The organism is Pseudomonas sp. AC169, assembly GCF_979258515.1.
The window spans coordinates 835,348-890,783 of sequence record NZ_OZ409866.1 but is presented as its reverse complement, the minus strand read 5'-3'; the positions used below and the strand labels follow the sequence as shown (position 1 = coordinate 890,783).

Genomic DNA, 55,436 nt, shown 5'->3' with positions numbered 1-55,436 from the left:
TTGCTCCACGAGCGGCGGCTTGATCGCGAGCGTTTCATCGCCGACGTGATGACCCAGCTCAAGGACGAATTGCAGGCCACCGGCGTTGACGCCGACATCAGCGGCCGGGCCAAACACATCTATTCGATCTGGCGCAAAATGCAGCGCAAGGGTCTGGAATTCAGCCAGATCTACGACGTGCGTGCGGTGCGCGTGCTGGTGCCGGAGATGCGCGACTGCTACACCGCGCTGGGTATCGTCCACACCTTGTGGCGGCACATCCCGAAAGAATTCGACGACTACATTGCCAACCCGAAAGAGAACGGCTACCGCTCGCTGCACACCGCGGTGATCGGCCCCGAAGGCAAAGTCCTCGAAGTGCAAATCCGTACGCATTCGATGCACGAAGAAGCCGAACTCGGCGTCTGCGCGCACTGGCGCTACAAAGGCACCGACGTCAAATCCGGCTCGAACCACTACGAAGAGAAAATCTCCTGGCTGCGTCAGGTTCTCGAGTGGCACGAAGAGCTGGGCGATATCGGTGGTCTGGCTGAACAGCTGCGTGTCGATATCGAGCCGGACCGGGTCTACATCTTTACCCCTGACGGTCATGCCATCGATTTGCCGAAAGGCGCGACGCCGCTGGACTTCGCTTACCGCGTGCACACCGAGATCGGCCACAACTGCCGTGGCGCCAAGATCAACGGGCGCATCGTTCCGCTCAACTACAGCCTGCAGACCGGTGAGCAGGTCGAGATCATCACCAGCAAGCACGGCACGCCGAGCCGCGACTGGCTGAACTCCAACCTCGGTTACGTCACCACCTCACGGGCGCGGGCGAAGATCGTTCACTGGTTCAAATTGCAGGCGCGCGACCAGAACGTTGCCGCCGGTAAAACCCTGATCGAGCGCGAACTGACGCGCCTCGGCCTGCCAGCGGTGGACTTCGACAAGCTGGCCGACAAGGCCAACATGAAAACCGCCGAAGACATGTTCGCCGCCCTCGGTGCCGGCGACTTGCGTCTGGCGCAACTGGTCAACCTGGCGCAGCAACTGGTCGAGCCGGAGCGCGGTAACGAGCAGCTGGAACTGATTCCACGCAAAGCCACCGGCTACAAACCGGGCAAGCGTGGCGACATTCAGATTCAGGGCGTCGGCAACCTGATGACACAGATGGCCGGCTGCTGCCAGCCGCTGCCGGGCGATGCGATCGTCGGTTACATCACTCAGGGCCGTGGCGTGAGCATTCACCGTCAGGACTGCGCTTCGGTGCTGCAACTGGGCGGGCGTGAGCCGGAGCGAATCATCCAGGTCAGCTGGGGCCCGGTGCCGGTGCTCACCTATCCGGTGGACATTGTCATCCGTGCCTACGACCGTTCCGGTCTGCTGCGTGACGTCTCGCAAGTGCTGCTCAACGAGCGCATCAACGTGCTGGCGGTCAACACCCGCTCGAACAAGGAAGACAACACCGCGCTGATGTCCCTGACCATCGAGATCCCGGGTCTGGATGCACTGGGGCGGTTGCTCGGGCGCATATCGCAGTTGCCGAACATCATCGAAACGCGGCGTAACCGTACTCCGTGATGTGGCTTCTCTGTGGGAGCGAGCCTGCTCGCGAAGAGGGCGTGTCAGTCGACAACAATGTTGCAGACACACCGCTTTCGCGAGCAGGCTCGCTCGCACAATGGTTTTGTGGTGAGAGATAAATGATGTACAGCCTTGAAGACCTGCTCCACCTGATGAACCGCCTGCGCGATCCGCAGTTCGGTTGCCCGTGGGACATCAAGCAAACCTACGCGACCATCGTCCCGCACACCCTCGAAGAAGCCTACGAAGTGGCCGACGCCATCGAACGCGGCGACTTCGATCACTTGCAGGGTGAACTCGGCGATCTGCTGTTCCAAGTGGTGTATTACAGCCAGTTGGCCAAGGAAGAAGGGCGCTTCGAATTCGCCGGGGTGATCGACAGCATCACCCGCAAACTGATCCGTCGTCACCCTCATGTGTTCCCCACCGGTGATCTCTACGCACCGCTGGATGTGCCGCGCTTGAGCGAAGAACAGGTCAAGCAGCGCTGGGAAGAAATCAAGGCTGAAGAGCGCGCCGAGAAATCCGCCGCACCCGAGCAACTGTCACTGCTCGACGATGTGCCGGCAACGTTGCCGGCCTTGTCGCGTTCGGCCAAGTTGCAGAAGCGCGCAGGGCAGGTCGGTTTCGACTGGCCGGACGCCTTGCCGGTGCTCGACAAGGTGCGCGAAGAGCTCGATGAAGTCCTCGAAGCCATGTCGGAAAACGATCCCGTCGCCGTGGCTGACGAAATCGGCGACCTGCTGTTTTCCGTGGTCAATCTGGCCCGGCATCTGAAGGTCGATCCGGAAACCGCATTGCGTGGTGCCAACGGCAAGTTCGAAAGACGTTTCCGATTTATCGAACAGGCATTGCGCGATACACACCGTCCCATAGAAGATTGCACCCTCGAAGAGTTGGACGCCCTGTGGGGTGAAGCCAAACGTCAGGAAAAGAATGTGCCCGGCTGCGGCTGAGCAACTGCCCAAGTGAGTAAGTCCCATGAGTATTTCCCTTCGCGACCAGTTGCTCAAAGCAGGCCTGGTCAACCAAAAGCAGGCCAAGCAGGTCAGCAAGGACAAGCAGAAGCAGCAGCGTCTGGCCCACAAAGGCCAGATCGAACTGGATGACTCGCAGCAGCGTGCCGCCCAGGAAGCCATGGCCGAGAAGGTAAAGCGCGACCAGGAGCTGAACCGTCAGCAGAAAGAGAAAGCCGAGGCCAAGGCGCGTGCGGCGCAGGTCAAGCAGTTGATCGAAGTCTCGCGTCTGCCGAAGCTGACCACCGAGGACTACTACAACTTCGTCGACGACAAGAAGGTCAAGCGCATCTCGGTCAACACGCTGATGCGCAACAAGCTCAGCAGCGGTTCGCTGGCGATCGTGCACCATGCCGGCGGCTACGAAGTGATTCCGCGTGAAGCGGCCCTGAAGATCCAGGAGCGCGATCCACAGCGTATCGTCCAGCTCAACGTGCAGACCGAAGAGGTCAGCACCGAGGACGATCCGTATGCGGCGTATCAAATCCCTGATGATCTGATGTGGTAAATCGATAAAGCCGTAACAACGACAAACCCCGCTCATGGCGGGGTTTGTCGTTTTCAATGCTGTGGTTGAATCAGGAGGAGCGGGTGTCGCGCTGTTGTTCTTGCACTTCGAGTTCGGCCTTGTAGTTGTGGGCATCGATCTCGTTGTGGAACATGCCGACCAGCAAGTCTTGTTGATGCACATCCCAGATGCGGATACCGGCGGCTACGCCTTCGTGGGACATGTGTGAATCGTCGCGTTCAGTTACTTTTACAGTCATCTGCTAGCTCCAAATCTCAAGTTATCTGCAGCAAGGCGTGTGCAGGACTCTGTTATAGGATTTGTTAGCCTGCTAAGTAAACGGCTGATTTGTGCAAGGTGTTGTTGCGTTTTTTGCAACAGTGCTGCAGCCCGCGTAATCCGCGACATTCGGTCGCAGGGCGCAAAGTTTCATGACAGAAGTTTCATCTCCAGAGCGCTCTGGATCCCTGTCTTTGATCGTTCCCACGCTCCGCGTGGGAACGATCAACAACACGGACCGGTAGTTTCCCGGCTAATTTCTGAAGGCAAAAAAAACGCCCCGAACCAGTCGGGGCGTTTTCATGTGTGGCTCAGCAGCGGGGAATTACTTGCCTTCCCAGCGCTTCAGCACCAGCGTGGCGTTGGTGCCGCCGAAGCCGAAGCTGTTGCTCATCACGGTGTTGATGGTGGCGTTCTCGCGGGTCTTGGTCAGCACCGGCAGATCGGCCACTTCCGGGTCCAGCTCGTCGATGTTGGCGGAACCGGCAATGAAGTTGCCTTCCATCATCAGCATGCAGTAGATCGCTTCGTGAACGCCGGCGGCGCCCAGGGAGTGACCGGACAGGCTCTTGGTCGAGCTGATCGCTGGAGCCTTGTCGCCGAACACTTCACGCACACCTTTCATTTCCGCGACGTCGCCGACCGGAGTCGAGGTGCCGTGGGTGTTCAGGTAGTCGATCGGCGTATCAACGGTGGACATCGCCATCTGCATGCAGCGGATCGCGCCTTCGCCACTCGGGGCAACCATGTCGTAACCGTCGGAGGTCGCGCCGTAGCCAACGATTTCCGCGTAGATCTTCGCGCCACGGGCCAGAGCGTGTTCCAGCTCTTCAACCACGACCATGCCACCACCGCCGGCGATGACGAAACCGTCACGGTCGGCGTCGTAGGCACGGGAAGCCTGTTCCGGGGTGTCGTTACGCTTGCTGGACAGAGCGCCCATGGCGTCGAACAGGAACGACTGGCTCCAGTGCTCTTCTTCACCGCCACCGGCGAAGACGATGTCCTGCTTGCCCATCTGGATCTGTTCCATGGCGGTACCGATGCAGTGAGCACTGGTGGCGCAGGCAGAAGCGATGGAGTAGTTCAGGCCCTTGATCTTGAATGGCGTGGCCAGGCAAGCGGAAACGGTGCTGCTCATGGTCCGCGTGACACGGTATGGGCCAACGCGCTTCACGCCTTTCTCGCGCAGGATGTCCAGCGCTTCCATCTGGTTAAGCGTGGAAGCACCACCGGAGCCAGCCACCAGGCCGGTACGCGGGTTGGACACTTGCTCTTCGGTCAGGCCGGAGTCAGCAATGGCGTCTTTCATGGCCAGGTAGGCGTAAGCCGCTGCGTGGCCGACAAAGCGATAGATCTTGCGATCGATCAGCTCTTCAAGGTTGAGGTCGATGGAGCCGGAAACCTGGCTACGCAGACCCATTTCAGCATATTCCGGGTTGAACCGGATGCCAGGGCGGCTTGCACGCAGGTTAGCGGAGACGGTCTCTTTGTCATTGCCCAGGCACGAAACGATGCCCAGACCAGTGATAACGACGCGGCGCATGCGAATAACCCTTAGAAGTTGTCAGTGGAGGTGAACACGCCGACGCGAAGGCCTTCGGCGGTGTAGATTTCGCGACCGTCGACAGTCACCGAACCATCGGCAATGGCCAGGTTCAGCTTGCCCTTGAGGACGCGTTTGATATGAATGTTGTAGGTGACTTTCTTGGCGGTCGGCAGTACCTGACCGAAGAACTTCACTTCGCCCGAACCCAGCGCACGGCCACGGCCCGGCAGGCCTTGCCAGCCCAGGAAGAAGCCGACCAGTTGCCACATGGCATCCAGACCCAGGCAGCCCGGCATCACCGGATCGCCTTCGAAGTGGCAGGCGAAGAACCACAGGTCAGGGTTGATATCCAGCTCGGCGACCAATTCACCTTTGCCGTACTTGCCGCCTTCTTCGCTGATCAAAGTGATGCGATCAACCATCAGCATGTTCGGGGCGGGCAGTTGCGCGTTACCTGGGCCGAACAGCTCACCGCGACTGCAGCGCAGCAAATCTTCCCGAGTAAAGGCGTTTTGTTTGGTCATGCGAGCTCCTCAATAATCCCATGCGGCAGGTGGGGCAAATCTTCCCGACCGTTCGAAGCGTTCATGCCTCGAACCGGCAGCCTACTCATAGACTATTGCGTTGTGGTGAAAGTCACAGCACCAAGGACATGAATGTACACTTGTGCACTGAAATTTTTATTCAAGCCCCTTTTGAGGCTCGTTCGGGTGCCTAAGACTGCCGCACTTTCGCTTTTCACGCCAGTCGCAGATGGTCGAAAGGCCCACACTACGACACCCAGCGCTGCAGAATCTGCTGCAGATCATTACGTTTGAACGGCTTCGCCAGATAATCGTTCATGCCCGCCGACAAACAGGTTTCGCGGTCGCCCTGCAAGGCATTGGCGGTCAGCGCGATGATCGGCACGTCGCTGCGTCCGGGCAGGCGCCGAATCTGCCGGGTGGCCTCATAGCCATCGATAATCGGCAAACGGCAATCCATCAGAATCACTTCAAAGTCACCGCCCTCGGCACTGCGTACCGCTTGTGCGCCATCGGTGGCGACACTGACAGTAAAGCCCAGACTGCGCAGCATCGCTTCGATAACCGTCTGGTTCACCGGATTGTCTTCCACCAGCAAGACATTGCGTCCTTCACCATGGCTGTTGCCGTTCAGCACACCTGGCGCGGCCAATGGCGGCAGCGCCTGCTTATAAAGTGCCAGTGGAATTTCCAGAGTGAACACCGAACCGCGACCTTCCTCGCTCTGCGCGCGCAAAGTGCCGCCCATGCGTTCGGCCAGTGTTCGGGCGATCGGCAGACCGAGACCGGTGCCGCCGTAACGTCGTGAGATCGAACTGTCGGCCTGCTGGAAAGCGTTGAACATCAACTCCAGACTTTCAGAAGAAATACCGATGCCGCTGTCACGCACCGAACAGGTGAACCACAACAGTTCGTGATCCAGCGACTGCCACTGCGCCTCAATGCTGACCCGGCCCTGTTCAGTGAACTTCAGCGCATTGCCGACCAGGTTGACCAGAATTTGTCGGATCCGCGTCGGATCGCCCTGCACTTGCAAACCGCGCATGTCGTCCGGGATCCGCAGATTCAGCGCCAGCCCTCGCTGCACCGCGCTGTGCTGGAACGACTGGGCGCAGGCGCCGATCAGTTCGGCAAGGTTGAACGGGATGTGCTCCAGTTCCAGCTCCGAGCGCTCAATGCGAGAGAAGTCGAGAATATCGTTGATGACTTTCAGCAAGTGCTCGGTGGACTCCGAGGCTAGGGCGGCGTATTCGACCTGCTCCTCGGTCATCTCGGTGGTTTCCAGCAGTTGCAGCATGCCCAGTACACCGTTCATGGGCGTGCGCAGTTCATGGCTCATCATCGCCAGAAAGTCGGATTTGGCGTTGTTGGCTTTCTCCGCCTCTTCTCGGGTCTGGATCAGTTGCGCCATGGCTTGGTGCTGCTCACGACTGGCTTGCTCCAGAGCCTGAGCGAGGTTGTTGATGTGCTGCGACAGCGCGCCCAGTTCGGTGTCGTCGACAATCGGCAACGGGGTTTTGTAGTCGCCGTCCTGAATCGCTTTGACCGCGTCACCAATGTCGCGGATTGGTTGCGACAGGCTGCCGGCCAGGCGCCGTGCTACGACAAAGGTGAAGAGCAGGGCGAACAGCGCGAGAATCGCGGCCTTGAGCAGGATTTCCTGCTGACGCTGGCTAAAGGCGTCGTTGGACAGGCCAACAATCACCCGACCCAGATAATCCTCATTGGCCGCACCGTTGCTGACCTTGCCGTCCTGGAAAAAATCATTGTGCAGGGCGATGCGTTGCAGGCGCACCGGTGCCTGAAACACTTCGACCTGATGTGGCCGACTGTGCGCGGCGGCGGGTTGTTCGACGTAAACCAGAATCCGGTTGGCGCTGTCCTGTACTTCAAGAAAACGCACGTTGGGCGTGGCCAGTGTGGCTTTGAGCAGGCTCTCCAAAACTTCGTTGTTGCCGGAAATCACCCCGTATTCGGTGGCCGGCGCCAGTTGGTTGGCGATCAGTTGGCCGGTGTGGTTCAGCTCCTGGCGCAAATCCTGAATGCGCACAAAGGTAAAGAAGCTGATCAACAGCAAGGTCAGCAACAGCGCCGGGCCCAGGCTGATCAGCTGGGTGCGGGTGTTGATGTCCCAACGGCGACGAAAACTCATGGGCGGCGTTCTCCTTCTGCCAGCGCGCTGGCGACAGAGGCGTCATTCAGCGGTTCGATACCCAGTGAACGAGCGACCTGCGGATTACTTGAGACTTTAAAACGTGCGGGATAGAGCGCTCGCGGCCAACTGGTCGGCGGTTGGTCGAGTAGTTGATCGAGGATTGCCAGCCAGTCGTTCTGGTCGCTGTAACTGCTGGCCAGGCTGCCGGCGCGGACGAACGCAACGTTGGGGCCGACCAGCGCGACTTGCCGTGAGTAGCTGCTGAGCAACAGGTTTTTTACGGTTTTCGGGTTGTACAGATCGGGATCGTCGAGACCCAGCAATACGTCGCTGTTTTTCAGCACGGTTTGCAACGGGCGGCTGTCGTGGGTGTTGTCCCAGCGCTGGCTGACGATTTGCAGATTCAACGGCGCGGCAACGAGATTCAGCTCTTTGAGGAGGAATTCGCTGTGCTCATCGAACAACACGCCGATCCGTCGGGCCTGGGGCAGAATACGGCGGATCAACTGCAACTGTCGGCTCAGCGGCGGATCACTCCAGAGCAAGCTCAGGTGCGCCGGTTGCGCAGTGCCCAGGCGCTGGCGGGCTTGCAGGCGACTGATGCGCAGCACCAGCGTTGCCGGGCCTTGAGATTCTTGCAGACGCCAGTCGAGACTCGGCAGATCGAGCAGAATCAGCCGTAGCCCGGCGGGCAGTTTTCCCGGTGCCGGCAGACTGGCCAGCGGCTGGAAACGCACGTTGTCGGTCGGGCGCAGTTCGTTCAGCGCCTGCACGAACGCTTGTACGCCGGGGCTTTCCTCGGCACCGGTCAACAGGATATCGGCGGCCTGCACCGCCACGCCGTGCAGCCATGCGGTCAGAAACAGGCAGAACCCCGCCAGCCAGTGGCCAAGGGTTGGCATCTTCCGTGACGGCCCGTAGCGCATCCTAGAACTCCAGCTCGGCGCTGAAATACATCACCCGGCGTTCGTCGTAATTGTTGTCGACGAAAGTGCTCGGCTCATGGTCGAGGCGTTGTTGCAGCACGCCGGCCAATTGCAGCTGCGCTTTGCCCAGCGCGATGCGTTTGGCGATGCGCGTGTCGACGCGCTCGAAGCGGTAACCGTTGAGGGCGTTGTCGCCGTAATAGAAGAGGGCGCTGTTCCAGCCATGTCCCCAATCGCGCAGCCATCCGGCCGAACCGCTGTTACGTGAAGTGAATTGCTGGTCCAGCGGATTGCTCGCCTCGGCATCGACAAAGGCGTAAGTGAAACGCAAACGATCGGCCAGGCTGACGCGCCAGTCGAGCTGGGTTTCGGTGCCACGAAACCGCGAGCTGTTGGCGTTGCTGGCGATGTATTGGTTATTGCGCAGCGGTTCACTGATCATTCCGGTGATCTCGTCGTAGAACAGCTTCACATCGAGGGCCAGACCGAGTTCGGCGAAATAGCCGTTGTAGCCCAGCTCCCGCGAGCGCATGTGTTCCTGATCGAGATCGCCCGGACCACGGGTCTTGACGAAGTAGCGCGCCGAGGACTGGCCGTAAGCCGAGGGGCGCAGATTGCTGACCTGATAGCTCCAGTTGACGTTGTTCTCGAACATGTCCGGCGAGCGGATCGCTTCCGAGTACACCGCACGCAGGCCGTGGCGCGGGTTGATCAGGTAATTGACGGCGAATCGCGGGGTCAGCGAACTGCCGATCAGTTGCGTGTTTTCGAACATCGCACCGCCCTGCACCAGCCAGTGTTCGGTGGCACGCCATTCCAGTTGGCCGAACGCGCGCCACGTGGTGTCGTCCAGCGTGCCGTTGAAGTAGGTCTCGGAGTCAGCGCGGTCGTAACGATAGTTCATGCCGCTGACCAGACGCAGGCTATCGGACAGGCTGAGGGTGTCCTGCAATTCGAGGTCGTAACGTGATTCCCGGGCGCTCTGGTCGATGTCGCCGCACAGGGTTCGACTCGCACCGTTGCGCCACTGATCGAGCACCTGATTGGCCAGGGCCATTTCCTGCGGTGTTCCGGGCGCGGCGCCGGGGCCGGTGAACTGCGTGATGTTGCGCGCCAGGCGTTCGGTGTAATTCGGGTTGAGTTGCCACAGTTGCGTCAACTCGGGGCTGAACGACACCTCGGCATCGCAGGCGCGCCAGGTCTGCTGACGATCCCAGTGTTGCGCCGAGCCTTGTATATAAAGGCTGTGTTCGGGGTTGATGTCGAGGTTCCAGCGCACCGAGCCGGCATAGTCCTTGGCGACCACGTCGGAATTGTTCCCGGCGGCGGTAATCCCGGAGAACACCGGACGGTAGGTGTACGGCCGCTGGTTTGTCCCGTCCTTTGCGTTGACCTGCCAGTCGAGACTCTGATTATCGCTGAGGGTGTGGCTGACCGCGAGGCTGAAGCGATTCAAGCGGCGGCTGTCACGGTAATCGGCGCCGCTGCGATCGCTGTCAAAGCCATCATCTTCCTGGCCGGACAACGACAGGCGCAGATCGCCGCCATTCCAGCCGGTGCCCTGACTGGCATAAAAATCATTGATGCCACGCTGACCACGGGTGTACTTCAACCGAGTGCCGTGGCTGTCCGCCGGATGACGAGTAATGATGTTGACCACCGCCATCAGCGCGTTGGCGCCGTAACTGACGGTGTTCGGGCCGCGAAAGACTTCGATACGCTCGATGTCTTCCATGGCCACCGGAATATCGCTCCAGTCCACCGTGGACAAACCGGCGCGGTACACCGAGCGGCCGTCGATCAGCACCTGCATGCGCCGTGCTTCGCTGGCGTTGGTGCCGTGGTAGTTGACCGCCGCCTGATTGCCGCTGATGTTGCCGACCATCATCCCCGGCACCAGCCGCAGCAGTTCGCTGATGTCGCGGGCACCGCTGGCGTTGATCAGTTCGCTGTCGAGTACGGTCATGCTTCCCGGCACTTCCGCCGGCGTCTGTTTCAGACGCGTGGCGGTCAGCACCTGGGGCAGTGCTTCGTTGTCCATGAACAGGTCGTCCGCCAGCACTAGCGGGCTGAACAGCAGCGCCAGTAAGACAGACGAACGCGGGGACGCAGAGCCAAAAGACACGACACAACCTTGATAGCGAAGAATTGGCGCGCATGTTAACCGAGGGGCGCGACTTTTCCAGTCACGTTGCAGGCATTTTCCTAGGTTTTATTGGTCTTCTTCCTACAAGTGTCGGTAATTGTTGCTGGGGCTGGCCGCGCGTGGGGCGCCCCGTATAATGCCGCCATCGCCACTGGTATGGATTAACGGATTGCATATGACTGAACAGCGCCCGATTGCGGTCCTGGGAGGCGGAAGTTTTGGTACCGCCGTGGCCAACCTTTTGGCCGAGAACGGCCATCAAGTCCGGCAGTGGATGCGTGACCCCGAGCAGGCCGAGGCCATCCGGGTCAATCGCGAAAACCCCCGTTACCTCAAAGGCATCAAGATTCTGCCGAGCGTGACCGCCGTCACCGACTTGCAGGAAACTCTCGACGTCTGCGATTTGTGTTTTGTCGCGCTGCCTTCCAGCGCGCTGCGCACGGTACTCGCCGCCCACGCCGAGCGCCTGAGCGGCAAGATGCTGGTCAGCCTGACCAAGGGCATCGAAGCGCAGACTTTCAAGCTGATGAGCCAGATTCTCGAAGAGATCGCCCCGCAAGCGCGCATCGGCGTGCTGTCCGGGCCGAACCTGGCGCGGGAAATTGCCGAGCACGCACTGACCGCCACTGTGGTCGCCAGTGAAGACGAAGAATTGTGCAAGGCCGTGCAGGCTGCGCTGCACGGTCGCACTTTCCGCGTTTACGCCAGCGCTGACCGTTTCGGTGTCGAGTTGGGCGGGGCGTTGAAAAACGTCTACGCGATCATCGCCGGCATGGCGGTGGCGCTGGAGATGGGCGAGAACACCAAGAGCATGCTGATTACTCGCGCCCTCGCCGAGATGACCCGCTTTGCCGTGAATCAGGGCGCGAACCCGATGACCTTCCTCGGTCTGGCCGGTGTTGGCGATCTGATCGTCACTTGCTCGTCGCCGAAGAGCCGCAACTATCAGGTCGGTTTCGCGTTGGGTCAGGGCTTGAGCCTCGACGAAGCAGTGTCGCGCCTCGGTGAAGTCGCTGAAGGCGTCAACACGCTGAAAGTGCTCAAGGCCAAATCCCAGGAAGTCGGCGTGTACATGCCGCTGGTCGCCGGGCTGCACGCGATCCTGTTCGAAGGACGCACGCTGGAGCAGGTGATCGGTCTACTGATGCGAGCCGAACCGAAAACCGACGTCGACTTTATTTCCACCAGCGGTTTCAACTGAATCCAGCTTTTATCTACGGACAGGGGAGCAAGCCATGAACGATCCGAAAACCGAAGCCAAGTACGAATCCATCCTCCTGCGGGTGTTGTGGATGATCGTTTACGTGCTGGTCTGGCAAGTGGCGCAGTTCATCCTCGGCGCGGTGGTGCTGGTGCAACTGATCTATCGTTTGATCTATGGCGCCCCGAGCGCCAGCCTGATGAACTTCGGCGACAGCCTGAGCCAGTTTCTGGCGCAGATCGGCCGCTTCGGCAGTTTCCACAGCGACCAGAAACCGTGGCCGTTCGCCGACTGGCCAACGCCGCGTACCCCGGAAGGTGAGGCGCCACACGCCGTCGCGCCGGCGCCGCATCCGGTCCGGGATGAGGAACCCAAGCTATGAAACTCTGGGTATTGCGTCACGGTGAAGCCGTGCCTTACGGCTCGTGCCCCGACTCAGAACGGGAACTGACCGATCACGGTCGCAAAGAAGCCTTGAGCAGCGCCGCGCATTTGATCGGCCAGCCGCTGACGGCGATTTACGCCAGCCCTTATCTGCGCGCGCAACAGACTGCGCAGATTGTTCGCGAAGCGCTGGGTTTCGAGCCGGAAATTCGCACGGTCGAGTGGCTGACGCCGGAGGTTGATCCGGACAAGGTCACCGATCAGTTGGTGTCGGTGAGCAACGTGCTACTGGTCAGCCACAATCCGTTGGTGGGCAATCTGCTCAGCTATCTGCAGCATGGCGCCGGACATCCGCCGGAGCGGGTCAGCACTGCCGGATTGGCTGAACTGGAAAGCCCTGAGTTGCTGATCGGTTCGATGACCCTCAACAGCCTGAAACACCCGTAACGCTGATCCCTTGTGGGAGCGAGCTTGCTAGCGAAAGGGGCGTGTCATTCACCCTTTATGTGTCTGACAGCCTGCATTCGCGAGCAAGCTCGCTCCCACATTGGTTTCTGCCAACCCATGAAATTATTTGTTTGAATTTTCCAACCAAGCACTTGCTTGGTTGACTACGCTTGCTCCAGACCCAAAAAACAGGAGCGAGTCGCATGTCTGCCGCCTTCCGTTTGCCGCTGGACGTGTTCTACGAGCGTGAAGCCCGGCACCCGCGCCAGCGCTTTCTGGTGCAGCCCATCGGTGGCGGGCAGGTCGAGACGCTGAGCTGGGCGGATGTCGGCCATCAGGCCCGTTGCGCCGCACATTGGCTGCGCGCCCGTGAGTTGCCGCAAGGCAGCCACATCGCCCTGATCTCGAAGAACTGCGCACACTGGATCATTGCTGATCTGGCGATCTGGATGGCCGGACACGTTTCTGTTCCGCTGTATCCCAACCTCACCGCCGACTCCGTTGCGCAAGTGCTCAATCACTCGGAAAGCGTCCTGGCCTTCATCGGCAAGCTCGATGACTGGCCGGGCATGGCCAAAGGTGTGCCGGCCGATTTGCCTATCATCAGCCTGCCACTGCACCCGCCCGGGGATTTCGATTTCAGCTGGGCAGACTTGCAGCGCAGTTCGCCGATTCAGGACGATCCGCGCCCGGCGGCAGAGCAGTTGGCGACGATCATCTACACCTCGGGCACCACCGGGCTACCGAAAGGCGTGATGCACAGCTTTGCCAATCTCGGTTTCGCTACGACCCGTGGCACGCAACTGTTCGGGCTTAACGAGAACGATCGATTGCTCTCGTACTTGCCGCTGTGCCATGTCGCCGAACGCATGTTCGTGGAACTGGCGTCGATCTACACCGGGCAGACGGTGTTTTTCGCCGAAAGTCTCGAGACCTTTATCACTGACTTGCAGCGCGCGCGACCCACCGCGATGTTCGGCGTGCCGCGCATCTGGACCAAATTCCAGATGGGCGTGTACAGCAAGATCCCGGCGAAGCGTCTGGAATTTCTTCTCGGCCTGCCATTCATTGGCAAACGAGTCGGGCACAAAGTGCTGGCGGGGCTGGGGCTGGACGCCTTGCGCGTGGCGTTGTCCGGTGCCGCGCCAGTGCCGCAGACGCTACTTGCCTGGTATCAGAAACTCGGCCTCGATGTACTGGAGGTCTATGGCATGACCGAGGGTTGTGGCTACTCACACATCTGCCTGCCGGGGCAATACAAACAAGGCTGGATCGGCAAGCCATGCCCGGATGTCGAGGTGCGCATCGATGAGCTGGGCGAGGTGCAGGTGCGCAGTCAGGCGAACATGCTCGGCTACTTCAAGGAACCGCAGAAAACCGCCGAGACCCTGACCGAGGACGGCTTTCTGCGCACCGGCGACAAGGGTGAACAAGATGCCGAAGGGCGCCTGCGTCTGACCGGCCGACTGAAGGAAATCTTCAAGACCAGCAAGGGCAAATACGTCGCCCCGGCCCCGATCGAAAATCGTCTGGCGGTGCATTCGCGCATCGAACAAGTGTGCGTGGTGGGTGACGGTTTGAGTGCGCCGTTGGGGTTGTGTGTGCTGTCGAGCGTCAATCAGGAGGAGGGCCGGGCGAGTCTGCATTCGAGCCTGGAAAAACTGCTGGAAGAGGTCAACGCCGTACTCGACAAACATGAGCGCCTGCGTCGACTGGTGGTGGTCAAGGACAGCTGGGCGGTGGAAAACGGCTTCCTTACGCCGACCCTGAAGATCAAGCGCAACGTCATCGAAGACACCTATGGCGCGCGCTTCGAAGAATGGAGCGAGCGCAACGAGGCGGTGCTGTGGCAGGATTGAGCGACCACTAAAACAACAAAGGAAGTCTGCGATGAGCCTGTGGCGAACCACTCCGAACATCGAGCAGTTGAACGCAATCCAGAAGAACACCATCGGCGAAGTGCTCGACATCCGCTTCGAAGCGTTCGACGAAGAATCGCTGACCGCGAGCATGGTCATCGACCATCGCACCCATCAGCCCTACGGTTTGCTGCATGGCGGCGCCTCGGTAGTGCTGGCGGAAAGTGTCGGTTCGATGGCCAGTTACCTGTGCATCGATGCCAGCAAGTTTTATTGCGTGGGGCTTGAGATCAACGCCAACCATTTGCGCGGCTTGCGCAGTGGCCGGGTGACGGCAGTGGCCAGGCCGATTCACATTGGCCGCACCACCCATGTGTGGGATATCCGCTTGACCAGCGATGAAGGCAAGGCCAGTTGTGTGTCGCGCTTGACCATGGCGGTGGTGCCGTTGGGTGAGCAGCCGCCGGTGCGCTAATTGCGGCTGCTTTCGCGCATCGCTTGCTGCTCAGAAATTCAGTTCTGATCGGGAGTATTTTCGTTGGCTGATGCTCGTTTCACTGACCCAGTTCAAGACTTCGGTGGCGGCCGGGTCGAATAGTGCATTGCTCAAAGTCGGAGGGCTCTCTCGAACAATGCCGGCGCCGGCCTGGTTTTTCTCCAGGTCCCAAGAGGTCAGGCCCAGTTCTGCGCTCAGACCGGGCGCCGCGATCGTGACAAACGTCGAGCGAATATCGCCGACGGCGCTCACGACTGCCCGGCTCACCGCTGTTCGGGTGTGTACGTCCAGAGTGTTGTATCCGGGAATTTGTGTAACCGCCAGATTGGCAATTTGTCCCAGAGACAGGAAGAAGTGACGGCTGCTGTAGCCGACCACGGCGTTTTCCGGATTGAAGGTCGGTTCGCTGTTGCTGGAAGGTTTGGCCGGCGTTCCGCGCATCCCTCTTACAACAGAGGCGCCGGCAGCGCTGGTTGCCGTTACCGCCGAGACGGAAAGAATGGACTGCAGGGCGTTTCCAGTCACATCCGTACCTAACAGCGCTGAGCCACCGAAACCGGTGGCGCCTGCTGCCAGCCCTGCTGCTCCGAAACTGGCCGCTCCCGTGACGAGGTCGACGCGGCCAATGGAGGGATTGCTTGAGCCGACATTGGCGAGGTACTGAGCAGACATCTCACGAAACACCGTACCGAAGGCGTTACCAATCTGATTGGCAGCCGCTGTATTGCCTTTTGGATCGAGTATTCCGAGCAAGGAAGGTGCGGCGCCCAACGCCGCACCCAATGCGGCGCCACCGATTTTTGCCGCCAGAGGACCCCAGCTTCCCGGGTCATTGACGGAGACAGAATTTTGCGCCCAATTGGTACCGGCATAGCCACTGATGCCGCCCGAAATGGCCCCGGCGACCGCACCACCAATCGTCACTGCGGTATTCGCCGCCGGTAGGAAGCCCACGAAAGCCGTCTGCACGGCGGCGCCAATGGCTGCGCTCATAAACTCCCGACCGGCTGTCGCGCCCGCAGCCTTGGCAGTATCGAATCCCGCCAGCCCATGTCTGTCGACAAACCTGACCGGATTGCCGCGCACCATCAAAAACAGGTTGAGGCCATCGGCGATGCCCGCCGGATCGGGACTGATCCAGCGCATCAACCAAGATGCGTAAAAGCGTTGACCATAATAATAAAGACCCGTGGCATCGCGCTCCTGACCTGCGTAGCGACGGGTCTTGTAGCGGGCCCGTGTCTGATCGGGTCCCGCCCACCAGCAGGTGCCACCATAGGGAAAGTAGTTTTCCTCGCTGATGGCGTTTCCCTGATGGTCCAGCACCAGCATGCTCGAACCCAGATGGTTACTGAAGCCGAAGTGATATTGATCAGCAGCCGCGCTTTTGCCGGGCCAATGCAGAACGTCAACCGTACATCGACCTGCCTGAACGGAAATGACGTGCAGGGTTTCGTCGGGACTTTCGCGTGTTTCCAGCGCTTGCAAGTAGCGAGTCTCATGCGATTTCGCGATGCCCTGCGCATGTACGAGGCGGACTTTGCGCTTGCGCTGGCCTACGCCGTCGTACACGTAGCGTTCGCAGTCATTTGCAGCACGTGTGCGTAGGACTTGATCAACCTGACACAATTGCCTGCCGGCATTCCACTGCAGAATCTGGCCGGGCTGCAGCGTTTTTCGGTTGCCATTGGCATCGAACCCAGCGTCTATTTCCTCCTCGCCGGGCAGGGTGCCATCAATCGTTTGTTCCAGTCCCCGATTGCTGTATCTGGAGATCGCCGTGCGTTGCGTCCAGCTCTGGCTGACCGCACTGTGAACGAGCGTCGTGAGGTTACCCGCAGCGTCATAAGTGTATGTCTGATGGTAGTTTTCCAATTGTGCGGAGTCTGGAGGTGAGGTGAAAACGGGATCCTGGGGCCCATTTGAGGTGTAGCTTCGTTGCCAGCCACTGGCCGAAACCAATTGGTACAGGCTGTCGTAGGCAAACTGACAGAGCGGTTCGATTTTCTGGTTGCGAAAAAAGCGCGTGGGATGCGTCCTGTCCAGGATGCTGAGGATATTGCCCACCGGGTCATAGCGATATATCAGATGTTGCAGAGCTGACCTGCCGACCTTCTCGGCACTGACTTCTTCAAGTCGACCATTCTGCGGGTCGTAGAGGTTTTGGCTGATCACACCATTGGCGGCCACTTGGCGCACGACTTGATCGGCAGGGTTGTACTGGATATCCAGCAGTAACACGCCGTATTGCAAGTCTCCCGCGAGCTTCAGGCTGATCTGCTTCAGTTGTCCGGCAATATTGAGTTGCAGCAGCTTGTGGTTGCCCATGGCGTCATGCTGGCCAACTGTTTCCCCCAATGCATTGTAAGCGATAAGCGTTGTCGCACCGCTACCGGCTTCATGTAGCAGGTTTCTTTGAGCCTCGGTTTCAGGCCAGTCAGGCTCGTCGAGTTGCTCAAGAAAATGCCGGAGACAAACCAGTTGATCACCTCGCAAGCTGTAGTCCGGAAAAATTTCGCTACCGGCGCCGTCGTCATGGCGGACCATTCGACCGCACTGGTTACGCATCGCGGTGGACAATGTACTGTCTCCGTAACTGAAGAATGCGCTGTTTCGGGCGGCTCCCCCCAATATCTGCTCGACGACACTGACCGGGCGCAGCATCGAGTCGTATCGAGTCTGCGTTTCGGTCAGCAGTCCGTCCCATGCCACCACGCGCTGCCCGGCTGCGCCCGGCAAGTTCAGTCGGGATGTCCCATCAACGCAGTCATTGTCAAGGGGTACACCTGTCAGGCTGTAGAGCAGTTTCAGGTTGGAGGGGGCATTCGGTTCACACGCTTGCAGCGTATGCAAACGGGGATCGCAGACGTCAATCAGACGGCCGGCAGAGTCGTAGCGCTGGCGGTATACACGCGGTTCGGGTGTTGCACCCTGTATGTGGCGAAAATAAGACACCGTGGCAATGTTCAGCCCTCGCGAATCCATCACGGAAACTGTCGGTGTATGAGTGTGCATGAACGTCGCCATCCCTTAGCCTCTGAACCGGCTTCAGTTATTCGGCAATATAGGCAAACGGTCAACTGTCAGAAGTTACAGGTGCGCGAAGTTTGCGACGACTGGCGCATCTTCCCCCTATGGATAAAACAACATCGCCACTATTCCTGGCAGTTACGGTCATTGCTGTAAGGCGCGGTCTTACGGACAATCAACGCCACGTTTCCCGCTCATGGATTTGCCCGTATGTCGCAACCAATCTTTTTCGCCCACGCCAACGGGTTCCCCTCGGGCACCTATGGCAAGTTGTTCGCGGCGCTGGCGCCCGAGTACCGGGTTGCGCATCTGGAGCAACATGCCCATGACCCGCGTTTTCCGGCGGATGACAACTGGTACAACCTTGTCGATGAGTTGATTCATCATTTGCAGCAGCAGGATCAACCGGTGTGGGGCGTCGGCCATTCCTTTGGCGGTGTGTTGCATTTGCATGCGGCGTTGCGTTGCCCGGAGCTGTATCGCGGTGTGGTGATGCTCGATTCGCCAGTGCTGACTCGCACCGATCAATGGGTGATCCGCGCCGCCAAGCGTTTTGGTTTCATCGACAAGCTGACCCCAGCCGGGCGGACGCTGGGGCGCCGTGAAGAGTTTGCCGATCTCGCCAGTGCGCGCAGCTATTTCGCCGGCAAGACCTTGTTTCGTGGTTTCGACCCGGAATGTTTCGATGCCTACCTGCAACACGGTTTGCATCAGGTTGGCGACAAGCTGCGCCTGCGTTTCGACCCGGCCACCGAGATCAGCATCTATCGCGGCGTGCCGCACACCAGCCCCGGTCGTACTCGCCAATTACAAGTGCCGCTGGCGGTGGTGCGCGGGCACAAGAGCCGCGTGGTCATGCGCCATCACACCCGTTTCGTTTCGCGTCTGGCCCAAGGTGAGGCACTGAGCATGCCCGGTGGCCACATGTTTCCACTCGAACGGCCGCAGGACACTGCACGTCTGCTGAAGACGCTGTTCACTCGCTGGGAAAATCGCCAGGACAAGGATTGCGCATGAGCCCGACCTTCGAAGAAGTGCGCCTGAGCCTGCCGCATATCGAGTTGGCCGCGCATTTGTTCGGTCCCGAAGACGGTGTGCCGGTCATTGCGCTGCATGGCTGGCTGGACAATGCCAACAGCTTTGCCCGTTTGGCGCCCAAGCTCAAAGGCCTGCGAATCATTGCTCTGGACATGGCCGGACACGGGCATTCCGGCCATCGGCCGAACGGCGCGGGGTATGCGCTGTGGGATTACGCCCATGACGTGCTGCAAGTCGCTGAGCAACTGGGCTGGAAGCGTTTCGGCCTGCTCGGGCATTCCATGGGTGCGATTGTTTCGCTGGTGCTGGCGGGGTCGTTGCCGGAGCGCATCAGCTATCTGGCGCTGATCGACGGTGTGATTCCGCCTACAGACAAAGGCGAAAACGCTGCCGAGCGCATGGGCATGGCCCTGCAAGCGCAACTGGATCTGCGCGAGAAGCGCAAACCGGTTTACAACACCCTTGATCGTGCGATCGAAGCGCGGATGAAGGGGCTGGTGGCGGTCAGTCGAGAGGCCGCCGAATTGTTGGCCCAGCGCGGCTTGATGCCGGTGCCTGGCGGTTACACCTGGCGCACCGACAATCGCCTGACCCTGCCGTCGCCGCTGCGCCTGACCCAGGAGCAGGCGATGGCTTTTGCGCTGCGGGTCAGTTGCCCGGCGCATCTGGTGGTCGCGGCTGATGGCATGCTGGCCAAACATCCCGAGCTGCTGGAACGTCTACCCTTTAGCCGGGAACAGTTGGCGGGCGGGCACCATTTGCACCTGAACAACGAGGCCGGGGCGGACCTTGTCGCAGACTGTTTCAATCGGTTCTTCGCCATTCCTTGACTTGCTGCGGGCAACTGTCGAGGCTGGTCGGGTTGAAATGGGAGACAACCACGATGGATTTCTACACCGCTGCGACCTCGAATTACCCAGTCATGCCGATCCGATGAGCCTGACTATGCGGTCACTCACTCTGTTGGCACTGTGCTGTTTCAGTACCGTTTCGTTCGCCGCCGATGTGCCGGGCAGTCAGGACCTGCAGATCGTGCCGCGTCTGGCCGATGCGCAGATCGTCGATTACCGCCCGCCGGTGGAACTTGAGCGGATTTATCCGCTGGGTTCAATCCGCAAGATCAGTGGCCAGCTGCGTTTTGATGGCCAGGTCACCGCCCGTGGCCAAACCACTTCGGTGACCTACGAGTTGCCACCCGAACATTCCGCCACCGAAGCCTTCACCGCCGCCCGCGAAGCCTTGCAAAAGCAGGACGCCGAATTGCTGTTCTGGTGTCAGGCCCGCGATTGCGGCGAAAGCAGCCTGTGGGCCAACGAGGTGTTTGGTAACGCCAAGCTGTATGGCGCCGACGAGCAACAGGCCTATCTGCTGTTGAGACTGGCCGCGCCGCGGGACAACACGCTGGTGGCGCTTTACAGCATCACCCGCGGTAATCGCAAAGCCTATCTGCATGTCGAACAGTTCGAAGCAGTGGCGCCGCTGGGCGAGTTGCTGCCGACTTCAGCGACCCTGCTGCGCCAGCTCAAAAGCACCGGTGAGCTGGACTTCCCTGATCGCGTGAATGATCCGGACGACACCTGGCTGCGGTTGATTTCCCGTGGACTTAACCTCGACACGACGTTGCGGGTGACGGTGTCAGGACCCAAGGCCGAAGCCTGGCGTCAGGCACTGATCAATCAGGGGGTGCGGGCGGCACGCATGGAAACCGGCAGTGTCGAAGGCTCTGGCCTGCGCATCGATCTGTTGCGTTAAGCTGTTTCGGGCGAGCACGAACCGCGTGTTCGCCTACTCTTTGCCTGACTGACTTTTTCGAGACCTTAGATGCTCAATAACGATCGCCTGCTGGTGCAGATCCTGCTGCTGGTGTTGTTTGGTGCCAGTCTGTGGGTAATGGCGCCGTTCTGGTCGGCGCTGTTCTGGGGCGCGGTGCTGGCGTTTGCCAGCTGGCCGCTGATGCGTCTGTTGACCCGTTGGTTGAATGGCCGCGAATCCCTGGCAGCAGCGATTCTGACGTTGGGCTGGATGTTGCTGGTGGCGGCGCCGCTGGTGTGGCTGGGATTCAATCTGGCCGATCATGTGCGCGATGCCACGGCATTTATCAAGGATGTGCAGGTCGACGGTTTGCCGGAAGCGCCAGTGTGGCTGGGGACTTTGCCGTTTGTGGGAGAACGGCTGGTCGGGCTGTGGAACAGCATCGATCAGCAGGGCGCCGCTCTGATGGTGTCGATCAAGCCGTATCTGGGACAGGTCGGTAACTGGCTGCTGGCGCGTAGTGCGCAGATTGGCGGCGGGATTCTCGAGCTGACCCTGAGCATTGTCTTTGTGTTCTTTTTCTACCGTGACGGGCCGCGATTGGCGGCGTTTGTGCACAGTCTGCTGGAACGCTTGATCGGTGATCGCGCCGGGTATTACATCGAGCTGGTGGCCGGTACGGTACAGCGGGTGGTCAACGGCGTGATCGGCACGGCGGCGGCGCAGGCGGTTCTGGCGTTGATCGGTTTCTTGATTGCCGGGGTGCCGGGAGCGTTGGTGCTCGGGATTGTCACGTTCTTGCTCAGTCTGATTCCCATGGGGCCGCCGTTGGTGTGGGTGCCGGCCACGGCCTGGCTGGCGTGGAAGGGTGAGTACGGGATGGCGGTGTTTCTCGGGATCTGGGGGACGTTCATCATCAGTGGCGTGGACAACGTGCTCAAGCCGTATCTGATCAGTCGCGGGGGGAATTTGCCGTTGGTGATTGTGTTGCTTGGGGTGTTTGGCGGGTTGATTGCGTTTGGGTTTATCGGGTTGTTTATCGGGCCTACGTTGTTGGCGGTGGCTTATAGTTTGTTGACGGATTGGAGCAAGAGTCAGTCTCGGGTTGAGGAACGGCGGTAGCTGTTTTGGGTTTTGGGTTTGGGTGTATATCCATTGCTGCGGTAACGGCTGCTTAGGGTTCCGCCCTGACGGCGGGGTCACCTTTTCCAAACGCCGAAAAGGTAACCCAAAAGGCTTGCTCCTGCGTGCGGCCCGCTCGCTGGGGCTCGGGGTTCCTTCGCTCCGGGATCGATCCGGGCGCAGCGCCTACGGTTTGCTTCGCTGCACCTCCTCTCGCTGTGTTTGGCTGCGCCAAACGGTCGCTTCGCTCCCACGCCCGGATCAATCCCTCCACTCAGCCTTCCGACGTCGCCCGTGGATCAAGATCAAGAGCAGGCGAGCTGACACTCGGCCTATTGAGTGGTGAAGAGCGGGGCTTGGTCGGCTTTGGATTTGTGGTGGATTCGCCCCTCACCCCAGCCCTCTCCCGAGGGAGAGGGAGCCGATTTGTTGGCTTTTCAAAGCTTGAGTTCGACTCGGTATTTCACGTCGGCGTAACTCGTCCAGACACCTCGGTCAGTCCCCTCTCTCTTTCTGGGAGAGGGTTAGGGTGAGGGGCTTTTGATCTGTTTCAGAATCTGAGTTCAACTCGGTATTTCACGTCGGCGTAACTCGTCCAGACACCTCGATCAGTCCCCTCTCCCTCCGGGAGAGGGTTAGGGTGAGGGGCTTTTGAGCTGTTTCAGAATCTGAGTTCAACTCGGTATTTCACGTCGGCGTAATTCGTCCAGACACCTCGATCAGTCCCCTCTACCTCCGGGAGAGGATTAGGGTGAGGGGCTCTTGATCTGTTTCAGAACCTGAGTTCAACTCGGTATTTCACGTCGGCGTACCTCTCCCAAACACCTCGGTCAGTCCCCTCTCTCTTTCTGGGAGAGGGTTAGGGTGAGGGGCTTTTGATCTGCTTCAGAATCTGAGTTCAACTCGGTATTTCACGTCGGCGTAACTCGTCCAGACACCTCGGTCAGTTCCCTCTACCTCCGGGAGAGGGTTAGGGTGAGGGGCTTTTGATCTGCTTCAGAATCTGAGTTCAACTCGGTATTTCACGTCGGTGTAGTTCTCCCAAACACCTCGGTCAGTCCCCTCTCCCTCCGGGAGAGGGCTAGGGTGAGGGGCTTTTGATTGTCCGCGGCAAATAATGGCGTCGACTCAAGTCGCCACATTCAAATACTTGCCCACCGACGCAGTTTTCTCCAGCGAGTACTGCTTGCTCAAATTGGCAATCATGCGGTTCAGCGCTTCAGTGGTGCTCTGGGTCGAAGCGGTCTGCTCTTCCTCCGGTCGTTCTGTCCCAGCCTGTAACGCCGCTTTAAGCTCATCACTGCTCACGCCGCCGCTGCTGTCGCTATCGAGAACCTTGAGTAGCGCTGAGCTGGTGTCGGTGTTGGTCGATGAGGTGCTGTCGCTGGTTTGCAGTGCGCTGCTGAGTTCTGTCGCGGTCACGCTGCCGTCGCCATCGGCGTCGAGTTGGCTGAACAGTTCGTCGCTGTTGATTTGCGCTGGTGGAGGCGGTGACGGGGTCAGGCTGGCGGTGAGTTCGTCCTGGCTGACGGTGCCGTCCTTGTTCTTGTCGAGGGCGGAGAAGAGTTCATTGCTGTCGGCGCTATTGCCGGCGCTGGTCAGGCCGCTGCTCAGTTCGTCGCTGCTGATGGCGCCGTCGCCATCGGTGTCGAGGGCGCTGATCAGGGCGTCGGCCAGGTCGGTGTCCGGTGCTTGATCGTTTGGCGGTGGCGGAGGAGGCGCCATGGCGGTCATTTCTTCGGCGCTGAGGCTGCCGCTGTCGTCGCTGTCCAGATCGCCGAACTGTTTGCTCAGGTTGACCAGCAGGCCGTCGTCGGACTTTTGCGACAGGGCACTTTTCAGTTCGTCCTGGTCCACCGCGCCGTCGCCGTTGCTGTGGAGTTTGGCGAACAGTTCTTTTTGCAGTTGCTGGCTGCGGGCGTTTTGCGTGGAGGTGCTGCTGGTGCTGGTATAGCTTGTGTAGTTGCTGACGCTACCGATCATCGGACTCACTCCCTGGAATGGCAAACCGGTGGGTGTACCGGCTTATGCAGCGTCAGGGCGCAAGTTGTCGGGGGTATGTGGGGTTTGTACCGGTGGGTACACACGATGCAATGAACACCGCTGAACCCCTGTGGGAGCGAGCCTGCTCGCGAAGAGGGCGGTACATTCAAAAGAGATGTTGGATCAGCTGACGCCTTCGCGAGCAGGCTCGCTCCCACAGTTGGTCGGTGGTGTTTTCAGGGGCGTGGCAGGCGGATGATTGCGGTAAGGCCACCGCCGGGGGTTTCTTCAAGGTTAAGCTGGCCACCCAAACGCAGCGCTGCCTCGCGAGCGATGGTCATTCCGAGACCGACGCCGCCAGAGTTGCGATTGCGCGAGCCTTCCAGCCGATAAAACGGCTCGAATACCGCTTCACGCTTGTCCTCGGCAATTCCCGGGCCGTGGTCGATCACGCGGATCAGCAGTTGCTCGCGCTGATCCTGCAATTCGATGCGTGCCTGGCCGGCATAACGCAGGGCATTGTCCATGAGGTTGTTGATGCACGAACGCAAGGCCATCGGTTGTACCGGCAGCGGTGCGCAATGGCCGCTGACCTGTACGTCGGCGCCTTGGTCCTGAGCGTTTTCGCACAGCGATTCGACCAGCGCCTGCACATCCATCAACTGCAAGGCTTCGCTGGTGCGCTGTTCATGCAAGTAGGTAAGGGTGGCGTCGAGCATGCCGATCATGTCGTCGAGGTCCTGACGCATTTGGCCCTGCAGCTTTTCATCGCTGATGTTTTCCAGGCGCAGTTTCAGCCGAGACAACGGTGTGCGCAGGTCGTGGGACACCGCGCCAAGCATTCGCGCGCGCTGCTGCACCTGTTCGCGAATGCGCCGCTGCATCAGATTGAAGGTGTGCGCCGCTTGTCGCGCTTCCCGCGGGCCGGACTCGTCGAGGGGCGGGCTGTCGAGGTCTTCGCTGAGGCGTTCGGCGGCGTCGCTCAGGCGCTGGATCGGCCGACTGAGCAGTTTGGCGCCGTACCACGCAGCGATCATCAGCGTGATGAACTGAAAGGTCAGCGGCACCACCGGGCCACCGAACCACGGACGCGGCGGCCGTGGCGGGTAACGTGGATCGTGTGGTGGCTGTTGCCCCTCGGCGCCTTGGGAGAACTCCGGAGGTGGCGGAGGCGGGGGCGGGCCGTAGAGACGGAACCAGGTGAAAGCCAGCAGGTGCGCGAGGACGATCGCCACAAACAGCACGCCAAACAGGCGGCCGAACAGCGTGTCGAAGCGCGCCCGCATCAGCCGATGTCTCGTGCGTCGAACAGGTAACCCTCACCGCGCACGGTTTTGATCAACTGCGGGGCTTTCGGGTCGTCGCCGAGTTTCTGCCGCAGGCGCGACACCAGCAGATCGATACTGCGGTCGAACGCTTCGATCGAACGACCCCGGGCGGCGTCGAGCAATTGTTCGCGGCTGAGCACTCGGCGCGGACGCTCGATGAACACCCAGAGCAAACGGAATTCGGCGTTGGACAGCGGCACCACCAGGCCGTCGTCGGCGATCAACTGACGCAGCACGCTATTCAGGCGCCAATTGTCGAAACGAATGTTGGCGCGTTGTTCGGTACGGTCGTCGCGCACCCGACGCAAAATCGTTTGAATGCGCGCGACCAGTTCACGCGGTTCGAACGGTTTGGCCATGTAGTCATCGGCGCCCAGTTCCAGGCCGATGATACGGTCGGTCGGTTCACAGCGAGCGGTGAGCATCAGGATCGGGATGTCCGATTCAGCGCGCAGCCAGCGGCACAGCGACAAGCCGTCTTCGCCGGGCAGCATCAGATCCAGCACGACCACGTCGAAGTGTTCGGCCTGCAGCGCCTGACGCATCGCCGCACCGTCGGTAACGCCGCTGGCGTGGATGTTGAAGCGCGCGAGGTAATCGATCATCAGCTCGCGGATCGGCACGTCGTCATCGACGATCAGCGCACGAATGCTCCAGCGCTTGTCGTCTTTAGGCTCATCAGTCGCGGTCATTTGGTTGTTGTGCATGAGGCTGTTCATCTGCCAGTAGGCCGCCAACCACAAAAGATGGGCTGCGAGGTGGTGGTTTCAGCATAGGCGTCCGGCCGTGAGGCGGGAAGTGCTGATGTAAGGACGTGTTGCGGCTGGCGAGGCTAGCGCGGGTGCTTGTTGCTGGCGTGTCGGTTGTGTATCGGAGTCGACACAATAGCAGCGAGCGCTATGCTGATCACGGTTGGCGCGACGATTTACCGATCATCGGGTGCCGCGCCGCCGCCGGTTCCGCTACAATGCGCGCCGATTTCGACCTGCCTGAGAGCCCATTCATGTCCGCCTGCCAGACTCCTATCATCGTCGCCCTGGATTTTCCCACCCGTGACGCCGCACTGAAGCTGGCCGACCAGTTGGACCCGAAGCTGTGCCGGGTCAAAGTGGGCAAGGAACTGTTCACCAGTTGCGCCGCCGAAATCGTCGGCACCCTGCGTGACAAGGGTTTTGAAGTATTCCTCGACCTGAAATTCCACGACATTCCCAACACCACCGCGATGGCCGTCAAAGCTGCTGCCGAGATGGGCGTGTGGATGGTCAATGTGCATTGCTCCGGTGGCCTGCGCATGATGGCCGCCTGCCGTGAAGAGCTGGACAAGCGTAGCGGCCCGCAACCGCTGCTGATCGGCGTGACCGTGCTGACCAGCATGGAGCGCGAGGATCTGGCCGGTATCGGTCTGGATATCGAACCGCAGGAACAAGTGCTGCGTCTGGCGGCACTGGCCGAGAAGGCTGGCATGGACGGTCTGGTGTGCTCGGCGCTGGAAGCCACGGCACTGAAAACCGCGCATCCGTCGCTGCAACTGGTGACTCCGGGGATTCGTCCTGCGGGCAGCGCGCAGGACGATCAGCGTCGCATTCTGACACCGCGTCAGGCGCTGGATGCCGGTTCCGACTATCTGGTGATCGGCCGTCCGATCAGCCAGGTAGCGGATCCGGCCAAGGCATTGGCGTCGGTTGTAGCCGAAATCGCCTAAGCCACACTGAAGATTCAAATGTGGGAGCGAGCCTGCTCGCGAATGCGGTGAATCAGTCGATGTAGATGTCGACTGACACTCCCTCTTCGCGAGCAGGCTCGCTCCCACATTGGTTTTTGTGGTGGGCCTAAACCTTCAACACCAACTTGCCAAAATTCTCGCCGCTGAACAATTTCATCAGCGTCTCCGGGAACGTCTCCAGACCTTCGACGATATCTTCCTTGCTCTTGAGCTGCCCCTTGGCCATCCAGCCGGCCATTTCCTGCGCAGCGCTGGCGTATTGCGCGGCATAGTCCATCACCACAAAGCCTTCCATGCGGGCACGATTGACCAGCAGCGACAGGTAGTTGGCCGGGCCTTTGACCGCTTCCTTGTTGTTGTACTGACTGATCGCGCCGCAGATCACCACCCGCGCCTTCATGTTCAACCGGCTTAACACCGCGTCGAGGATGTCGCCGCCGACGTTATCGAAATACACGTCGACGCCTTTCGGGCATTCGCGTTTAAGTCCCGCCACGACATCTTCGGACTTGTAGTCGATGGCACCGTCAAAGCCCAGTTCATCGATGAGGAATTTGCACTTGTCCGCGCCGCCGGCAATGCCGACCACGCGGCAGCCTTTGATCTTGGCGATCTGCCCGGCAATGCTGCCCACCGCGCCCGCCGCACCGGACAACACCACGGTGTCGCCGGCCTTCGGTGCGCCCACATCAAGCAGGGCGAAATACGCGGTCATGCCGGTCATGCCAAGTGCCGACAAATACACCGGCAGCGGCGCCAGTTTCGGATCGACTTTGTAGAAGCCTCTTGGCTCGCCGAGGAAATAATCCTGCACACCGATGGCACCGTTGACGTAGTCGCCGACGGCAAATCCAGGATTGTTCGAGGCAATGACTTTTCCTACGCCCAGTGCGCGCATTACTTCACCGATACCGACCGGCGGGATGTAGGACTTGCCCTCGTTCATCCAGCCACGCATCGCCGGGTCGAGGGACAGGTATTCGTTCTTGACCAGAATCTGGCCCGCCGCCGGCTCGCCGACCGGTACTTCCTGATAGGTGAAGGTCTCGCGAGTGGCAGCACCCACCGGGCGTTTGGCGAGCAGGAACTGGCGATTGGTCTGATTGGTCATGGCAGGCACTCGAACGGAATGAAGCCTTGTTGATAGACCCTCGACAGCTTTGGCGCAAGGTTGGCTGATACGGCGAATGCACGCCGATCCAGTGCAGTGATGATCACCGGGATGGTTTTATCACTGCAGCGCATGGGCGCATAAACAGCCATTGGATAGTGCTGACGCTCGGCAGAACTCAATGGCTATGCTGCCACTCAACAAATCCCCCCTGCATCCATCCCTTTGAGGACATAACAATGAGCATGACGTTTTCCGGTCAGGTTGCCGTAGTCACAGGCGCGGCCAACGGCATCGGCCGTGCGACCGCCCAGGCATTCGCGGCAGAGGGCCTGAAAGTAGTGGTTGCCGATCTGGATGCCGCAGGGGGCGAGGGTACGGTAGCGCTGATTCGTACAGCCGGTGGCGAAGCGACCTTCGTGCGCTGCAACGTGACCGTCGAGAGCGAAGTGAAGAATCTGATGGACGAGGTCATCAACACCTACGGCCGTCTGGACTATGCCTTCAACAATGCCGGGATCGAAATCGAGAAGGGCAAACTGGCTGACGGCTCGATGGATGAGTTTGACGCAATCATGGGGGTCAACGTCAAAGGCGTCTGGCTGTGCATGAAGTATCAACTGCCGCTGTTGCTGGCCCAGGGTGGTGGGGCGATCGTCAATACCGCTTCGGTGGCGGGGCTGGGCGCGGCGCCGAAGATGAGCATCTATGCGGCGTCGAAGCACGCGGTGATCGGCCTGACCAAGTCGGCGGCCATCGAATACGCGAAGAAGAAAATCCGCGTCAACGCCGTGTGCCCGGCGGTGATCGATACCGACATGTTCCGTCGCGCCTACGAGGCCGATCCGAAAAAGGGTGAGTTCGCCAACGCCATGCACCCGGTCGGACGCATTGGCAAAGTCGAGGAAATTGCCAGTGCTGTGTTGTACCTGTGCAGCGACGGTGCGGCATTTACCACCGGTCATTCGCTGGCAGTGGATGGTGGCGTCACCGCCTTCTGAACAAGGCACGAGAAAAACAGCCCGCATTCGTTGCGGGCTTTTTTATGGCTCACGGTCGGTTTCGTGAAGACTCTTAAACAATGTGTATCAAACAGTTAGAACGGTCGCTTTTGGCGGCGTTGTCGCACAGCCTGTCCGGCGCGGCTGTGATTTACTGCCGCCAGCAAAACGGACAGGAGTTTGCTTGCTCATGGAATTGAGAATTGATCGACAGGCAATGGTGCCGGTCGTGCAGCAGATTGTTGACGGATTGACCGAGTGGATCCTGCAAAGCGGCGTAGCGCCGGACACCCGTTTGCCCTCCGTGCGGCAAATCGCCCGGGGCAATCTGCTCAGCCAGTCGTGTGTCGTCGAGGCGTGTGAACGGTTGGTATTGCAGGGCGTTCTGAGTACACGCCAAGGCACCGGCTTCATTGTCGCCGCCGCGCCGTCGACACGTGGTGCAGATGAAGAATTGGCGGCCTTCGAAGGTCGGTATGCCTGGTGCGATGCGGTGTGTGAAGCAGTCGGCGGCTTGAAACTGGGCGCCGGTGGGCTTCCGCAAAGCTGGCGTGAGCCTGACGACCTCAGTTATGCCCTGCGTGAGGTGGCGCGCACTGACATGGCCAGCCTGTTCAATTACAGCACGCCCTTGGGGCTTCCAGCGTTACGCGAGCAAATCGCCAGGCGCCTGAAGCTGTTCAATATCGAGGCGCGCAGTTCGCAGTTGCTGAGTACCTGCGGCGCCAGTCATGCGCTGGATCTGATCGTGCGCACCTTGTTCAAGGCTGGAGACTGTGTGGTGGTCGAAACGCCCGGGTATGCGCCGCTGTTCGATCTCCTGCGGATGCATGGCGTGCGCATGCTCGAAGTGCGTCGTACCCCGAACGGGCCGGATATCGACGCACTGGAGACTTTGCTGCAACAGTTTCGCCCCAGCGCATTGTTCATCAACAGTCATCATCACAACCCCACCGGCAGTTGCCTGTCGCCGAGCGTGGCGCAACGCATCCTGCAATTGAGCAAGGCCTACGATCTGCGCGTGATCGAAGACGACGTCTACGCGGATTTGCACACCGGTAACGGTACGCGACTGGCGGCGCTGGACGATGAGGGGCGAGTGATTTATGTGGGCAGTTTCTCCAAGACGCTGAGCAGTTCGCTGCGAGTCGGGTTCGTTTTCGCCGACAGTGACATTGTCAGACGGCTGGCGCAGGTCAAGATGATCAGTGGTTTGGGGGCGTCGAGGTTTACCGAAGCGGTGCTGGCCAGCCTGATGGTCAGCGGCGCTTACCGCAAACTGGTGCAGCGCCAGCGTCAACGCTTGAATGCCGATCGCGCCGCTGCGTTACAGGCGCTGGAAGACGCCGACTGGGAGGTTTTCGGCAAGCCTGCGGGCGGGTTGTTTATCTGGGCGCGTTCGCGCATGACCGATCATTCCCGGGTACGTTGGCAGGCTCAACGCTGTGGCGTGTTGCTGTCAGCTCCTGATGCCTTCAGCCCCAGTGGCGAGTCGGGCGACTGGCTGCGCATCAACGTCGCCTATGCCTGCGATCCCCGCGCCCGGCAGTTTTTCCGCAACACTGGTGCGGATCGACCTCAAGCGTTCTGAAAACGACGCAGGCGTAGCTTTTTGCCATTATTCCGACGCCAGAGACTTGTGCCGGTGGGTGGCCGTTGCGACTCTTCGCTCTACTGACAATGGCAGGGGACTACGCGCAATGATTTCGGCCATGCAAGGACGTTTTGCCAACCTCGGTATGGCAAAAAAACTGGGTATCGGGTTTGTACTGGTTTTGCTGCTGACCGCGCTGGTGGCGGCCATTGGCGTCTGGTCCCTGCAAACCATCAGTCAGCGTTTCGACGGGCTGAAACAAATGTCCTCGCTCAACAGCGGTTTGCTCAAGGTGCGCCTGCTCGAGCAGGAATATGCCTTGCGCGGCGATCCGAAAACCGCCGATGCCTTGCGTCAAGGTGTGGACGAATTGATCGCCCTGGCCAACGAGCTCAAGGCGCGCACGCCAGCCAATGTGCCGGTAATGAGTGATGTCGAGCAGTCGCTGGCGGCCTATCGCAAGGCGTTCGATGAGTTCGTGTCGTTGACCCAGGCCAAGGATCTGGCACTGGAAATGGCCAGTTGGTCGGTGTCCAGTGTGGCCAACAACCTTGACGTATTGCAGGCCGGGCTTGCCGATGACGGTGCGTATACCTTGAAAGACACCGAGGGCAAGGACGGTGCCCAGTTCGTTGAGCAGGCCGGCCAGGTCAGTCAGGTGTCACGGTTGATGCTGCAAGCGATGAACGAAGCGCGGATTCGCCTCGACCAAAGCCGCAAGGGCGATGCCGACAGCGCCGGCAAGGGCAACATCGAACAGGCCGCGCAGGCCCAGACGCAGGCCGAAGAGCTGAAAACCACGGTCAAGGACGAGGGTTACCTGACCGTGCTCAATGAAGTGTCCGGGCATATCGCCGGTTTCAACGACAAACTGGCCGAGTACACCGGATTGCTCGCGCAGGAAAAAACCGTCTACGAGCAATTGCACCAGCGTGCCGATCAGGTGGTCGAGCGGGTGAATCAGGCGTATGTCGCTGAGGACGGCGCGATGCAGGCGGAACTGAAGAAAAACTCGCTGCTGATCATTGGTTCATCGGCGCTGGCGCTGTTGGTCGGATTGCTGGCTGCGTGGCTGATCACTCGACTGATCGTCGCGCCATTGCGCAGTGTGATTCAGGTCGCTCAGCAGATTGCCGCCGGTGACTTGAGTGCGACCGTGGAGGTGACCCGGCGTGACGAGATCGGCCAGTTGATGTTGGCCATGCAGCAGATGGGCGCGGGTCTGAGTGCGATTGTCAGCGGGTTGCAGGCTGGGATCGAGCAACTGGCCAGTTCGGCGCAATCGTTGTCGGCGGTCGCTGAGCAGACCAACCTTGAGGTCAGTAGCCAGAAGGAAGAAACCGAGCAAGTCGCCACGGCGATGAACCAGATGACCGCCACTGTGCATGACGTCGCGCGCAATGCCGAAGAGGCGGCGTTGGCTGCGCAGACGGCGGATGACAAAGTCGAGAGTGGTCAGCAGGTGGTGCGCCAGAGCATGGCGCGGATCGAGCAATTGGCTGATTCGGCGACATCGGCCAGTTCCAGTATCGAAAGCCTTAGTGCGGAAATCCAGAACATCGGTACGGTGCTGGGGGTAATCAAGAGTGTTGCCGAACAGACCAATCTCTTGGCGTTGAACGCCGCAATCGAGGCAGCGCGGGCGGGGGAACAGGGCAGGGGGTTTGCGGTGGTGGCCGATGAAGTGCGTGCGCTGGCTCGGCGCACGCAGCAATCGACTGAGGAAATTGAGCGGCTGGTGAGTGCATTGCGCTCGGCGGCGCAGTCGTCGGTGCAGCAGATTCAGAGCAGCGGCGAGTTGGTGAAGCTGGCGGTCAGTGATGCGTTGCAGACCGAGAGTGCGCTGGGGAGTATTGCGGTGGCGGTGTCGTTGATTCAGCAGATGAATCAGCAGATTGCGGCGGCGGCCGAGGAGCAGAGTTCGGTGGCGGAGGAGATCAATCGCAGTGTGACGAGTATTCGTGCGAGTGCGGATCAGTCGTCGATCGCGATGCGCGGGAACGCGGCTTCGAGTGTTGAGCTGGCGCAGTTGGGGGGTGAGTTGCGCGGGATGGTTGGGCATTTTCGGCTTTGATGCTTTGGGCTTGGCGGCCTTTGGGCCGGCCATGCTCTTGGGTTTTGGGTGTATATCCGGTTTTTCGGGTGCTGCTGCTGGCGGTTTCGCTCTTACAGCGAGTCCCTTTGGCAAACGCCCCAAAGGAACCAAAGGTCTTGGCCCCGGCGTTCGGCCCCTCGCTGAGGCTCGGGGTTCCTTCGCTCCGGGATCTATCCGGGGGCATCGCCTACGGTTTGCTTCGCTGCACCTCCTCTCGATGTGTTCGACTTCGTCGAACGGTCGCTGCGCTCCCACCCCCGGATAAATCCCTCCACTCAGCCTGCCGAAGGGGCCAACACGGCAAGATCAAAAGCTGCAGCCGAGCTAACGCTCATCCTGTTGAGTGGTGAGAAGCAGATGCGGTTGTGAGGTGGGCGTTGCTTTTGCTTTTCTGTAGGAGCGAGCCTGCTCGCGAAAGCGGCCTGACAGCCAACCCATCTCTGCCGGATGTACTCAAACCATGTGGGAGCGAGCTTGCTCGCGAAAGCGTTCTCACATTCACCGGTTTTCTATCGAATTCACTCCCGCGAACCCACAAAAAAGCCACCTTTCGGTGGCTTCTCTCTCTCTACATCTGCAATCAGTCGTAAATCACTTTCTTCTTCCAGTCCGCATCGGCCTCTACATCTTTTAGGCCGGCAGTCAGTTGGTTCTCTTCACCTTCAACCGGTGCAATCTTGTCCATGACCTGGGCGTTGGCGCGGGCCAGCAGTTTTTCCAGGTATTGCAGTTGTTCTGCATAGACCTGTGGATCCTGCTGTTTGCGCAGGTATTGCACGCCGCGTTCGAAGGCGAGGCGGGCCTGGCCGGGCTGGTTTTGTTGCAGGGACTGTTGGCCGAGGTTGTTGAAGAATTCGATGTGCAGCAGCACCAGAATGTGGCGGACTTCGCGGATCCAGTGTTTGGCTTCGTTCGGCGGCAGGAAGCCGTCGTGGGCGGCGCGGGTGATCTGGCCGTGGAGGGCTTCGAGGAGGAAGCGTACGTCCTTGGCTTTGGCTTCGGTCAGGATCGGCGCCGGCGGGTTGTTGACCGGGATCGATTCGCCTTGGGCGACCAAGGCGCTCAGTTCGGTGATTCGTGCTTTGGTGGTGGCGCTGGTTTTTTCCAGGTTCAGCAGGCGCTGGCAGACGTTCAGTTCCAGACGGGTCAGCAATAGTTTGAGTGCCGGGGTCATGAACTGGCCGGGGAAGGTTTCGGTCAGTTCGCCGCAGCGGCGCAGGCGGTCGTTGAGTTCGACCTTGGTGCGGGCCTTCTCCAGTTTGTTGTTTTCCACCACATGGTTCATGTAGCCAATGGCGATCAGAATTGCGATCCCGGCTATGACTAGCAGGGTGATCATGAGTGGTGTCACCGGTAAGACCTCTTTATAGGGTTCGCATGCGAGTGTAGTGGCTGGGCATTTAGCCGCCTAGCGCCGCTCGACGAGTTGGATCGGCAGGTTCAATCTGTATCGGCCGCACGCTGCTTATATGAATGCTGGCGCTGCGGGTGCAGATTGCCATCACTGTGCGGTGGACTATAACGTCTTGGCGAGTGGCGGAATATAGGCGTCAATCGTCGGACGACGGAAAAGCCCGGTTGCCGCCGTAAAGCAGGTCGAAGTCATTGATTTAAATAAATTTATATCAAGGGGTTGACGACCTCTCAATCCATCCATAGAATGCGCGCCACTTGCAGCGTAAAGCACACAGCGAAGCGCGGCAGGGAGTGAATGTTGTAGTGTGTCCCCTTCGTCTAGTGGCCTAGGACACCGCCCTTTCACGGCGGTAACAGGGGTTCGAGTCCCCTAGGGGACGCCAATGCGGGAATAGCTCAGTTGGTAGAGCACGACCTTGCCAAGGTCGGGGTCGCGAGTTCGAGTCTCGTTTCCCGCTCCAATTTTAAACAGCAGTGCTTTCGGGCGGTGCTGAGTGAAACCAGAGCCAAGTCTTCGGACAAGGATCTGGACACCGAAACACACACCATGTGTTCCGGGTAGCGTGTCCCCTTCGTCTAGTGGCCTAGGACACCGCCCTTTCACGGCGGTAACAGGGGTTCGAGTCCCCTAGGGGACGCCATTTGCGGGAATAGCTCAGTTGGTAGAGCACGACCTTGCCAAGGTCGGGGTCGCGAGTTCGAGTCTCGTTTCCCGCTCCAAATTCTAAAGACGCCGCTCAGTGAGCGGCGTTTTTATTAGTGAAAGTTGTAGCCTGTGTCCCCTTCGTCTAGTGGCCTAGGACACCGCCCTTTCACGGCGGTAACAGGGGTTCGAGTCCCCTAGGGGACGCCATTGCGGGAATAGCTCAGTTGGTAGAGCACGACCTTGCCAAGGTCGGGGTCGCGAGTTCGAGTCTCGTTTCCCGCTCCATATTCACAAAAACGCCGCTCACTGGAGCGGCGTTTTTGTATGCGCACGATTTGTGTTTGAGTCATCAGTCATAAAGAAAAAGGCCCGCCGGAGCGATTCGGCGGGCCTTTTTGTGTTTTGCGTCTGCTTACCAGGACAGCATCAGGCGACCGGCAAACAGAATCAGCACCACACCCATGGTGCGTTCAAACCAATGGCCCATGCGCATGAACAGCAGGCGAACTTTGCTGCTTGAGAAAAACAGCGCAACGATCACGAACCACAACGCGTTTACAAAGCACATCCACAAACCATAGAACGCCTGGATTTGCAGAGGTGTTTCCGCACTGATGATCGTGGTGAAGATGGCCAGGAAAAACAGTGTGGCCTTGGGGTTGGTCGCATTGGTCAGAAAACCGGTGCTGAAGGCTTTGAACAGCGTTTGCTCGACCAACGGTTCATCGCTGGTCTTCTCACCTTCGACGGCCGATTTGGGTTTGCTGCGCAGCAGGCTGACACCCAGATACAGGATGTAGGCGCCGCCCACCACTTTGGCAACGGTCAGCAACCACGGCGTGGTGTGCATCAGCGCACCCACGCCAAGCAGTGTGTACAACACGTGGACAGAAATCCCCGCACCGATGCCCAGCGCCGTGCAAATCCCGACTAACCGTCCGAATCGAACGCTTTGGCGAATGGTGACTGCGAAGTCCGGGCCGGGAGCAACCACGGCCAGAAAGTGAATGGTGGCCAGCGCCAGAAACTCGCCCAGATAATTCGAATACATCTCAGCTCCAGTAGGTCAGGGGTGAAGCATTGCCGCGATAGCCGACAAAAAAGGAAAGGCTCAAGCGCGGATCAGCCACACCCGGAGTCACCGAATGCATGCGACGCGAATTGAACATGATGAAATCGCCAGGTTTCGGTCGGACTTCGAGGGCGGGCGGGCCGAGCAACTCGGGCTCAATGCCGTAACTGTCGCCACGCATCTCGTCGAATTGGTCCGGGCTGATGTCGTCGTCCCACATCTGCAGCGCGCCGCCCTCGGTTGGCATGTTCAGATAGACGTTGCAGGCGAACTGCGCTTCCAGGCTGCGGGCCTGGAAGCTGTCCGGCGCGTCCTTGGCGAAAATGTCGTGATGGGCGAGAAAACACACTCCCGGTTTCACGACTCGTGACAGGCCGACATACATTTTTCGGCCGTAAAGATTTTCCAGGTGTGCGCCGGCCGGCCAGGATTCGTCGAGCATGCAGCGCAAGGTGTCGATCGGTGAGGAATAGGGCGCACAGCGATTGCGCAGTTCGGCGATGTTGCTGGTGGCGCGTTCGAAGTAATCCTCGATCAGCAGCGGCTGGTTTTCCGCCTCGTAAAAAGCCATGCCGATGCGGCCGATACTGGGTGCGTTGATGTAACCCTCAAAGCCTGGAGCGAGAATCTTGTCGCCAATCTGAATGGCCAGCGGCTCCGGCAAAAAGCCTCTGACGCGGATGGCGAGGACTTCTTCGTTGGCCAGTTTTTTTATGCACGTCTCATCGAGACGCTCGACGTCTAGCATCATTTTTTTAGGTCCATCTATCGATAGTCAACGGAACCTGCGAATGCGGTTCCCCGGCGTCGGACGCTGCGTGAGGCAGCGCCCGAAATGCTCAATCCACGTTGTAGTGGACGGACAACGTGCCCTTCTTCTGCGAAAGGGACGCGATCGTGACTGTGCCCAGATCCTTCAGGCTGCGTACATGGGTGCCGCCGCAGCCATAGGCGGGCAGTTCACCAAAACCGATTTCCCGCGCGCCTTCGCGCAGCGATGTCAGGCGGGGCAGATCGTGCTCGATCCACTGTTCGATGCCGTGTTGAACGGTCTCGGCGTCGACTTCCTGCGCAGCATCGCCGGGTTTGAACTGCACGCGACCTTCGTCCGGCCAGTGGTGTGCCTTGATCGGCATCCAGCCCATGGCCTGAACGAAATGCCCGATCAGGTGCCCGGCCGAATGCATGCGCGTGTTGAAGTGGCGACGCTGTTCGTCGATACGGATACAGGTCATGCCGAGCGCCACCGGCCGGTCGACAAAATGAATGATCCGGTCCGGCTCCTGCACCACACGCAGTACCTGGCTTTCGCCGATCCAACCGGTATCACACGGCTGGCCACCGCCTTGCGGGTGAAACAGCGTGGCGCGCAATACCACGGCGAATTCGTGCTCTTGGGGCGTGCAGTCGAGGACTTCCACATTAGCCTTGAGGTCATCACTATGGAAAAAGAGGCGAAGCGTCATATTCCATGCCCTTATTAAAGTTTCTGTTTTTATTATATGAATCGTGCAATAACGTGATAATCCGTTCAAACATCAAAGGACTTGTGCGCTGTGAGCATTAATCTGCCGCTACCGCTGCTCGGTGAAATGGCGATCTTCGTCAAGGTTGTGGAGACCGGTAGCTTCTCCGAAGCCGCTCGCCAGTTGGGGTCTTCGCCGTCGGCAGTCAGTCGCAGTATTTCGCGCCTGGAAAAAGCCCTGGCCACGCGGTTGCTGCAACGCACTACGCGAAAACTGCGCCTGAGTGACGGCGGCGAAGAGGTGTTCAAGCGCTGCCAGGAGATGGTCAGTGCGGCCAAGTCTGTCATGGAAATCAGCGGTCAATTCACCCATGAAGCCGAAGGCCTGGTGCGGGTCAGCGTGCCGAAAGCAGTAGGGCGCTTTGTGATTCATCCGCACATGCCCGAGTTTCTGCGGCGTTATCCCAAGGTCGATGTCGAGTTGTTGCTGGAGGATCGGCAAGTCGATTTGATCGACGACCATGTCGATCTGGCGATTCGCATCACCGATCGACCACCGGCCGGGCTGGTTGGTCGGCAGTTACTGACTATCGACCACTTGCTTTGCGCCACGCCGCAATACCTGGCCGAACACGGCACACCGACCCACCCGCATGATTTACTTAATCACAGCTGTATCTATCTGGGCGAAACCCCGAGCGATGCACGCTGGAAATTCAAGAAAGGCAGCAAAGCGGTGACGGTGGGTGTGCGGGGGCGCTATGCCGCCAATCACACCGGTGTACGCTTGGGCGCGGTGTTGCAGCACATCGGCATCGGCAGCCTGCCGTACTTCACTGCGCGCTATGCGCTGGAGCAAAAGTTGGTGGTGCAGGTGTTACCGGACTGGACCTTCCTGGCTTCCTATCACGGCGGACTGTGGCTGCTGCATTCGCCTACGCGCTATCTGCCACCCAAGCTACGGGTGTTTATCGACTATCTGGTGGAGTGCCTGCAGAAAGAGCCAACCTTGAGCAAGCCGGGTAAATCAGTTGGGGAGAGCAACGCCGCGATGGCGTATGAATTGCCCGAAAGCGAAGGTCTGCTCTGACGCCAGCGCAAAAAAATGCCCGCATGGCTCACCATGCGGGCATTTTCATGACGGGAGGAGAAATCAGTGCTTGCTGTCCTGAGCGGACATCGCCAGCAATTGTTTTTCCTGGTTCCAGTCGAACGGTTCATCGTTCTGTTCGGCTTCGTAACGACGTTCTTCGAGGGCCTGATACAGGTCGATTTCTTCATCGGACAGGTAGTGCAGGCAGTCACCGGCGAAGAACCACAGCAGGTCGCGCGGGATCAGGTGGGCGATTTGCGGGTAACGGGTAATCACTTGAGTCAGGATGTCCTGGCCCAGATATTGGCTTTCGATCGGATCGATCGGCAGCGATGCGAGCAGTTCGTCGAAGCGCTCCAGGAACAGGGCATGGCTTTCTTCGGGAACCTGTTCGACCTCACCTACGGCGACCAGGATACTGCGCAGGTGGTCGAGCAAAACAAGATGATCGGCAACGACGTTGGACACGAGATAAGTCCTCAAGAGCAAAACGGGCGCGGGAGTATAAAGCTCCCGCGCGCGCATTGACATGCCTGTCAGGATCAGCGGACTTTGCCCTCAGCCAGCGCCAGCTCCTCTTTGTCAAAATCATCGACGTCGATCACCATGCGCCGTGCTGCTTCGGCATCGCGCAGACTCTGCGCTTCCACCGGTTGCAGTACTCCAGCTTCAAGCGCGGCATCGATGGCGTGTTCACCCGCCACCGGTTTGACCTGACCGCTTTTCAGCGAAGTGTGCAGTTTTTTGTGCAATGGCTGCGCAGCATTCAATAGATCGCTGGCGTGTTGCAGAGCACCGACCGCATCGTCCGCCGATTGCGGGCGATAGCAGCCGGCAAGCAGCTCTTCCAATGCCGGATCGCCTTTGGCTCGACCAATGACACCTGCGACTTCGGCACCGAGTTTGTCCGACGGGCCTTTATGACGACGACCGAACGGGAAGACGATGGCGCGCAACAGACAGCCAAACACTTTGTTCGGGAAGTTGCGCAGCAACTCATCCAGTGCCCGTTCCGATTGGCCGAGGCTTTCTTCCATCGCCCAACGGAACAGCGGTTCCATGTAGGCCGGCGAATCCAGATCGTGATAACGCTTGAGCGCGGCAGAGGCCAGATACAGGTTGCTCAGCACGTCACCCAAGCGTGCCGACAGGCGTTCACGACGTTTCAGTTCGCCACCCAGCAGCATCATGCTGAAGTCGGCGAGCATGGCAAATGCCGCTGCCTGCCGGTTGAGTGCGCGGAAGTAACCCTGACTGATCTTGTCGCCCGGCGCATGTTCGAAATGGCCGAAACCCAGGTTCAGCACCAGCGTGCTGGCGGCATTGCTTACGGCGAAACCGATGTGTTTGAGCAGCAGGCCATCGAACTCCTTCAGCGCCTGATCCTTGTCTTCGCGGCCGGCCAGAGCCATCTCCTTCAGTACAAACGGATGGCAGCGAATCGCGCCCTGACCGAAGATCATCAGGTTGCGCGAAAGGATGTTCGCGCCCTCCACGGTGATGAAGATCGGCGCACCGTTCCAGCTGCGCCCGAGGTAATTGTTCGGGCCCATGATGATCGCCTTGCCGCCATGCACATCCATGGCGTGGCTGATGCACTCGCGGCCGCGTTCGGTGAGGTGGTACTTGAGGATCGCCGACAGCACCGAAGGTTTTTCGCCAAGGTCCACCGCGTTGGCAGTGAGCATCCGCGCGGCATCCATCATCCATGCGTTGCCGCCGATGCGCGCCATGGCCTCCTGAATACCTTCGAACGCCGACAGCGGCACATTGAACTGCTCACGGATCTGCGCGTACTGGCCAGTGACCAGACTGGTGAATTTGGCCGCGCCGGTACCGACAGCTGGCAACGAGATCGAACGGCCGACCGACAGGCAGTTCATCAGCATCATCCAGCCCTTGCCGAGCATTTCCTGACCGCCGATGAGGAATTCCAGCGGGATGAATACATCCTTGCCGGAGTTCGGGCCATTCATGAACGCTGCGCCCAGTGGCAAATGACGACGACCGATTTCCACGCCTGGGGTGTCGGTCGGGATCAGCGCGAGGCTGATGCCAAGGTCTTCCTTGTCGCCCAGCAGATGTTCGGGGTCATAGGCCTTGAAGGCCAGGCCGAGGAGGGTAGCGACGGGGCCGAGGGTGATGTAGCGCTTTTCCCAGTTCAGACGCAGGCCAATGACTTCCTGACCTTCCCATTGGCCTTTGCAGATAATCCCGGTGTCGGGCATCGCACCGGCATCGGAACCCGCAAGTGGGCCGGTGAGGGCGAAGCACGGGATGTCATCGCCACGGGCCAGCCGTGGCAAATAGTGATTGCGTTGTTCGTCGGTGCCGTAATGCAGCAGCAGTTCGGCCGGGCCGAGGGAGTTGGGCACCATGACGGTGGAGGCGAGGTCACCGCTGCGAGTGGCCAGTTTCATTGCCACTTGCGAGTGGGCGTAAGCCGAGAAGCCTTTACCGCCAAATTCTTTAGGGATGATCAGGGCGAAGAAACCGTGTTCCTTGATGTGCGTCCAGGCTTCGGCCGGGAGGTCCATCGACTGGCCGATCTGCCAGTCAGTGACCATCGCGCACAGCTCTTCGGTCGGGCCATCGATGAAGGCTTGTTCTTCATCGGTCAATTGCGCCTTGGGATAGGCCAGCAGCTTGTCCCAGTCCGGGCGGCCGCTGAACAGCTCGCCGTCCCACCACACGGTGCCGGCGTCGATCGCGTCGCGTTCGGTCTGCGACATGGGCGGCAGGGTTTTCTGGAACCAGCTGAACAGCGGCGCCGTGAAATGTTTGCGGCGCAGGTCCGGCAGCAGCAGCGGTGCGGCGATCACCGCCAGCAAGATCCACAACACCGCCAATAACCAGCCCGGCGCATGACTGAAAATACCCATCGCCAACAGGTAAACGGCAACGATGCCCAATGCCGGCAGAGGCGAAATACGCCGGTGGGCGAGATACGCCACGCCAACGATCAAAACCAGTATCCACAACAACAGCATATTCAGTCCTCCGTGAACCAAGGCAAATCGACCCTCCAGAGCTTAGACGGCATCTGTAAAAGCGGGTGGTCAGACCAAGGTGATTGAAATCGTGGGAAACCCCGGATGGTTTTCGTAGGTTCGGTGGGCAACACGTGTGGGAAATCGTTCGCCGATCCCGCGTCTTTGCGTCCAAGTTTGGCCGAAACGTCGTTATCTCTGTGCTTAAGCTATCGCTAGACTCGAGGCTCACCCAGGAGATTGTCGTCATGCACGAGTATCTGAGCCCCGGCCGCTTCATCGATAGTGACCACCCGGCGGTGGTGGAGTTCGCCGAACAGCATCGGGGCGCCAGCCGCGATCCGCTCGAGCAGGCGATCAGTCTTTACTACGCCGTGCGTGAGGCGGTGCGTTACAACCCCTACACCTTCAGCCGCGATCCGCAGACCTTGCGTGGCAGCTATGCCTTGGCGACAGGTGAGAGTTATTGCGTGCCGAAAGCCACGCTGCTCGCCGGTTGTGCGCGGCATTGCGCGATCCCGGCGCGGATCGGTCTGGCGGATGTGCGCAATCACCTGTCGACGCCGCGCCTGCTCGAATTGCTGAAAAGCGATATGTTCGCCATGCACGGCTATACCGAGTTTTTCCTCAATGATCGCTGGGTAAAAGCGACACCCGCGTTCAACCAGAAACTCTGCGAATTGTTCAATGTTGCACCACTGGAATTCGACGGCATCAACGACAGCGTTTTCCACCCCTACAACCGTGACGGTGCGCAGTTGATGGAGTATCTGGTCGACCATGGCCAATTCGCCGATGTGCCGGAAACGTTCTTCTTCGAACATCTGCAAAAGTGCTATCCGCACCTGTTCACTGATCTGCAGCCGCAACTACTGGGCGATATGCAGAGTGATTTGAGCCGCTCCTGATCCGGCGTATGCTGCCTGCCCACTCATTTGAAAAGAGGCGGTCATGCTGAAGATCTGGGGACGGAAAAACTCATCGAATGTCAGGAAGCCATTGTGGGCTGCTGAAGAGCTTGGCCTGGTCTACGAGGCGATCGATGCCGGTGGTGCATTCGGCGTAGTCGACACCCCCGAGTACCGGGCGATGAACCCGAACGGTCGGGTGCCGGTGATCGAAGACGACGGTTTTGTGCTGTGGGAATCCAACGCCATCGTTCGCTTTCTGCTGGCCAAGCATGCGCCCGACAGCCATTGGTATTCGGCGGATCCGCAAGCACGCGCCATCGCGGACAAGTGGATGGACTGGACCACGTCGAGTTTCGCCGGCCCTTTCCGCACGGTGTTCTGGGGTGTGCTGCGCACGCCGGCGGAAAAACAGGACTGGGCCGCGATCAACGCCGCGATCGAGGAATGCAATGAGTTGCTGAGCATGGCCGATCAGGCGCTCGCCAGCCAACCTTACCTGTCTGGTGAAGAAATCGGCATGGGCGACATTCCGTTGGGCAGTTTCATTTATGCCTGGTTCGAGATGCCCATTGAACGCGCGCCACAAGCGCATCTGCAAGCCTGGTACGAGCGCCTGAAGCAGCGTCCGGCCTACCAGAAAGCCGTCATGACCGCGTTGACTTAATACCTACTATCGACACACTTGACTGTACTTGTACGGCGGCGGCAAGCACCATTGCGCACTTGCGCTGCGGTTCGACTCTTCGCCGCCGTCTCCTTTTTCCCTTCAATGGTGCGTAAATCAGATATGAGTTCCGCTCTTTCCATCCGGCAGCTAACCAAAACCTACGGCAACGGGTTCCAGGCCTTGAGTGGTATCGATCTGGACGTCGCCGAAGGTGACTTTTTCGCCTTGCTCGGCCCCAACGGTGCCGGCAAATCCACGACCATCGGCATTCTCTCGACCCTGGTCAACAAGACCGGCGGCACGGTGAATATCTTCGGCCATGACCTAGACAAGAATCCTGCGCAGCTCAAGCGCTCGATCGGCGTGGTGCCCCAGGAATTCAACTTCAACCAGTTCGAAAAGACCTTCGACATCGTCGTGACCCAGGCCGGTTACTACGGCATTCCGGCGAAGGTCGCCAAGGAACGCGCCGAGCAGTACCTGACGCAACTGGGCCTGTGGGACAAGCGCGATGTGCCGTCGCGTTCGTTGTCCGGTGGCATGAAGCGGCGCTTGATGATTGCCCGCGCGCTGGTGCACGAGCCGCGTCTGTTGATCCTTGACGAACCAACTGCGGGCGTCGACATCGAGCTGCGCCGCTCGATGTGGACGTTCCTCACCGAGCTGAACCAGAAAGGCATCACCATCATCCTCACCACGCACTATCTGGAAGAGGCTGAGCAGTTGTGCCGCAACATCGGCATCATCGATCACGGCACCATCGTCGAGAACACCAGCATGAAACAACTGCTGGGCCAGTTGCACGTGGAAACCTTTTTGCTGGACCTGAAAAACGACTTGAACGCTGCGCCGCAATTGCTCGGCTATCCCGCGCGGTTGATCGACGGCCATACCCTGGAAGTCCAGGTCGACAAATCCATGGGCATCACGGCGTTGTTCACCCAGTTGGCCCAGCAGCACATCGAAGTGCTGAGCCTGCGTAACAAAACCAATCGCCTCGAGGAGCTGTTCGTGTCCCTGGTGGAGAAAAATCTGTCGAAGGTGGCGGTATGAGTTCCGAATTCCGTCCCAACCTTGTCGCCCTGCAGACCATCGTTTACCGCGAGGTCAAACGCTTCACGCGGATCTGGCCGCAAACATTGCTGCCGCCAGCGATCACCATGGTTCTGTATTTCGTGATCTTCGGTAACCTGATCGGCCGGCAGATCGGCGACATGGGTGGCTTCACCTACATGGAGTACATCGTGCCGGGGCTGATCATGATGTCGGTGATCACCAACTCCTATGGCAACGTCGTGTCGAGTTTCTTCGGCAGCAAGTTCCAGCGTTCCATCGAAGAGCTGATGGTGTCGCCGGTGTCGCCGCACACGATCCTGATCGGCTTCACCATTGGCGGCGTGCTGCGGGGTTTGATGGTCGGCGTGATCGTGACGATTCTGTCGCTGTTCTTCACCCATTTGCAGGTGCATCACCTCGGCGTGACCATTCTGGTGGTGGTACTGACGGCGACGATCTTCTCGCTGCTGGGCTTTATCAACGCCGTGTTTGCGCGCAACTTCGATGATATTTCGATCATCCCGACCTTCGTGCTGACGCCGCTGACCTATCTGGGCGGGGTGTTCTACTCGATCACGCTGCTGCCGCCATTCTGGCAGACCGTGTCGCTGGCCAACCCGGTGCTGCACATGGTCAACGCTTTCCGTTACGGCATTCTCGGAGTGTCGGATATCAAGATCGGTATCGCGATCACCTTCATGCTGGTGGCGACGGTGGTGCTGTATCTCGGTTGTGCGCGGTTGCTGGTGAGTGGGCGTGGTATGCGTACCTGATCCAATGTGGGAGTGAGCCTGCTCGCGAATGCAGACGCCACAAATCAAAACGGCCTCCATTGCGGAGGCCGTTTTGCATTCAGCGCATTCTGTTTTTCTTGCGTCGTGCCCATTGCCGCGCCACCCACCAGCGCCAATACATCATCACAATGAAGTAGGCGAGGGCGCCGAGCACCAGCCCGACCACCACCGAACCCAGCAGAAACGGCTGCCACAACGTCGACAATTCACCGCTGATCCATTCCCAGGTCAGCTCATCCGGCAGATGCCGTGCAGGCACATCCATCAACCACGCACCCGCCTGATAAGTGCAGAAGAACACCGCCGGCATGGTGATCGGATTGGTCAGCCACACCAGACTGACCGCAATCGGCATGTTCCCCCGCACCATGACGGCGAGGGCAGCGGCCACCAGCATTTGCGCCGGAATCGGCAGGAACGCCGCGAACAGGCCGACCGCCATCGCCCGGGCGACCGAGTGACGATTGAGGTGCCAGAGGTTCGGGTCATGCAGCAACTTGCCGAGAAAGCGTAAGGATTTGTGTTCCCTGATGCTCGTCGGGTCGGGCATGTAACGTTTGAATAAGCGCCGGGGCATAAGGCTTCTCGGTCGGTTAAGGCGGCAAGTATGTCTGGATTCTACGAAGCGCCCATTCAGACTTTGTGACAATTGTTGACGACGGACGTGCCCGACACCCGCTATGCCTAAGTGCAGAACTCTCAAGGACGGGCTTATGCGCACAGGGATGATGGCGCTCGCAGTCGGTCTGCTGGTCGCGGTTTTTATGCCGGCATTACCGCCGGTCTGGTTGATGCTGTTGTTGCCGGTCGTGGCATTGATGCTGCTGCCGTTTCGCAGTTATCCGTTGGCGTTTTTGCTGTTTGGCTTCACGTGGGCCAGTGTCGGTGCGCAGTGGGCGCTGAATGATCGTTTACCGGCCGGGCTGGATGGAGAAACCCGGTGGGTAGAAGGGCGGGTCGTCGGTTTGCCGCAGAACGGCGATGGCGTGGTGCGCTTCGAATTGGCCGATGCGCACTCGCGTCACGAAAAGCTGCCATCACTGATGCGGCTTGCCTGGTACGCCGGGCCGCCGGTCCACAGTGGCGAGCGCTGGCGCTTGGCGGTCAAGCTCAAGCGTCCCGGTGGTTTACGCAACCCCGAGGCCTTCGATTATGAGGCCTGGCTGCTGGCGCAACGCATTGGAGCGACCGGCACGATCAAGGACGGGCAGCGCTTGAGCGAAGCACGCTGGGCCTGGCGTGACGGTATTCGCCAGCGTTTGCTGAGCGTGGATGCGCAAGGGCGAAACGGCGCACTGGCAGCGCTGGTGCTGGGCGACGGTTCGGGACTCGGTCGCGAGGACTGGCAGATTCTGCAGGACACCGGCACCGTGCACTTGCTGGTGATTTCCGGTCAGCACATCGGTTTGCTGGCGGCGGTGATGTATTTGCTGGTGGCCGGACTTGCCCGCTATGGGTTGTGGCCATTGCGTTGGCCGTGGCTGCCATGGGCCTGTGGGCTGGCGTTCGCGGCGGCGTTTGGTTATGGCCTGCTCGCCGGGTTCGATGTGCCGGTGCAGCGAGCCTGCGTGATGGTCGGGCTGGTGCTGTTGTGGCGCCTGCGCTTTCGCCATCTGGGGGTATGGTGGCCGTTGCTGCTGGCGTTCAACGGTGTGTTGCTGCTGGATCCGCTCGCCAGCTTGCGTCCGGGTTTGTGGCTCTCCTTTGCGGCAGTGGCCGTGCTGATTTTTACCTTTGGCGGTCGCTTGGGGGCGTGGCACTGGTGGCAGACCTGGACACGGGCGCAATGGTTGATCGCGATCGGTTTGTGCCCGGTATTGCTGGCGCTGAACCTGCCGATCAGCCTCAGCGGGCCGCTGGCAAATTTGCTCGCTGTGCCTTGGGTCAGTCTTGTGGTGTTACCGCCAGCGCTACTTGGGACGGCGTTGTTGCCTGTCCCTTATGTCGGCGCAGGCTTGCTGTGGCTGGCCGGCGGTTTGATCGACGTATTGTTTCGCGCGCTGGCAATGATTGCCGGGCATTGGCCGGCGTGGATCGCACCCTCGATACCCGCTTGGGCCTGGGCCATCGGCAGCCTCGGCGCCGTGTTGTTGCTGTTGCCGCGCGGCGTGCCGCTGCGTCCACTGGGCTGGCCGTTGCTGGTGCTGTTGGTCGTGCCGCCACGCGATCAGATAGATGAAGGATTGGCCGATATCTGGCAACTCGATGTCGGCCAAGGTCTGGCCATTCTGATTCGCACCCGTCATCACGCGTTGCTCTACGATGCGGGGCCGCGTTTTGGTGAGCTCGATCTCGGCGAGCGTGTGGTGCTGCCCGCATTGCGCAAACTCAGTGTGGAAAAACTCGATCTGATGTTGCTCAGTCATGCGGACGCCGATCACGCGGGTGGCGCTTTGGCGGTCATGCGCGGTTTGACCGTCGATCAAGTGATCAGCGGTGACCCGGCGGGCCTGCCCGCGCAATTGAACGCCGAAGCCTGCGCTAGTGGCCAGCAATGGCAGTGGGACGGTGTGCGTTTTCAACTCTGGCAGTGGGCGGACGCTCACGACAGCAATCAGCGTTCCTGCGTGTTGCAGATCGAGGCCAATGGCGAACGTCTGCTGTTGACCGGCGACATCGACACCCACGCCGAACGTGTCCTGCTCGAAAGCCCACTGGCCGCCCCGACGCAATGGCTGCAAGCGCCCCATCATGGCAGCCGCAGTTCATCGTCAATGGCGCTGCTCAACGTCTTGAAACCTGAGTCAGTGCTGATCTCCCGGGGACATGGCAACTCTTTCGGCCATCCGCACCCGACCGTGATGGCGCGTTACCGCAAACTCGGTCTGCGCATTTACGACAGCGCCGAGCAAGGCGCCATTCATCTGCAACTGGGTACCTTCAGGGCGCCACGCACGATGCGTCATCAGCGCCGTTTCTGGCGTGATCCGCCCGCACTGGCCCGCTGATCGGGACGTGGGTCAATGGGGCGTCACGGTCGTCGGGGCGGCGGGTCTTAATCGTCAATCGGTATGGTAAAGTGGCGCACTTTTTCGAGGGGACTGTCACTGTGTGGGAATTGGTCAAATCCGGCGGCTGGATGATGTTGCCGATCATTCTGAGCTCCATCGCGGCCATGGCGATCGTCGCCGAGCGCCTGTGGACCCTGCGCGCCAGCCGCGTCACCCCCGAGCATCTGCTGGGCCAGGTCTGGGTGTGGATCAAGGACAAGCAACTCAATAAAGAAAAACTCAAGGAATTGCGTGCCAATTCGCCGCTGGGGGAAATCCTCGCCGCCGGTCTGGCCAACTCCAAGCACGGTCGCGAGATCATGAAGGAGTGCATCGAAGAAGCCGCCGCGCGCGTCATTCACGAACTTGAGCGCTATATCAATGCACTCGGCACCATCGCCGCCATGGCGCCGTTGCTCGGTCTGCTCGGTACCGTGTTGGGCATGATCGATATTTTCAGCGCCTTCACTGGTTCCGGCATGACCACCAACGCCTCGGTATTGGCCGGTGGTATCTCGAAAGCGCTGATCACCACGGCGGCGGGCCTGATGGTCGGTATTCCGGCGGTGTTCTTCCACCGTTTCCTGCAACGCCGCATCGATGAATTGGTGGTGGGCATGGAGCAGGAAGCGATCAAGCTGGTTGAAGTGGTGCAGGGCGACCGTGACGTCGACCTGACCGAGGGCCGCGCGTGAAATTCCGTCGCAAGCCCCGGGAAACCGTGGACATCAACCTCGCGTCGCTGATCGACGTGGTGTTCATTCTGCTGCTGTTTTTCGTCGTGACCACCACGTTTACCCGTGAAACCCAGTTGCGCGTTGATCTGCCCGAAGCGGTCAGCGGCTCACCGGCCGAAGATCAGCAGCTCAAGCAGATCGACGTGGCCATCAGCGCCGAGGGCGTGTTCTCGGTGAACAACAAGATTCTGCCGAAAAACGATCTGGCGACGTTGATGGAAGCCATGCAGAAAGAATCCAACGGTGACACCAACATGCCGTTGTCGATCAGTGCCGATGGCAAGACTCAGCACCAATCCGTGATCACCGCCATGGACGCGGCCGGCAAGCTCGGTTTCAGCCATTTGCGCATGACCACGGTCGAGGCGGCGCCCAAATCCTGATGAGCCTGTCCGATCGCTTGCTCGCCGCGTGGTATCAGGGGCACCCGGCCCTGACGCTGCTGCTGCCGCTGGAAATGCTCTATCGCCGCGTGGTGATCGGTAAACGCCAACGCTTTCTCGACGGTGAAGGCGAGATCTATCAGCCGCCCGTGCCGTTGATCGTGGTCGGCAACATCACTGTTGGTGGCACGGGCAAGACGCCGATGATTCTCTGGTTGATCGAACATTGCCGGCGCAGCGGTTTGCGCGTCGGCGTGGTCAGCCGTGGTTACGGCGCCAAACCGCCGCAACTGCCGTGGCGCGTTGAGGCCGAGCAAACCGCTGCCATTGCCGGTGACGAACCTTTGCTCATCGTCCAGCGTACCGGCGTGCCGCTGATGATCGATCCCGATCGCAGCGCTGCTGTCAAAGCGTTGCTGGCCAGCGAACCACTGGATCTGATCCTCTCCGATGACGGCATGCAGCATTACCGCTTGGCGCGGGATCTGGAACTGGTGCTGATCGACGCGGCCCGTGGTCTGGGCAATAAACGCTGCTTGCCGGCAGGCCCGCTACGTGAGCCGATCGAGCGTCTGCAAAGTGTCGACGGCGTGCTGTTCAATGGCGCCACTGAGGATCGCGACGACGGTTTCGCTTTCCGTCTGCAACCGACCGCGCTGGTCAATCTGCGCAGCGGCGAGCGTAAACCGCTCGATCATTTTCCTCCGGGCCAGAGCGTGCACGCGGTCGCCGGGATCGGCAATCCGCAACGTTTCTTCAATACCCTCGAAGCGCTAGACTGGCGCGCAGTTCCGCACGCGTTTGCCGATCACGCCGAATACAGCGTGCAGGCGTTGAATTTCACACCGTCATTGCCGTTGGTGATGACCGAAAAGGACGCGGTGAAGTGCCGTGCCTTCGCTGCTGCCGACTGGTGGTATCTGGCGGTCGATGCCGTGCCGTCACCGGCCTTCGTGGCCTGGTTCGACACACAGCTGATGCGCCTGTTGCCCGATCGGCTTTTGCCTTAACTCTTTACTCAGGGAATGTTCATGGACACCAAATTGCTCGACATCCTCGCGTGCCCGATCTGCAAAGGCCCGCTCAAGCTCAGCGCCGACAAGACCGAGTTGATCAGCAAGGGCGCCGGTCTGGCGTACCCGATCCGCGATGGCATCCCGGTGATGCTCGAAAGCGAAGCCCGCACCCTGACCACCGACGAGCGTCTGGATAAATGACCACCGCCTTCACCGTTGTCATTCCCTCGCGTTTCGCCTCGACCCGACTGCCGGGCAAACCGCTGCTGGACATTGCCGGTAAACCAATGATCCAGCACGTCTGGGAACAGGCGAGCAAAAGCAGCGCGACCCGCGTCGTGGTTGCGACTGACGATGCGCGCATTGTCGAGGCTTGCAAGGCCTTTGGCGCCGAAGTGGTGCTGACCCGTGAAGATCACAATTCCGGCACCGATCGTCTGGCCGAAGTCGCGGCGAAACTGGGCCTTGAGCCTGACGCGATCGTGGTCAACGTGCAGGGTGACGAGCCGCTGATCCCGCCGAGCGTGATCGATCAGGTCGCCGCCAATCTGGCCGCGCACACCGAAGCGCGCATGGCCACGCTGGCCGAGCCGATCGAGGACGTGGACACCCTGTTCAATCCGAACGTGGTCAAAGTCGTCAGCGACCTCAACGGACTGGCGCTGACCTTCAGCCGCGCGACTTTGCCGTGGGCACGCGATGCGTTTGCCAAGAGCCGCGAGCAACTGCCGGAAGGCGTGCCGTACCGTCGCCACATCGGCATTTATGCGTACCGCGCCGGTTTCCTCCACGATTTCGTGAGCTGGGGCCCGTGCTGGCTGGAAAACACTGAATCCCTCGAGCAGTTGCGTGCCCTGTGGCACGGCGTGCGGATTCACGTCGCCGACGCGCTGATTGCGCCGCCAACCGGCGTCGATACCGCTGAAGACCTCGAGCGCGTTCGCCGCCTGCTGGAGGCCTGATGCGCGTTCTGTTTGTGTGCCTGGGCAACATTTGCCGTTCGCCCACGGCCGAAGGCGTATTGCGTCACAAGCTGCGTGAAGCGGGGCTGGCAGATCAGGTCGAAGTGGCCTCCGCCGGCACCGGTGACTGGCACGTCGGCAACCCGCCGGACAAACGCAGCCAGGCCGCCGCTAAAGTGCGCGGTTATGACCTGTCGACGCAACGCGCGCAGCAAGTCAGCCGTGCCGACTTCGCCAGTTATGACCTGATTCTGGCCATGGACAACAGCAACCTGCGCAACCTCAAGGCGCTGCAGCCGTCCACCGGCAAAGCCGAGCTGGATCTGTTCCTGCGCCGTTATGCCGGGCTGGTCGATGAAGTGCCGGACCCGTATTACGACGGCGATCAGGGCTTCGAGCAGGTGCTGGATCTGATTGAAGCGGCTTGTGACCAATTGTTGATCGAAGTGAAGGGCCGGTTATGAGTTTGCAGCTGCAACCGCAGGTTTCCTTGAAACCGTTCAACAGTTTTGGCGTGGATGTGCGCGCGCAACTGTTCGCCGAAGCCCACAGCGATGCCGATGTTCGCGAAGCGCTGGCCTATGCCGTTTCTCATGATGTGCCGTTGCTGGTGATCGGCGGTGGCAGTAATTTGCTGCTGACGGCAGATATCCCGGCGCTGGTACTGCGCATGGCCACGCGGGGGATCCGCGTGATCAGCGATGATGGCAGCCGCGTGGTGATCGAAGCTGAAGCCGGCGAGCCGTGGCATGCGTTTGTGCTGCATACGTTGGCGTTGGGCTTTTCCGGACTGGAAAATCTCAGCCTGATCCCAGGCACCGTCGGCGCTGCGCCGATGCAGAACATCGGTGCCTACGGTGTCGAGATCAAGGACGTGTTCGCCGGCCTCACCGCGCTGGATCGCCAGACCGGCGAGCTGCACGATTTCACCCTGGAAGAATGCAACTTCGCCTACCGCGACAGCCTGTTCAAGCAGCAGCCGGGGCGTTGGCTGATTCTGCGCGTGCGGTTTCAACTCGACCGCGTCGCGCATCTGCATCTGGAGTACGGCCCGGTGCGTCAGCGCCTCACCGAGCAGGGCATCGAGCAACCGACGCCGTTCGACGTCAGCCGCGCCATCTGCAGCATTCGCAGCGAGAAACTGCCGGATCCGGCAGTGCTCGGCAATGCCGGCAGCTTCTTCAAGAACCCGCTGGTGTCGGCAGACATTGTCGCCCAGATCAAAGCAGAACACCCGGACGTGGTGGCATTCGCGCAACCGGACGGGCAGATGAAACTGGCTGCTGGCTGGTTGATCGAACGCGCTGGCTGGAAGGGTTTCCGTGAGGCCGATGCCGGCGTGCATAGATTGCAGGCGCTGGTGCTGGTCAATTACGGCACGGCGACCGGTCTGCAACTGCTCGATCTGGCGCAACGCATCCAGAAAGACATTGCCGAACGATTCAATGTCGACCTGGAAATGGAGCCCAATCGGTATTGAAGCAGCGGCGAGCTTCAAGCTTCTAGCGGCAAGCTACAATCTTGAGCGTGAGCCAGGTACTGCTTTTACTTGCAGCTTGTAGCTAAAAGCTCGCCACTGAAAAGCCCTGTCTCAGCAGGGCTTTTTCGTTAATGTTGGGTTAACTTAGCGAGCTAACGATAACCGTCATTTGCTCCACCAAAGGCCCGGTGCAGACGTTCGCGTCGGCACAAGAGAGCCTGATTAGCCTGAGTCGATCTGCGCGAACCACACCGCTGATTTTTCCGGCGGCAGATTGCTCGACCCCATAACCACTAAAAATATGCGGGCGTGCCCATGATTACCCTGAAACTCAACGGTCAAGACCATCCCCTCGATGTCACTGAAGACATGCCGCTGTTATGGGCGATTCGTGACGTCGCCGGTTACAACGGCACCAAGTTCGGTTGCGGCATGGGCCTTTGCGGCGCGTGCACCATTCATATCGATGGCTTGCCGGCGCGCAGTTGCATCACGCCGGTCGGCTCGGTAATCGGGCAGAACGTCACCACGATCGACAACCTGCATGCTGATCCGGTCGGGCAGATCGTCCAGCAAGCCTGGCTCGACACCGCTGTCGCGCAATGCGGTTTTTGTCAGGGCGGGCAAATCATGTCGGCCACCGCATTGCTTAAAACCAATCCAAACCCAAGCGACGAGCAGATCGAAGAAGCCATGGTCGGCAACATTTGCCGCTGCGGCACTTATAACCGGATCAAGACCGCGATCCGTCAGGCTTCCACTCATTTGAAGGAGGCCAAGGCATGAGCCGCCTGCCGAATGATTTCGCCCTGAGCAATCTAAGCCGCCGTGGCTTTCTCAAAGGTATCGGCGCTACTGGCGCGTTGGTGCTGGCCGCCAGTTGGGGTTGGCAAGACGCATTAGCCGAGGACAAACCGAAACAGTTCGGCGCCGACGGCATGCCCAATGGCTGGATCGACGATCCGAAGGTCTATGTCAGCATTGCCGCTGACGGCTCGGTCACCGTGGTCTGCAACCGCTCCGAGATGGGCCAGGGTGTGCGCACCAGTCTGACCATGGTCGTCGCCGATGAACTGGAAGCTGATTGGGCGCAGGTCAAAGTGCAGCAGGCGCCGGGTGATGAAGTGCGCTTCGGCAACCAGGACACTGACGGTTCGCGCAGCATGCGCCACTGGTATGAACCGATGCGGCGTTGCGGCGCGGCAGCCCGCACGATGCTGGAGCTAGCGGCGGCCGCGCAGTGGAAAGTGCCGGTCGGCGAATGCCACGCGCAGTTGCATAAAGTGCTGCACAAACCGTCCGGACGTGAGCTGGGTTATGGCGAACTCGCCGCCGCAGCCAGTGCGTTGCCGGTGCCGGCGCGCGACAGTCTGCGTCTGAAGCAGCCGTCAGAGTTCCGCTATATCGGCAAGGAAGGCACCAAGGCCATTGACGGTGACGACATCGTCAACGGTCGTGCGGTGTACGGCGCCGATGTGCATTTCGATGGCATGTTGTACGCGACCATCGCCCGTCCGGCGGTTTACGGCGGCAAGGTCAAATCCCTGGATGACAGCGCCGCGCTGAAAGTCCCCGGCGTGCTCAAAGTGATTCAGATTGAAGGTCGCCCGTTGCCTTCAGAGTTTCAGCCATTGGGCGGTGTGGTCGTGGTGGCCAGCAATACCTGGGCGGCGATCAAGGGCCGCGAAGCGTTGAAAATCGAGTGGGATGACGGCCCGAACGCCAGTTACGACTCGATCGCCTATCGCAAAGAGCTGGAAGCCGCCTCGCTGAAACCCGGCAAAGTGGTGCGCAACACCGGCGATATCGACAAGGCGTTGAGCAGTGCTGCCAGTACGCTGGAAGCTTCCTACTATTTGCCGCATCTGGCGCAGGCACCGATGGAGCCAATGGTTGCCATCGCTCGCTACAAGGACGGCGTTTGCGAAGCGTGGGCGCCGAGTCAGGCGCCGCAAGTCACCCGCGAGCGAATCGCTGAGCGTCTTGGTCTGCCATTCGATAACGTCACTTTCAATGTCACCCTGCTTGGCGGTGGTTTCGGTCGCAAGTCGAAACCGGACTTCGTCGTTGAAGCGGCGATCCTCGCCAAAGAGTTCCCCGGTAAAGCCGTGCGGGTGCAGTGGACGCGTGAAGACGATATCCATAACTCGTATTTCCACACCGTCTCCGCCGAGTATTTGAAGGCAGGTGTGGGCAAGGACGGCATGCCGTCCGGTTGGTTGCATCGCACCGTGGCGCCGAGCATCACCGCGCTGTTCGCGCCGGGTATGAACCATGAAGCAGCGTTCGAGCTGGGCATGGGTTTCACCAACATGGCCTACGCGATTCCCAATGTGCGTCTGGAAAATCCCGAAGCGACGGTACACACGCGAGTCGGCTGGTATCGCTCGGTGTCGAACATTCCCCATGGTTTCGCCATCCAGAGTTTCGTCGATGAGCTGGCGCACAAGGCCGGTGAGGATCCACTCAAATACCAGATCAAACTGCTTGGCCCTGATCGCCAGATCGACCCGCGTACCTTGAGCGAAGAGTGGAACTACGGCGAGTCTCCCGAGCGTTATCCGATCGATACCGGGCGCATGCGCACGGTGCTGGAAACCGCCGCCAAAGCTGCCGGCTGGGGGCGCAAACTGCCGAAGGGCCGTGGTCTGGGTCTGGCGGTGCATTACAGCTTTGTCACGTACGTGGCGGCGGTGATCGAAGTCGAGGTCAAGGACGACGGTATGCTGATCGTGCACAAGGCCGATATTGCCGTGGATTGCGGGCCGCAGATCAACCCTGAGCGCATTCGCTCGCAGTTCGAGGGCGCTTGTGTGATGGGCCTGGGTAACGCGGTGTTGGGTGAAATCAGCTTCAAGGACGGCAAGGTCCAGCAGGACAACTTCCATATGTATGAAGTGGCGCGCATGTCGCTGGCGCCGAAGG

At 59.8% G+C, this 55,436-nt stretch carries 50 protein-coding genes, 6 tRNA genes and 1 pseudogene (2 of these 57 only partly in view); 38 read left to right on the top strand and 19 right to left on the bottom strand.

Annotated features, from left to right (window positions below; genetic code table 11):
- From relA to ACZZ0G_RS03985, 3 genes are all read left to right on the top strand, one after another.
- On the top strand, positions 1-1,563 hold the 3' portion of the coding sequence (relA, locus tag ACZZ0G_RS03995) for a GTP diphosphokinase (RefSeq protein ID WP_016987453.1). Its footprint begins 681 nt before the window's first position; only the last 1,563 of its 2,244 coding nucleotides appear in the window; the start codon falls outside the window, past its left edge; the stop codon is at positions 1,561-1,563.
- Positions 1,564-1,688: 125 nt separating this feature from the next.
- Positions 1,689-2,522: a nucleoside triphosphate pyrophosphohydrolase gene (gene mazG, locus ACZZ0G_RS03990; RefSeq protein ID WP_150706572.1), complete on the top strand. Its 834-nt coding sequence runs from the start codon at positions 1,689-1,691 to the stop codon at positions 2,520-2,522.
- A gap of 25 nt (positions 2,523-2,547) precedes the next feature.
- On the top strand, positions 2,548-3,090 hold the full coding sequence (locus tag ACZZ0G_RS03985; RefSeq protein WP_016987455.1) for a DUF2058 domain-containing protein: 543 nt from the start codon (positions 2,548-2,550) through the stop codon (positions 3,088-3,090).
- A gap of 70 nt (positions 3,091-3,160) precedes the next feature.
- Here the strand turns inward: ACZZ0G_RS03985 and ACZZ0G_RS03980 are convergent, their stop codons facing one another.
- The 6 genes from ACZZ0G_RS03980 to ACZZ0G_RS03955 all read right to left on the bottom strand — a co-directional run bounded on the left by ACZZ0G_RS03980 (position 3,161) and on the right by ACZZ0G_RS03955 (position 10,648).
- On the bottom strand, positions 3,161-3,349 hold the full coding sequence (locus tag ACZZ0G_RS03980; RefSeq protein ID WP_129395072.1) for a hypothetical protein: 189 nt from the start codon (positions 3,347-3,349) through the stop codon (positions 3,161-3,163).
- 345 nt (positions 3,350-3,694) lie between these two features.
- Complete coding sequence (gene fabB, locus ACZZ0G_RS03975; protein ID WP_034155815.1) at positions 3,695-4,915, bottom strand: beta-ketoacyl-ACP synthase I; 1,221 nt, start codon at positions 4,913-4,915, stop codon at positions 3,695-3,697.
- A gap of 11 nt (positions 4,916-4,926) precedes the next feature.
- The gene (gene fabA / locus ACZZ0G_RS03970) at positions 4,927-5,442 is read right to left on the bottom strand and encodes a 3-hydroxyacyl-[acyl-carrier-protein] dehydratase FabA (RefSeq protein WP_003227150.1); all 516 of its coding nucleotides are present in this window, start codon (positions 5,440-5,442) and stop codon (positions 4,927-4,929) included.
- A 247-nt stretch (positions 5,443-5,689) separates the two neighbouring features.
- Positions 5,690-7,594, bottom strand: a complete 1,905-nt coding sequence (locus ACZZ0G_RS03965; RefSeq protein ID WP_463555377.1) for an ATP-binding protein — start codon at positions 7,592-7,594, stop codon at positions 5,690-5,692.
- Positions 7,591-8,523, bottom strand: coding sequence for an ABC transporter substrate-binding protein (locus ACZZ0G_RS03960; RefSeq protein ID WP_463555376.1), 933 nt, complete (start codon positions 8,521-8,523; stop codon positions 7,591-7,593). The genes ACZZ0G_RS03965 and ACZZ0G_RS03960 overlap by 4 nt, the downstream gene beginning before the upstream one ends.
- 1 nt (position 8,524) lies before the next feature.
- Positions 8,525-10,648: a TonB-dependent receptor plug domain-containing protein gene (locus ACZZ0G_RS03955; protein WP_463555375.1), complete on the bottom strand. Its 2,124-nt coding sequence runs from the start codon at positions 10,646-10,648 to the stop codon at positions 8,525-8,527.
- A 196-nt stretch (positions 10,649-10,844) separates the two neighbouring features.
- Here ACZZ0G_RS03955 and ACZZ0G_RS03950 point away from each other — a divergent pair, with 196 nt between their 5' ends.
- The 5 genes from ACZZ0G_RS03950 (at position 10,845) to ACZZ0G_RS03930 (ending at position 15,035) form a co-directional block, all read left to right on the top strand.
- Entirely contained in the window at positions 10,845-11,870 is a 1,026-nt protein-coding gene (locus tag ACZZ0G_RS03950) for an NAD(P)H-dependent glycerol-3-phosphate dehydrogenase (protein ID WP_463555374.1), read from the top strand.
- A 34-nt stretch (positions 11,871-11,904) separates the two neighbouring features.
- A complete protein-coding gene (locus ACZZ0G_RS03945) occupies positions 11,905-12,252 on the top strand; it encodes a DUF4389 domain-containing protein (protein ID WP_008087808.1) in 348 nt (115 codons plus the stop codon).
- Positions 12,249-12,701: a phosphohistidine phosphatase SixA gene (gene sixA / locus ACZZ0G_RS03940; RefSeq protein ID WP_158954403.1), complete on the top strand. Its 453-nt coding sequence runs from the start codon at positions 12,249-12,251 to the stop codon at positions 12,699-12,701. Before ACZZ0G_RS03945 ends, sixA begins: the two co-directional genes overlap by 4 nt.
- A gap of 203 nt (positions 12,702-12,904) precedes the next feature.
- A complete protein-coding gene (locus ACZZ0G_RS03935) occupies positions 12,905-14,560 on the top strand; it encodes an AMP-binding protein (RefSeq protein ID WP_463555373.1) in 1,656 nt (551 codons plus the stop codon).
- Between the two features lie 31 nt (positions 14,561-14,591).
- Positions 14,592-15,035: a hotdog fold thioesterase gene (locus ACZZ0G_RS03930; RefSeq protein WP_463555372.1), complete on the top strand. Its 444-nt coding sequence runs from the start codon at positions 14,592-14,594 to the stop codon at positions 15,033-15,035.
- A 30-nt stretch (positions 15,036-15,065) separates the two neighbouring features.
- Here the strand turns inward: ACZZ0G_RS03930 and ACZZ0G_RS03925 are convergent, their stop codons facing one another.
- Entirely contained in the window at positions 15,066-18,071 is a 3,006-nt protein-coding gene (locus ACZZ0G_RS03925; RefSeq protein ID WP_463555371.1) for an RHS repeat-associated core domain-containing protein, read from the bottom strand.
- Positions 18,072-18,296: 225 nt separating this feature from the next.
- Between ACZZ0G_RS03925 and ACZZ0G_RS03920 the strand changes: the two genes are divergently transcribed.
- The 4 genes from ACZZ0G_RS03920 (at position 18,297) to ACZZ0G_RS03905 (ending at position 21,998) form a co-directional block, all read left to right on the top strand.
- Positions 18,297-19,103 carry an alpha/beta fold hydrolase gene (locus ACZZ0G_RS03920; protein WP_463555370.1) on the top strand — a complete coding sequence of 269 codons (807 nt, stop codon included), beginning with the start codon at positions 18,297-18,299 and terminating at the stop codon, positions 19,101-19,103.
- A complete protein-coding gene (locus ACZZ0G_RS03915) occupies positions 19,100-19,954 on the top strand; it encodes an alpha/beta hydrolase (RefSeq protein WP_463555369.1) in 855 nt (284 codons plus the stop codon). Before ACZZ0G_RS03920 ends, ACZZ0G_RS03915 begins: the two co-directional genes overlap by 4 nt.
- Positions 19,955-20,069: 115 nt before the next feature.
- Positions 20,070-20,876 carry a DUF4892 domain-containing protein gene (locus ACZZ0G_RS03910; RefSeq protein WP_463555368.1) on the top strand — a complete coding sequence of 269 codons (807 nt, stop codon included), beginning with the start codon at positions 20,070-20,072 and terminating at the stop codon, positions 20,874-20,876.
- Positions 20,877-20,945: 69 nt separating this feature from the next.
- The gene (locus ACZZ0G_RS03905; protein WP_463555367.1) at positions 20,946-21,998 is read left to right on the top strand and encodes an AI-2E family transporter; all 1,053 of its coding nucleotides are present in this window, start codon (positions 20,946-20,948) and stop codon (positions 21,996-21,998) included.
- Between the two features lie 1,128 nt (positions 21,999-23,126).
- Here ACZZ0G_RS03905 and xopAW read toward each other — a convergent pair.
- From xopAW to ACZZ0G_RS03890, 3 genes are all read right to left on the bottom strand, one after another.
- A complete protein-coding gene (gene xopAW / locus ACZZ0G_RS03900; protein WP_463555366.1) occupies positions 23,127-23,981 on the bottom strand; it encodes a XopAW family type III secretion system calcium-binding effector in 855 nt (284 codons plus the stop codon).
- Between the two features lie 236 nt (positions 23,982-24,217).
- On the bottom strand, positions 24,218-25,267 hold the full coding sequence (locus tag ACZZ0G_RS03895) for an ATP-binding protein (protein ID WP_122842578.1): 1,050 nt from the start codon (positions 25,265-25,267) through the stop codon (positions 24,218-24,220).
- Positions 25,267-26,016 (bottom strand): response regulator, encoded by a 750-nt coding sequence (locus tag ACZZ0G_RS03890; protein ID WP_463555365.1) that lies wholly within the window; start codon positions 26,014-26,016, stop codon positions 25,267-25,269. The genes ACZZ0G_RS03895 and ACZZ0G_RS03890 overlap by 1 nt, the downstream gene beginning before the upstream one ends.
- A gap of 296 nt (positions 26,017-26,312) precedes the next feature.
- On the opposite strand from ACZZ0G_RS03890, the gene pyrF reads away from it, so the two are divergent.
- Entirely contained in the window at positions 26,313-27,011 is a 699-nt protein-coding gene (gene pyrF, locus ACZZ0G_RS03885) for an orotidine-5'-phosphate decarboxylase (RefSeq protein ID WP_463555364.1), read from the top strand.
- A 127-nt stretch (positions 27,012-27,138) separates the two neighbouring features.
- Here pyrF and ACZZ0G_RS03880 read toward each other — a convergent pair whose 3' ends face one another.
- Positions 27,139-28,143 carry an NADP-dependent oxidoreductase gene (locus tag ACZZ0G_RS03880; protein WP_034155383.1) on the bottom strand — a complete coding sequence of 335 codons (1,005 nt, stop codon included), beginning with the start codon at positions 28,141-28,143 and terminating at the stop codon, positions 27,139-27,141.
- Entirely contained in the window at positions 28,140-28,277 is a 138-nt protein-coding gene (locus tag ACZZ0G_RS03875; RefSeq protein ID WP_463555363.1) for a hypothetical protein, read from the bottom strand. The genes ACZZ0G_RS03880 and ACZZ0G_RS03875 overlap by 4 nt, the downstream gene beginning before the upstream one ends.
- A 105-nt stretch (positions 28,278-28,382) precedes the next feature.
- Between ACZZ0G_RS03875 and ACZZ0G_RS03870 the strand changes: the two genes are divergently transcribed.
- The 4 genes and pseudogenes from ACZZ0G_RS03870 to ACZZ0G_RS03855 all read left to right on the top strand — a co-directional run bounded on the left by ACZZ0G_RS03870 (position 28,383) and on the right by ACZZ0G_RS03855 (position 32,812).
- The gene (locus tag ACZZ0G_RS03870; RefSeq protein ID WP_016983635.1) at positions 28,383-29,144 is read left to right on the top strand and encodes an SDR family oxidoreductase; all 762 of its coding nucleotides are present in this window, start codon (positions 28,383-28,385) and stop codon (positions 29,142-29,144) included.
- 190 nt (positions 29,145-29,334) lie between these two features.
- On the top strand, positions 29,335-30,735 hold the full coding sequence (locus ACZZ0G_RS03865; RefSeq protein ID WP_463555362.1) for an aminotransferase-like domain-containing protein: 1,401 nt from the start codon (positions 29,335-29,337) through the stop codon (positions 30,733-30,735).
- A pseudogene (locus tag ACZZ0G_RS03860) lies at positions 30,668-31,951 on the top strand (HAMP domain-containing protein); the annotation flags it as partial. The gene ACZZ0G_RS03865 and the pseudogene ACZZ0G_RS03860, both read left to right, overlap by 68 nt.
- On the top strand, positions 31,931-32,812 hold the full coding sequence (locus ACZZ0G_RS03855) for a methyl-accepting chemotaxis protein (RefSeq protein ID WP_463558815.1): 882 nt from the start codon (positions 31,931-31,933) through the stop codon (positions 32,810-32,812). The pseudogene ACZZ0G_RS03860 and the gene ACZZ0G_RS03855, both read left to right, overlap by 21 nt.
- Positions 32,813-33,413: 601 nt before the next feature.
- On the opposite strand, the gene ACZZ0G_RS03850 is transcribed toward ACZZ0G_RS03855, so the two are convergent.
- Positions 33,414-34,172, bottom strand: coding sequence for a hypothetical protein (locus ACZZ0G_RS03850; RefSeq protein WP_042705064.1), 759 nt, complete (start codon positions 34,170-34,172; stop codon positions 33,414-33,416).
- Between the two features lie 384 nt (positions 34,173-34,556).
- Between ACZZ0G_RS03850 and ACZZ0G_RS03845 the strand changes: the two genes are divergently transcribed.
- The 6 genes from ACZZ0G_RS03845 to ACZZ0G_RS03820 all read left to right on the top strand — a co-directional run bounded on the left by ACZZ0G_RS03845 (position 34,557) and on the right by ACZZ0G_RS03820 (position 35,180).
- Positions 34,557-34,632: transfer RNA gene (locus ACZZ0G_RS03845), tRNA-Glu, on the top strand.
- A gap of 2 nt (positions 34,633-34,634) precedes the next feature.
- Positions 34,635-34,710 (top strand) — tRNA-Gly (locus tag ACZZ0G_RS03840).
- Positions 34,711-34,814: 104 nt separating this feature from the next.
- Positions 34,815-34,890, top strand: a tRNA-Glu gene (locus tag ACZZ0G_RS03835).
- A gap of 3 nt (positions 34,891-34,893) precedes the next feature.
- Positions 34,894-34,969: transfer RNA gene (locus tag ACZZ0G_RS03830), tRNA-Gly, on the top strand.
- A gap of 57 nt (positions 34,970-35,026) precedes the next feature.
- Positions 35,027-35,102, top strand: a tRNA-Glu gene (locus tag ACZZ0G_RS03825).
- 2 nt (positions 35,103-35,104) lie between these two features.
- Positions 35,105-35,180, top strand: a tRNA-Gly gene (locus ACZZ0G_RS03820).
- A 127-nt stretch (positions 35,181-35,307) separates the two neighbouring features.
- Here the strand turns inward: ACZZ0G_RS03820 and ACZZ0G_RS03815 are convergent.
- The 3 genes from ACZZ0G_RS03815 to ACZZ0G_RS03805 all read right to left on the bottom strand — a co-directional run bounded on the left by ACZZ0G_RS03815 (position 35,308) and on the right by ACZZ0G_RS03805 (position 37,433).
- The gene (locus ACZZ0G_RS03815) at positions 35,308-35,946 is read right to left on the bottom strand and encodes a LysE family translocator (protein ID WP_463555361.1); all 639 of its coding nucleotides are present in this window, start codon (positions 35,944-35,946) and stop codon (positions 35,308-35,310) included.
- A 1-nt stretch (position 35,947) separates the two neighbouring features.
- The gene (locus tag ACZZ0G_RS03810) at positions 35,948-36,718 is read right to left on the bottom strand and encodes a 2OG-Fe(II) oxygenase (protein WP_463555360.1); all 771 of its coding nucleotides are present in this window, start codon (positions 36,716-36,718) and stop codon (positions 35,948-35,950) included.
- An 88-nt stretch (positions 36,719-36,806) separates the two neighbouring features.
- Positions 36,807-37,433 (bottom strand): alanyl-tRNA editing protein, encoded by a 627-nt coding sequence (locus ACZZ0G_RS03805; protein ID WP_463555359.1) that lies wholly within the window; start codon positions 37,431-37,433, stop codon positions 36,807-36,809.
- A gap of 90 nt (positions 37,434-37,523) precedes the next feature.
- On the opposite strand from ACZZ0G_RS03805, the gene ACZZ0G_RS03800 reads away from it, so the two are divergent.
- On the top strand, positions 37,524-38,522 hold the full coding sequence (locus tag ACZZ0G_RS03800) for a LysR family transcriptional regulator (RefSeq protein WP_134178203.1): 999 nt from the start codon (positions 37,524-37,526) through the stop codon (positions 38,520-38,522).
- A gap of 63 nt (positions 38,523-38,585) precedes the next feature.
- Here the strand turns inward: ACZZ0G_RS03800 and ACZZ0G_RS03795 are convergent, their stop codons facing one another.
- On the bottom strand, positions 38,586-38,993 hold the full coding sequence (locus ACZZ0G_RS03795) for a PA2817 family protein (protein ID WP_463555358.1): 408 nt from the start codon (positions 38,991-38,993) through the stop codon (positions 38,586-38,588).
- A gap of 74 nt (positions 38,994-39,067) precedes the next feature.
- Positions 39,068-41,515 (bottom strand): acyl-CoA dehydrogenase, encoded by a 2,448-nt coding sequence (locus tag ACZZ0G_RS03790; protein ID WP_463555357.1) that lies wholly within the window; start codon positions 41,513-41,515, stop codon positions 39,068-39,070.
- A 248-nt stretch (positions 41,516-41,763) separates the two neighbouring features.
- Between ACZZ0G_RS03790 and ACZZ0G_RS03785 the strand changes: the two genes are divergently transcribed.
- The 4 genes from ACZZ0G_RS03785 to ACZZ0G_RS03770 all read left to right on the top strand — a co-directional run bounded on the left by ACZZ0G_RS03785 (position 41,764) and on the right by ACZZ0G_RS03770 (position 44,922).
- On the top strand, positions 41,764-42,423 hold the full coding sequence (locus ACZZ0G_RS03785) for a transglutaminase-like domain-containing protein (protein WP_463555356.1): 660 nt from the start codon (positions 41,764-41,766) through the stop codon (positions 42,421-42,423).
- A 43-nt stretch (positions 42,424-42,466) separates the two neighbouring features.
- Positions 42,467-43,090 carry a glutathione S-transferase family protein gene (locus ACZZ0G_RS03780; RefSeq protein WP_463555355.1) on the top strand — a complete coding sequence of 208 codons (624 nt, stop codon included), beginning with the start codon at positions 42,467-42,469 and terminating at the stop codon, positions 43,088-43,090.
- A gap of 123 nt (positions 43,091-43,213) precedes the next feature.
- Positions 43,214-44,146 carry an ABC transporter ATP-binding protein gene (locus ACZZ0G_RS03775; RefSeq protein WP_463555354.1) on the top strand — a complete coding sequence of 311 codons (933 nt, stop codon included), beginning with the start codon at positions 43,214-43,216 and terminating at the stop codon, positions 44,144-44,146.
- Positions 44,143-44,922, top strand: coding sequence for an ABC transporter permease (locus tag ACZZ0G_RS03770; protein WP_008087860.1), 780 nt, complete (start codon positions 44,143-44,145; stop codon positions 44,920-44,922). The genes ACZZ0G_RS03775 and ACZZ0G_RS03770 overlap by 4 nt, the downstream gene beginning before the upstream one ends.
- A gap of 79 nt (positions 44,923-45,001) precedes the next feature.
- Here the strand turns inward: ACZZ0G_RS03770 and ACZZ0G_RS03765 are convergent, their stop codons facing one another.
- Entirely contained in the window at positions 45,002-45,520 is a 519-nt protein-coding gene (locus ACZZ0G_RS03765; RefSeq protein ID WP_463555353.1) for a DUF2062 domain-containing protein, read from the bottom strand.
- Between the two features lie 136 nt (positions 45,521-45,656).
- Here ACZZ0G_RS03765 and ACZZ0G_RS03760 point away from each other — a divergent pair, with 136 nt between their 5' ends.
- From ACZZ0G_RS03760 to ACZZ0G_RS03715, 10 genes are all read left to right on the top strand, one after another.
- Entirely contained in the window at positions 45,657-47,891 is a 2,235-nt protein-coding gene (locus ACZZ0G_RS03760; protein ID WP_463555352.1) for a DNA internalization-related competence protein ComEC/Rec2, read from the top strand.
- Positions 47,892-47,992: 101 nt separating this feature from the next.
- Complete coding sequence (locus ACZZ0G_RS03755; RefSeq protein ID WP_178113639.1) at positions 47,993-48,628, top strand: MotA/TolQ/ExbB proton channel family protein; 636 nt, start codon at positions 47,993-47,995, stop codon at positions 48,626-48,628.
- Positions 48,625-49,053 (top strand): ExbD/TolR family protein, encoded by a 429-nt coding sequence (locus ACZZ0G_RS03750; RefSeq protein WP_095188604.1) that lies wholly within the window; start codon positions 48,625-48,627, stop codon positions 49,051-49,053. Before ACZZ0G_RS03755 ends, ACZZ0G_RS03750 begins: the two co-directional genes overlap by 4 nt.
- The gene (gene lpxK, locus ACZZ0G_RS03745) at positions 49,053-50,063 is read left to right on the top strand and encodes a tetraacyldisaccharide 4'-kinase (RefSeq protein WP_463555351.1); all 1,011 of its coding nucleotides are present in this window, start codon (positions 49,053-49,055) and stop codon (positions 50,061-50,063) included. Before ACZZ0G_RS03750 ends, lpxK begins: the two co-directional genes overlap by 1 nt.
- A gap of 21 nt (positions 50,064-50,084) precedes the next feature.
- The gene (locus ACZZ0G_RS03740) at positions 50,085-50,270 is read left to right on the top strand and encodes a Trm112 family protein (protein WP_003174668.1); all 186 of its coding nucleotides are present in this window, start codon (positions 50,085-50,087) and stop codon (positions 50,268-50,270) included.
- Positions 50,267-51,031: a 3-deoxy-manno-octulosonate cytidylyltransferase gene (gene kdsB / locus ACZZ0G_RS03735; protein ID WP_463555350.1), complete on the top strand. Its 765-nt coding sequence runs from the start codon at positions 50,267-50,269 to the stop codon at positions 51,029-51,031. The genes ACZZ0G_RS03740 and kdsB overlap by 4 nt, the downstream gene beginning before the upstream one ends.
- Positions 51,031-51,495, top strand: coding sequence for a low molecular weight protein-tyrosine-phosphatase (locus ACZZ0G_RS03730; RefSeq protein ID WP_463555349.1), 465 nt, complete (start codon positions 51,031-51,033; stop codon positions 51,493-51,495). Before kdsB ends, ACZZ0G_RS03730 begins: the two co-directional genes overlap by 1 nt.
- On the top strand, positions 51,492-52,511 hold the full coding sequence (gene murB, locus ACZZ0G_RS03725; RefSeq protein WP_463555348.1) for a UDP-N-acetylmuramate dehydrogenase: 1,020 nt from the start codon (positions 51,492-51,494) through the stop codon (positions 52,509-52,511). Before ACZZ0G_RS03730 ends, murB begins: the two co-directional genes overlap by 4 nt.
- A 315-nt stretch (positions 52,512-52,826) precedes the next feature.
- Positions 52,827-53,297: a (2Fe-2S)-binding protein gene (locus ACZZ0G_RS03720; protein ID WP_463555347.1), complete on the top strand. Its 471-nt coding sequence runs from the start codon at positions 52,827-52,829 to the stop codon at positions 53,295-53,297.
- Positions 53,294-55,436: the 5' portion of a xanthine dehydrogenase family protein molybdopterin-binding subunit gene (locus tag ACZZ0G_RS03715; protein WP_463555346.1), read on the top strand. Its footprint extends 179 nt past the window's final position; 2,143 of the gene's 2,322 nt are visible here — the first part of the coding sequence; it begins with the start codon at positions 53,294-53,296; its stop codon lies off the right edge, out of view. The genes ACZZ0G_RS03720 and ACZZ0G_RS03715 overlap by 4 nt, the downstream gene beginning before the upstream one ends.

Excerpts from the sequence above, each read along its gene's own strand:
- mazG (WP_150706572.1), top strand. The coding sequence starts at position 1,689 with ATGTACAGCCTTGAAGACCTGCTCCACCTGATGAACCGCCTGCGCGAT.
- ACZZ0G_RS03985 (WP_016987455.1), top strand. The coding sequence starts at position 2,548 with ATGAGTATTTCCCTTCGCGACCAGTTGCTCAAAGCAGGCCTGGTCAAC.
- ACZZ0G_RS03980 (WP_129395072.1), bottom strand. The coding sequence starts at position 3,349 with ATGACTGTAAAAGTAACTGAACGCGACGATTCACACATGTCCCACGAA.
- fabB (WP_034155815.1), bottom strand. The coding sequence starts at position 4,915 with ATGCGCCGCGTCGTTATCACTGGTCTGGGCATCGTTTCGTGCCTGGGC.
- fabA (WP_003227150.1), bottom strand. The coding sequence starts at position 5,442 with ATGACCAAACAAAACGCCTTTACTCGGGAAGATTTGCTGCGCTGCAGT.
- ACZZ0G_RS03965 (WP_463555377.1), bottom strand. The coding sequence starts at position 7,594 with ATGAGTTTTCGTCGCCGTTGGGACATCAACACCCGCACCCAGCTGATC.
- ACZZ0G_RS03960 (WP_463555376.1), bottom strand. The coding sequence starts at position 8,523 with ATGCGCTACGGGCCGTCACGGAAGATGCCAACCCTTGGCCACTGGCTG.
- ACZZ0G_RS03950 (WP_463555374.1), top strand. The coding sequence starts at position 10,845 with ATGACTGAACAGCGCCCGATTGCGGTCCTGGGAGGCGGAAGTTTTGGT.
- ACZZ0G_RS03945 (WP_008087808.1), top strand. The coding sequence starts at position 11,905 with ATGAACGATCCGAAAACCGAAGCCAAGTACGAATCCATCCTCCTGCGG.
- sixA (WP_158954403.1), top strand. The coding sequence starts at position 12,249 with ATGAAACTCTGGGTATTGCGTCACGGTGAAGCCGTGCCTTACGGCTCG.
- ACZZ0G_RS03935 (WP_463555373.1), top strand. The coding sequence starts at position 12,905 with ATGTCTGCCGCCTTCCGTTTGCCGCTGGACGTGTTCTACGAGCGTGAA.
- ACZZ0G_RS03930 (WP_463555372.1), top strand. The coding sequence starts at position 14,592 with ATGAGCCTGTGGCGAACCACTCCGAACATCGAGCAGTTGAACGCAATC.
- ACZZ0G_RS03925 (WP_463555371.1), bottom strand. The coding sequence starts at position 18,071 with ATGCACACTCATACACCGACAGTTTCCGTGATGGATTCGCGAGGGCTG.
- ACZZ0G_RS03920 (WP_463555370.1), top strand. The coding sequence starts at position 18,297 with ATGTCGCAACCAATCTTTTTCGCCCACGCCAACGGGTTCCCCTCGGGC.
- ACZZ0G_RS03915 (WP_463555369.1), top strand. The coding sequence starts at position 19,100 with ATGAGCCCGACCTTCGAAGAAGTGCGCCTGAGCCTGCCGCATATCGAG.
- ACZZ0G_RS03910 (WP_463555368.1), top strand. The coding sequence starts at position 20,070 with ATGCGGTCACTCACTCTGTTGGCACTGTGCTGTTTCAGTACCGTTTCG.
- ACZZ0G_RS03905 (WP_463555367.1), top strand. The coding sequence starts at position 20,946 with ATGCTCAATAACGATCGCCTGCTGGTGCAGATCCTGCTGCTGGTGTTG.
- xopAW (WP_463555366.1), bottom strand. The coding sequence starts at position 23,981 with ATGATCGGTAGCGTCAGCAACTACACAAGCTATACCAGCACCAGCAGC.
- ACZZ0G_RS03895 (WP_122842578.1), bottom strand. The coding sequence starts at position 25,267 with ATGCGGGCGCGCTTCGACACGCTGTTCGGCCGCCTGTTTGGCGTGCTG.
- ACZZ0G_RS03890 (WP_463555365.1), bottom strand. The coding sequence starts at position 26,016 with ATGCACAACAACCAAATGACCGCGACTGATGAGCCTAAAGACGACAAG.
- pyrF (WP_463555364.1), top strand. The coding sequence starts at position 26,313 with ATGTCCGCCTGCCAGACTCCTATCATCGTCGCCCTGGATTTTCCCACC.
- ACZZ0G_RS03880 (WP_034155383.1), bottom strand. The coding sequence starts at position 28,143 with ATGACCAATCAGACCAATCGCCAGTTCCTGCTCGCCAAACGCCCGGTG.
- ACZZ0G_RS03875 (WP_463555363.1), bottom strand. The coding sequence starts at position 28,277 with ATGCGCTGCAGTGATAAAACCATCCCGGTGATCATCACTGCACTGGAT.
- ACZZ0G_RS03870 (WP_016983635.1), top strand. The coding sequence starts at position 28,383 with ATGAGCATGACGTTTTCCGGTCAGGTTGCCGTAGTCACAGGCGCGGCC.
- ACZZ0G_RS03865 (WP_463555362.1), top strand. The coding sequence starts at position 29,335 with ATGGAATTGAGAATTGATCGACAGGCAATGGTGCCGGTCGTGCAGCAG.
- ACZZ0G_RS03855 (WP_463558815.1), top strand. The coding sequence starts at position 31,931 with ATGTTGGCCATGCAGCAGATGGGCGCGGGTCTGAGTGCGATTGTCAGC.
- ACZZ0G_RS03850 (WP_042705064.1), bottom strand. The coding sequence starts at position 34,172 with ATGATCACCCTGCTAGTCATAGCCGGGATCGCAATTCTGATCGCCATT.
- ACZZ0G_RS03815 (WP_463555361.1), bottom strand. The coding sequence starts at position 35,946 with ATGTATTCGAATTATCTGGGCGAGTTTCTGGCGCTGGCCACCATTCAC.
- ACZZ0G_RS03810 (WP_463555360.1), bottom strand. The coding sequence starts at position 36,718 with ATGATGCTAGACGTCGAGCGTCTCGATGAGACGTGCATAAAAAAACTG.
- ACZZ0G_RS03805 (WP_463555359.1), bottom strand. The coding sequence starts at position 37,433 with ATGACGCTTCGCCTCTTTTTCCATAGTGATGACCTCAAGGCTAATGTG.
- ACZZ0G_RS03790 (WP_463555357.1), bottom strand. The coding sequence starts at position 41,515 with ATGCTGTTGTTGTGGATACTGGTTTTGATCGTTGGCGTGGCGTATCTC.
- ACZZ0G_RS03785 (WP_463555356.1), top strand. The coding sequence starts at position 41,764 with ATGCACGAGTATCTGAGCCCCGGCCGCTTCATCGATAGTGACCACCCG.
- ACZZ0G_RS03780 (WP_463555355.1), top strand. The coding sequence starts at position 42,467 with ATGCTGAAGATCTGGGGACGGAAAAACTCATCGAATGTCAGGAAGCCA.
- ACZZ0G_RS03775 (WP_463555354.1), top strand. The coding sequence starts at position 43,214 with ATGAGTTCCGCTCTTTCCATCCGGCAGCTAACCAAAACCTACGGCAAC.
- ACZZ0G_RS03770 (WP_008087860.1), top strand. The coding sequence starts at position 44,143 with ATGAGTTCCGAATTCCGTCCCAACCTTGTCGCCCTGCAGACCATCGTT.
- ACZZ0G_RS03765 (WP_463555353.1), bottom strand. The coding sequence starts at position 45,520 with ATGCCCCGGCGCTTATTCAAACGTTACATGCCCGACCCGACGAGCATC.
- ACZZ0G_RS03760 (WP_463555352.1), top strand. The coding sequence starts at position 45,657 with ATGCGCACAGGGATGATGGCGCTCGCAGTCGGTCTGCTGGTCGCGGTT.
- lpxK (WP_463555351.1), top strand. The coding sequence starts at position 49,053 with ATGAGCCTGTCCGATCGCTTGCTCGCCGCGTGGTATCAGGGGCACCCG.
- ACZZ0G_RS03740 (WP_003174668.1), top strand. The coding sequence starts at position 50,085 with ATGGACACCAAATTGCTCGACATCCTCGCGTGCCCGATCTGCAAAGGC.
- kdsB (WP_463555350.1), top strand. The coding sequence starts at position 50,267 with ATGACCACCGCCTTCACCGTTGTCATTCCCTCGCGTTTCGCCTCGACC.
- ACZZ0G_RS03730 (WP_463555349.1), top strand. The coding sequence starts at position 51,031 with ATGCGCGTTCTGTTTGTGTGCCTGGGCAACATTTGCCGTTCGCCCACG.
- murB (WP_463555348.1), top strand. The coding sequence starts at position 51,492 with ATGAGTTTGCAGCTGCAACCGCAGGTTTCCTTGAAACCGTTCAACAGT.
- ACZZ0G_RS03720 (WP_463555347.1), top strand. The coding sequence starts at position 52,827 with ATGATTACCCTGAAACTCAACGGTCAAGACCATCCCCTCGATGTCACT.